This window comes from Paraciimarium castrense LEGE 11436 (genome assembly GCF_056633055.1).
Map to the genome: position 1 here is coordinate 55,542 of NZ_JBSJOW010000004.1, position 52,981 is coordinate 108,522.

Consider the following 52,981-nt stretch of genomic DNA (forward strand, 5'->3'; position numbering starts at 1 on the left):
CCTGCTGGCTGCGATCGGTGAGTCGCCAGTCGAGCGCCACCCCGGTGGCCTCGCGGTCGCCGAACACCGAGGCCACCAGGGGGGCGAAGTCATCCACCTGGGGTGTCATCACCAGCACGTCCCGGGGCTGCAGGCTGGGGTCGTCATGCAGCAGCTGCAGGATGCGGTCCCGCACCAGCTCCAGCTGGCGCAGCCGTCCCGGACAGGCGTGGAATTCCAGCGAGCGATCCCCCCTGGCGCGCTCCAGCTTGGTGCTGCTGGCGGGATCGACCAGCTGGCGCTGCAGCTGCCGCAGCAGCGGTGTCAGCTGCCCCGGGCCGGTGGGGCCGGTAGCGGAGGCCAGGCTGGTGGGATCGAGGAACAGGTCCCCCTGCTGGCTCGCCCCCAGCTGGCTCTGGCCCGTGCCCTCCAGCAGCTGCTGAAACTCCGCCCCCAGCCGCCCGAAGCGGGCCTCCAGCCCTCCCGCCTGCTCAAGCCAGTCCGCCCCGAGCGGCTGGCGCAGCGCCACGGCATCGCTGAGCAGGGAGCGGCGGCTGCTGCAGTGCTGCCAGAGGTCGGGGCAGGGGGTGAGCAGGTACAGCTCCACCGCCATGCGGCCACTGAGCGCGTGCAGCAGCTCCACCTGCACCGGGGCCATGCTGCTGAGGCCGAACAGGCGCAGGCGGGCGGGCAGCCCGGGGCAGGCGTCCGGGTGCCGCTGCAGCCGTTCCACGGCCTCCCGTACCCGCAGCCCGAAGGGCTTCACCCCCAGCTTCTGGCGCAGCTGCCGCACCAGCAGGGCCTGCCAGTCGCTGCCCTCATCCAACCCCTCCCACCACTGCCCCAGCAGGTCGGGGCGGTAGAGGGCGTAGTCGTCGAGGGCATCGGCGATGCAGCGGCCCAGCTGCCACTGGGCCAGCCCCAGCTCCCGGCCGGATCCAGTCCGCTGCTGCAACCAGTCGCGCAGGGGGGCGGCGGCGGGCTCGTCCACCAGGGCCGGCAGCAGCTCCAGCACCGGCCACACCAGATCGCCGGCCCGCCAGGGATCGCGCTCGCCGCCTTCCCCGCCCAGCACGGCCTCGAGAAGCCGGCGCAGCAGGCTGCCCGGGAAGGGGTAGCGGATGTTGGCGGCGATGCCCCCCAGCTCCACCGCCAGTTGCTCGCCCAGCCAGCGGCTGGTGGGCCAGGTGTTCACCACCACCTGCACGGTCTCCAGCGGCGGCGGCGGCGTCTCGCGAAGTTGCACGGCCAGCAGGCTGGCCAGGGTTTCGGCCCGGTTGCTGCGGAAGACGGTGAGCACGGCCTGCGCCCGGCTCAGGCCGGAGCGGCCAGGCGGGAGGGAGACGCCGGCGCGGGGGCGATGGGCTGTGGCACGGGATCCATGAACCAGGGACGGTCGCCGGCCACGCTGCGGCTGGCCCTGGTTTCGGGGCAATAGGCGGAGAGGCGTCCGCCGTAGCAGGCGCCGGTGTCGATCAGCACGATCTGGCCGCGGTTCTTGCGCCGCACGGCCTTGCCGGGGGTGTGGGCCACGATCACATCGCCGAAGCGGCCGTCATAGGTGTCCCAGAACGACTGCCGCACCGTGAGCGAGGGCTCCCAGCTCCCGGGATCGAAGCCGGCGTGGGTGGCCACCCAGCCTTCACCCCGGTAGATCAGGGGCAGGGCCTCAAGCCGCTCCAGCCAGAGGCGGCAGCGGCGATCCCCCAGCTGCCGGTAGGTGTCGCAGGCGGCCAGGACCTCGCGGGCGCTCGGGCCCCGCAGCTTCAGGGCCCGCACCAGGCTGGCCTCATGGTTGCCCTGGAGCCACACGGCGCGACCGCAGCAGACCAGCCCCCAGGCCAGTTCCATGCTGCGCTCGATCTGGGGGCCCCGGTTGATCACATCGCCGCAGAGCACGAGCCGGTCGCGCGCCGGCAGGAGATCGACCAGCCGTTGCAGGGCGTCGGCGCAGCCATGAACGTCCCCGATCACCCAGTGGCGGGAGGGAACGGCGGGGGGCGTCATCAGGAGGTCTGCGTTGGTGCCAGTCTGGCCCCTGGCCGCCCAACCTGTCAGCAGTCGCTGCGAAAGCAGATGGCTCCAGGGCTTGGCCCTCAACTCCCGGACAGCACTGGTACGGTTCGCCTCACCTGCCACCGGGAGCCATGGAGTTGCAGTCGTTGACGGTGCTGCAGAGGGTGCGGGCCCTGGTGAAGGCCCTCAACGGCGCCCGCCGCACCAACGAGGCCCTGGCCCGCTGCAGCAATGGCGAGGAGATGCTCGATGTGCTGCTCAACGCCTCCGCCAAGCTCGGCCTGGGCCTCAGCCGCGAGCAGCTGCGCGACACGCCGCCGATCCGAGACTGGGTGTGGTGGAAGAACAAGGAGGCCCTGCTCACCATCGGCGACAACAAGCCCCGCTATCAGCAGGACGGAGGCCAGGGACGGGCCAGGCCTGAGCCTGCCTCCAGCCCGGCAGAGCAGGATCAGGCCGCGCCGCCCGAACGCAAGCGCTTTCTCGGACTGTTCTGAACCGGCTCAGGCCAGGCTGGCCAGGGGATCGGCGATGGTGCTGCTGGGGCCCTCGAACTGGCCCACCAGCACGAACTCCAGGCGCAGCTTCAGGAAGGTGATGAACTTCTCGTCGGTGGAGACCACCGCCGCAGCGGGCCTGGGCACAGTGCTGGTGCTGGCGGCGAGCTCCGGGGCCTCCAGAAAGGCCGGCCGACGCACCAGCCAGAAATCGATCGCCTTGCCCTGTTCGCCGTAGTGGCGCACTCGCTCGCGCAGCACCTCCTCCAGGGGCTCCTCCACCGTGAGGAACGACTCGCTGGCGGCAACGAAGTGATAGGTGCTCATGGCTGCAGGCTGCCGAACAGGGGATCGCGGCGCGGATTCTGAACCAGCGCCTTCATCTCGCGCACGGCCTGGCTCAGCCCCACGGCCAGGGCCCTGGCCACGATGCTGTGGCCGATGTTCAGCTCCTCCATGCCCTCGATTCCCGCCACCGGCTCCACGTTCTGGTAGTTGAGGCCATGGCCGGCGTTCAGCCTCAAGCCCAGGCTGCGGGCGATGAAGCTGGCCTCGCAGAGCCGGGCCAGCTCCCTGGGTTGCTCACTCCAGGCGGCATCCGCATAGGCCCCGGTGTGCAGTTCCACCCAGCGGGCGCCGCAGGCCCGGCTGGCCTCCAGCTGCTGCGCCACGGGATCCACGAACAGGCTCACGCCGATGCCCTCCTGCTGCAGACGGCCCACGAGATCCGCCAGCGCAGCGCCCTGGCCAGCCACGTCGAGGCCCCCCTCGGTCGTCACCTCCTCGCGCTTCTCGGGCACCAGGGTCACCATGTCGGGGCGCAGGCGCAGCGCCACGGCGGCCATCTCGGCGGTGGCTGCCATCTCCAGGTTGAGGCGACTGCGCACGGTCTGGCGCAGCAGCTCCACGTCACGGTCTTGGATGTGGCGGCGGTCTTCGCGCAGGTGCACGGTGATCCCATCGGCGCCACCCAGCTCGGCCAGCAGGGCATAGGTGACCGGATCGGGCTCCACCGTGCGCCGGGCCTGGCGCACGCTGGCGATGTGATCGATGTTGACGCCGAGGCTGGCCATGGCAGCGGATAGGGGCCCTTGGGATCCTATGGAGCAGCCCTGGGGCGATCGCGCTGCCCCGATGGGCCGCAGGGTCAACTGCCCGCCCGGGCGGCGACAAGCGGAAGTGAGTCCGTAACTTGCCTGGATGATCTCGACCCAGGAGCGAGCGGCGACGATGGCCCGACCGGAGGCTGAATCCGAGGGCCCGGGCCGACCCGGAAGTGCTGCTGCGGAGCGCCCCCCGCTTGCGGGGCTCTCGCGGGAGCGCAGCGTGTGCCGCGGCATCAGCCCCTGGCTGGCCCCGGTGGCGATGCTGGCCACCCAGGATCTGGCCCTGCCCCTGTGGTTCCGCTCCATCACGGTGCGGGGCCAGCAATTCCTGCCCGTCCACGGCCCGGTGTTGCTGGCCCCCACCCACAAGGCCCGCTGGGATGCCCTGCTGCTGCCCCATGCGGCGGGTCGCCGGGTCAGCGGACGCGACTGCCGTTTCATGGTGACCGTGGATGAGATGCAGGGCCTGCAGGGCTGGTTTCTGCAGCGGCTGGGCTGCTTTGCTGTGAACCAGCTGCGGCCTTCCCTGGCCAGCCTGCGCTACGCCGTGGAACTGCTCGAGGCCGGCGAACAGCTGGTGGTGTTTCCGGAGGGGCGCATCCGCCGGGAGCCCGCCGTGCCCCGTCTGCAGCAGGGGCTGGCGCGTCTGGCTCTGCTGGCGGCCAGTAAGGGCGTGCAGGTTCCGGTGGTGCCCGTGGGCATTGCCTACAGCCACAGCCTGGCCCTCCCCTGTGCCCGCGCAGCGCTTCACCTGGGTGCGCCGATGCAGATCCAGGGCGAGGGCCGGGAGGCGGCGAAGGTCTTCACGGCCCAGCTCGCCGCTGCCATGACGGTTCTCGAAAGCCAGGCGGCCGAGAGCATCGGCCTGCCATCGCTGCCGGGATCCTGCCCCGGGGTGCTCCAGGACGGCGGCCCAGAGCCATCCGGTGCTCCAGACCAGTCCCCTTAGAGTTTCGCCACCATGACACCCTTTGCCGTGCATAGGCTCCACCGCCGTCTGTGCGGAACTGCGCTGGCCCTCACGGCCGTGCTCGCGCCCCTCGCGGCGACTCCGGTCCTGGCCCAGCAAGAGCCTGAGCGCACCCTGGCCGGGACCCAGAGCCCGATCAGTCTGGATGCCGTGCGGCGTCTGCTGGCCCAGGGAGACGCTGCCGCCGCCAGCGGCAATCTCGCCGAGGCCCGCCGCAACTACGACCTCGCCCGCGACTACTGTCGCCGCCTGCTGGGGTTCTACCGCGATCTGAGCGGCTCTTTCCGGGGCCTCGACGCCCGCATCCCGAGGGAGATGGACCAGAAGGGCAGGGAGGCCCTGGAACTGATGGCCCAGACCAACCTGCGGCTGGCGGCCCTGTTCCGCCGGCAGAACGAGCCCGAAGTGGCCGTGCCCCTGCTGGTGGAGGTGGTCAAGGTGATGACCCCCACCACCGAGGAGGGCCGCAAGGCCTACCAGATGCTTCTGGAGATCGGCTTCGCCACCACGCCCTACACGGCCGGCCAGGCGGCGGCGACCAACTGAGCCGGACAACCCCCTAGATTCCCGCCGTTGCGAGGCCTGCTCCATGGTGCAACCTGACGAGGTCAAGGCCGCCATCCAGCGCGCCATGCCCGATGCCCAGATCGCGGTGGAGGATCTCACCGGCGGTGGTGACCACCTCCAGGTGACCGTGGTGTCCACGGCCTTCACGGGCCTCACCAGGATCCGCCAGCATCAACTCGTGTATGGCGCCCTGCGCCAGGAACTGGCCAGCGAGGCGATTCATGCCCTCGCCCTGCAAACTTCAACCCCTAGCTGATTCCATGGACGCCTCTGTCAAGCAGCGGATCGAAACGCTGGTCGCCAGCAGCCCGGTGGTGGTGTTCATGAAGGGCACCAAGCTGATGCCGCAGTGCGGCTTCTCCAACAACGTGGTGCAGATCCTCAACGCCCTCGGCGTGCCCTTCGAGAGCTTCGATGTGCTCTCCGATGCCGAGATTCGCCAGGGCATCAAGGAATTTTCCGAGTGGCCCACCATTCCCCAGGTGTATGTGAACGGGGAATTCATGGGCGGTTCAGACATCCTGATCGAGATGTACAACTCCGGTGAACTCAAGGAGCAACTGGCGGTGGCCCTTGCCAGCTGACTGCCCCCGCTCAACGGCGGCCGGTTTCGTAACCGCTCTCGTATAGCGCCCTCGGGTCCCCATCCGCGCCGATGAAGCTGGAGGGATCCAGAATCCAACGCTCCACCAGTTCCTCCAGCCGCCGCTGGGCCAGGGGATCGAGCACGGCGGTGCGGCGCAGGGCATGCAGGTAGCCATCGGCATAGAGCCGCAGGTCCGCAGGGCTGTGGTGGCGGTGTGAGAGCTCCTGGCAGGCGTCACACAGCGACTGGAAGTGGCGAATGGCGTCGGGGTGCTGAAGCGCGTTCATGGTGAGGGCTGACCCTGGTTCCCATTGTGGCCATGATGGTTGAGCAGCGCGGGACAGACCACCGCCCCCTCTGAAAAGCCCCCTCTGCCAGCCCAGGCCCAGGGACAGCACACGGCGGGCCTGTTGACAGCAGCCACTGATACGTGTCAGGTCTCGACAGGGCCGTTAGGTTGGGATGACTCAGGGTCTCGACCCACACAGCGGTGCCACCCGAACCAACCCCTTTGCCGCAGCCTGCCTCCGATCTGGCCAAGCGTGTGCTGGTGGTTGATCCCCACGCCACCCTCCGCACCGTTCTGGCCCAGCGCCTTCGCCAGGACTCCCACCTGGCTGCCGCCGTCGCCACCGCAAAGGAGGCCCTCGAGGTGTGCCGCGACCAGTCGCCTGACCTGCTGATCAGTGCGGAGCTGCTCGATGAGAGCAGTGCCCTCCGCCTGGCCAGCCAGCTGCGCTGCCCGGTGATGGTTCTCACCGCCCGCTCCGGGTCTGAGCCCGTCGTCACCCTGCTCGATGCCGGCGCTGACGACGTGCTGCGCAAGCCGTTCGGACTTGAGGAACTTGCCGCCCGCTGCCGCACCCTGCTGCGGCGCAGTTCCACCGGCCTGCAGGAGCAGGTCTGCGTGGGCCCCCTGGAGGTGCACCTGCTGCTGCGCCAGGTCACCCTCCGCGACCAACCCGTGGAGTTGAGTCCCCGCGAATTTGCCCTGCTCTGTGCCTTGTTGATGCCGCCGGGAGTGGTGCGCAGCCGCCAGGAACTGCTGCGCATGGCCTGGCCCCCGTTCAGTGGCGGTCCCCGCTCTGTGGATACCCAGGTGCTCACCCTGCGTCGCAAACTGGAGCAGGCTGGCCTCGGAGAGGGCGGCGGCATCGACACCGTTCGGCAGCAGGGCTATCGCTTCAGCCTCGACACCCTGCCCGACCACACCGCGGCTGGGCCTGATCTCCTGCCCGTGGGCTCACCCCTGTCCAAGCCCGTCAATTCCCTGGCCTGACAACAGCAGCGTCCAGGTCAGTTCCCCGGCCAGCATCAGGCCACTCAGAACAGCCAGGAGCTGGTAGGTCCAGGGTGGGCTGATCCTGCCAATACCGGCCATGCTCAGCCCCGTGGCCGCCTCGAAGCGATTCAGGAAGTCTGGAAAGCGGGCAACGCGCTGGGGCAGCAGCCAGGCAGATCCATCGCTGGCGCGCACGTAGTAGACGCGGCCCCCCTGGCTGGTGGAGACCGGTGTCAGGCCGGTGATGCTGCTCCAGTTCAGGCTCCAGCCGCGGCGCAGCAGCCAGCGGCACCAGCTGGGATGGCCCACCCGGATCCCCTCCCCATCGAGCTCCACTCGCTCGCTGGTGAGGGCCACGACCAGGGCCAACCCCCCAGCCAGAGCCAGCGGCAGCAGGGCCGTGGCGCTGCCCTCCGGGGCCACCACAGGCAGGGGCACCACCAGGGCCAGATAGAGGGCCAGCAGTGTGAAGCGGATCAGCGGCGCCATCGGGTAGCGGTGCGTCGCTGCGGGGGCAGGGGCGGAGGGCATGGGCCTGGGCTCAAGCGCGGGTCATCGGGCGTGAGGTCATCGGTCGTCAGGGGAACCTGGCAGCGGTTCCACCAGAGCCGATGGGCTGTAGGCGCCGCTGAACACCTCCTGTTCGCGCCCCTTCCAGAACGCGCCCAACCGCATCAGATCGGCGTGGGCCTCCTGCAGCCGCTCGAGATACTCCTCCGGGGGCAGCTCCTGCTTCGACTCCTTCAGCTTGGCGAGGCGCAGCATCTGCAGCAGCCAGGGCTTGCTCAGGTCGCCCCGCTGCTCCAGGTAGCGGGCCAGTTGGGCAGCGCTCGGGGGCTCGGGAGGGGGCGAGCTGCTGGGCATCTGAGGGGGTCACCGCAAAGCCCAGGCTATGCAGGCTGCCGGTGGCGATGTGGCTGCCCGCGGTGGCGGGGCTCAGGCCGGCAGTGCCCAGGGGTTGAGCCCCAGGTCGGAACCGATGCGGTGGGCGCAGGCGAAGCCGCTGAAGGCCACGGCGTTGAGGCCCTGGCCGGGGAAGCAGGAATCGCCCACGCAGTAGAGACCGCTGACGCCGGTGCGGTTGAAGGGCATCGGCAGCAGCCCCGGCAGCCGCAGGGCCGGCACGGGCCCGTAGCTGCCGCTGCTGCGGCCCAGGAAGCGCCGGTGGGTGCGGGGGGTGCCGATCTCCCGGTGGCGGATGGCACCGCTGAGGCCGGGCAGGAGCGACTCCAGCCGCTGGACCAGCCGCGCCGCATCGGCTTCCTTCTTGGCGGCGTAGGCGCCGGGGCTGAGCTGGCTCCAGGCGTCGATGGCGCTGGGGGTGAAGCTGTGCAGGATGTGGCGGCCCTCAGGCGCCAGGGAGGGATCGAGCAGCGTCGGCATCGACACGAACACCACCCCCTGCTCGGCCTCCATCGCCTCCCAGGCCTCCAGCAGCAGGTGGTGGCAGTGGAAGTCCTCGGGCACCAGGGCGGCGTCGATACCGAGGTGCAGGGAGAGGAAGGAACTGGAGGGCCTGTAGCGCCGGCGCCAGGTGGCCTCGGCGGCGGGGGTGTCGGCGGCCTCCACCAGGGTGCTGCGGGGCGAATCCTCCCCCGCGAAGGTGTCCCAGCGGGTGGCATTGCTCACCACCCGGCGGCTGTGGATCTGTTCGCCATCGGCCAGCTCCACGCCCACGGCCTGGCCGTTCTCCAGCAGCACCCGGGTGACGCGGGAGCGGTAGCGGATCGTGCCGCCGTGGCGCTCCAGGCCCGCCACCAGCTTCTCGGCGATCGTGCCGACGCCGCCGCGGGGGTAGTTGATGCCGCCGGCATGGCGGTCGGAGAACACCATGCCGGCGTTGATCATCGGCGTGAGATCGGCCGGCATCACCGACCAGCAGAAGCACTCCATGTCGATGAACTTCAGCAGCGCCGGATCGCGGATGTGGCGCCGCGCCACCGCCCCGGCGTTCTCCGGCAGCCAGCGGGCCAGCCCCAGGCAGGCCAGCGGCGCCTTGAAGAACACCTTGGCCAGGTAGGCGGGATCCTCCAGCGACAGCAGCGGCATCGCATCGAGGCAGCGGAACACCTGCCAGCAGGTGTCGTAGAAGGCGCGGATGCCCCTGGCCTCGTGGGGGAACAGGGCGGTGAGATCGGCGATGAAGGTGTCGTAGTCACGGTCCACCGCCACCTCCAGGCCACCGGGCAGGTGGTAGGCCAGCTGGGCTGGATCGGGCACCGTGGCGCAGTGCTCGCCCACATCGGCCAGGGCGCGGGTGAGCAGGTTGGTGTGGCCCTTCTCGCCGAAGCCGAAGATCATCGAGGCGCCCACATCGAAGGTGTAGCCCTCGCGCCTGAAGCTGCCGCCGCTGCCGCCGGGGATCAGGTAGCGCTCCAGCACCAGCACCCTGGCGCCCTTGGCGGCCAGCTGGGTGGCGGTGACCAGCCCGCCGATGCCGGAGCCGATCACAATCGCGTCCCACTCTGGCCGCTCCACCGTGGTCTCGCTTGCAACAGGGCGCGACCCTAGGACCGAGACCAGCCGTGGCGTTTGGTCGCGGGAGTGCTCAGTTGAGCCGCACCTCCAGGGTGGGGCTCACCGCGTCGGGCTGCTGGGGCCCCATCGGCAGCAGCTTCAACTGACCGCCTGCGGCGCTGAGGGCCTGGCGCAGATCGAGGGTCCGCACCCGCTGATCGCCGAAGGTCTTCCAGTTGAAGGTGAGATCCCTGAGGTTGGAGACGCTGGTCCAGGTGGTGTAGTCGGGGGTCACCTCGGCTGTGCCGGCCGGCGGCCTGGCCACGCCGAGCGGGATGTCGAAGTTGTTGAGGATGTGGAAGAGCTGGCCCACTGCCGCCGTGGTGGTGGGGCTCTTCGAGGCGTTCTGGGTGAAGAACACCATCCGCACGAAGCGCGACGGCGGGCTGAAATCTCCCGGCAGGCCCATGCTGCCGGCACCCATGCCGAAGGGGGTGAGCTTGAGCTGGCCCGCACCGGGGCCCCCGATCGTGGAAGCGGGCGCGTAGGCGCTGCTGACGGTGAGGTAGTTGGTGAGGTTGGTGAGGTGCCAGGGGAAGGTGGGTGCGTTGGTGAGCACCCGGGTGGGGTTGTCGTGCACCAGCAGGCGGCCATCCCGCGGCTCGATCACGATGCTCTTGCCGCTGGCATCCTGCACCTTGAAATGCACATCGGGCACCGCCCCCAGCAGGCTGATCACCTGGGCCGTGAGCTCCACGCCGCTCAGGCCGGCCTTCACCTCCTCCACGGTGGCGAAGTTGGCCAGCAGCCAGGTGCCCAGCTGAGCCGGCGCCAGGGTGCGATCCTGCCGCGCCCGGGCCTCGGGGGTGTACTGGGCGAAGCCGGGGAAATAGAAGAGGCCCACATTGAGCCCCTTTTCGTTGAGCCCATCCAGGATCATGTCCGCGTACTGGGCCGCGGTGGCCCCCACGAATCCGTAGCGGGAGCGATAGCTGAGGCCCTTGCCCCGGTTACTGGAGCCAGTGAAGCTGCTGCCCGCCGGCCACACGGCGATCTGTGAATCGAGCGGTTTGCCGAATTCCAGCGTGCGCCCCACCGCCACACCCCCATCGGTGGCGGTAAGGGCTCCCCCCGTGCAGGCCAGGGCCAGGGGGGCGGTGGTGAGGGCCAGCAGGGCGGTGCTCGCAGCGGTCAGGGCGAGGCCGAGGCGCGACATGGTCGATAGGACTGCTGGGGATGGAAGGCCAGCTGTTGTCGCAGGCTAGGTCTGAGATTCAGCCAAGGCAGGCTCAATCAGGCGCTCGCGGGAGCTGCCGAGGCACCCGGCTGGAGTGCCGCAGAAGGGTTCCAGATCCGCCAGGGAGCGATCGCGGTAGGCGCCGTAGCGGCGGCGCTTGTCGCGGATGCGCTCGGGCAAGTCCGGCATCAGGGCGAAGTTGGGCGGCATCGGCTGGAACTTGCCGCTGGGCGCCGTGGCGATGAAGTGGAGCAGCGCCCCGGCCATGGTGGTGGGCGGCAGCCGCAGCGGCTCCAGGCCCCGGGCCAGCCGGGCCGCGTTGGTGCCGGCCAGCCAGCCGCCGGCCACGGCCGCCGCGTAACCCTCGGTGCCGGTGATCTGCCCGGCGGCGAGCAGGGTGGGGCGCTGCCGGAACTGCAGGGTGCTCTCCAGCAGCTGGGGAGCCTCCAGGAAGGTGTTGCGGTGCATCACGCCGAAGCGCACAAAGCTGGCGTTCTCCAGCCCCGGGATCAGCTGGAACACCCGCTTCTGCTCGCCCCATTTCAGGTTGGTCTGGAAGCCCACCAGGTTCCAGAGCCGGCCGTCGCGGTCCTCCTGGCGCAGCTGCACCACGGCATGGGCCCGCCGGCTGCGGCGCACCTCCCGGTCGTGCAGGTCGCCCCAGCGGGGATCCCAGAGCCCGATCGGCTTGAGCGGGCCGTAGCGCATCGTGTCTTCGCCGCGGCGGGCCAGCTCCTCGATCGGCAGGCAGCCCTCGAAGAAGCTGGCGCTCTGGGTGTCGAAGTCCTTGAGCTCGGCCTGCTCGGCCTCCAGCAGGGCCTGGCGGAAGACCCGATACTGCGCCTCGCCCATCGGGCAGTTGATGTAATCGGCGTCGCCCTTGTCGTAACGCGAGCCGCGGAAGGCCACCGAGAGATCGAGGCCCTCCCCCTCCACGATCGGGCTGGCGGCATCGAAGAAGTGGCAGTCGGCCCGGCCCGTGAAGGCGCGCAGGTCGTCGGCCAGGGCATCGCTGGTGAGCGGGCCCGTGGCCAGCACGCCGATCTCGTCGGGCCCGGGGAGGCAGCGCTGCTCTCCCCGCTCCACCGTGATCAGGGGGTGGCGCTCCATGGAGGCGGTGAGGGCGGCACTGAAGCGGCCCCGATCCACGGCCAGGGCCCCGCCGGCGGGCACCGCGTGCCGATCGGCGGTGCCGATCACGGTGGATCCGAGCCTGCGCAGCTCCTCCTGCAGCAGGCCGGCGGCCCGGTCACTGGAGAGGGCGCCGAAGCTGTTGCTGCACACCAGCTCCGCGAATTCAGCGCTGTGGTGGGCCGGCGAGCGCCGCAGGGGCCGCATCTCCACCAGTCGTACGGGCAGACCGGCGCTAGCGATCTGCCAGGCGGCTTCTGTGCCCGCCAATCCGGCCCCCACCACGGTGATCACAGGTTGCTCTGGGGGCACGGAGAAACCGGTTGCGTCTGCCGTGAACTTCAGGCGCGGGCGCGCCTGATCATCAGTTGCAGCTGGCCCACGGCTGCGCGGCCGATGTGAAACACGGCCCAGCCGGCAGCGAGCAGGATCGGAGCGGCAACCAGCACCAGCCGAGCGTCCATGGAGGGCAGAGGGAAGTGTGGCGATCTTAAGGACAGGCCGCCGCTGTGGTGCCTCCAGGCTGCCGCTCTGATTGGTTTTGTTAGGTGACCCCCCTTCCGGCATGGACCATGGCCAGTGCCCTGTAGCGACGGGCGTGCTCCAGCTGCTCGTCCATCGCCTCCTCGCTGAGGGGCCGTTTCACCTGGGCCGGGGCTCCCATCACCAGGGTTCCCGGCGGCACATCGCGGGTCACCACCGCCCCGGCGGCCACCAGGGCGCCCGCCCCCACCCGCACGCCGTTGAGCACCACGGCACCAATGCCGATCAGGCAACCATCCTCCAGGGTGGCCCCGTGCACCACGGCCCGGTGGCCCACGGTCACCCCTGCGCCGATCAGCACGGGCTGGCCAGGATCGCCGTGCAGCACGGCGCCGTCCTGCACATTGCTGCCGGCGCCGATGCGGATCTCGCAGAGATCGCCCCGGGCCACGGCGGTGGGCCACAGGCTGGCCCCCTCAGCCAGCTCCACCGCACCGATCACCACGGCGCTGGGGGCCACCCAGGCGTCGGGGTGGATCAGGGGGTCGGGCCAGGGGAAGCGTGCCATGGTCGAAAGCCTGGGTCGGAGCCATTTTCCGGCCTCCAGAACCTGCTCCCTGCGCGGTTTGGAGGAGGTCGCCATGGGGTGATACGTTCCATGGGTGCCCACGGGCGCGGGTCGCTAGCTCAGCGGTAGAGCACTCGGCTTTTAACCGATTGGTCCTGAGTTCGAATCTCAGGCGACCCATTGCGATCTGGCTGCCGCCAGCTGCCCATCAGCAGCAGCCACCCATGCTGGCGCTTCAGCAGCAGCTGCCGGTGGCGGCTGCCTCGCTGGTCAATGTCACTCCGCTGCCGGGGTCGAAGGGCAGGGCCCCACCGCAGCCGGGGAAGAGGCCGAAGTGCTGGCTGAAGTCACCGATGAAGCTGAAGTGTGCAGCGAAACGACTCTCCGCCAGCATCCGGTAGGTGTTGCCACACACGGGGAAGACCCGGCCGGTCTCGATGCTGTGGTGCTTGTCGAAGTCCAGCTGATGGGGCTGGCCCGGCACGCTGCCGCGATAGATCACCGCCTGGCCATGGTCCTCGCAGGCGTCCTCGAGGCTGTCGCAGTGGAACAGGCGGTAGGTGGCTGAGAAGAACTGCAGTGCGCCGGTGCGGGCGGCCAGCTGCGGGTCGGTGATCGCCAGGGGACGGTCCTCCACCAGGCGCGGGTCGGCAAAGCCGGCCTGGCGGGCCAGGCGCAGGAAGTCGTTCCAGTAGAGGGCGCCGCCGAGGCATTCGCCGTAGAGCACCGGATCGAGGCGCAGCGCCTCGGGCACCCGCCGGTCGGCATAGACATCGGCGAAATAGAACTCTCCCCCCGGCCGCAGCAGGCGGCGCACGCCGCTGAGCACCGCCCGCTTGTCGGTGCTCAGGTTCACCACGCAGTTGGACACCACCACATCGAAGCTGCCCGGCTCCAGCCCCAGGGCGTCGAGCTGCTCGATCCGCCCCTCCAGCAGCTGCACGTTGGCAAAGCCGAACTGCTCGGCATGGAAGGCCTGGTGCTCGCGGGCCACCGCCAGCTGCTCGGCGGTCATGTCCACCCCCACCACGCTGCCGGTGGGGCCCACGAGCTGGGAGAGCAGGTAGACGTCGCGGCCGCTGCCGCAGCCCAGATCCAGTACCGAGGCTCCCTCCAGCAGGGGGGGCATCACCAGGCCGCAGCCGTAGTAGCGGGCCAGCACTTCGGGGTGGAGGCGGGCCAGCAGTGGTTTCAGGTCGGCCGGCAGGGCGGTGGCGTCGCAGCAGGCGCTGGTGCGCAGGTCGGCGCTGCTGCTCAGCACCGTGCCGTAATAGTGCTGCACCTGGCTGCTGAGGTCCTGGTCGGGCTGGGCGGCGTCGCAGCCGGCCCGGTCACTGGTGGTGGTCATGGGGAGAGGAAGGAGTCCGGGTGGCGTCAGGCCAGGGAGCCGCTGCAGCTGGAGCCACTGCCGGCGGTGCAGCCGAAGCAATGCTCGCCCACGGCGATCGGCTGGTGCCTGGGATCCAGCCGCAGCAGATCCCTGAGATGGAGCCTGGGCCTGTCGCTGCCTCCGGCGGGAAGGTCGAGCATCTGGTTGAAGTCACAGTCGAACAACTGCCCCTGCCAGTCGACGCTGATCAGCGAGCGGCACATCACGCCATCGAGGTTGGCGTCGTGATGGCTGGAGCGCAGCAGCTCGAGGTAGCCCTCCAGCTGGCCGCTGGCCTTGAGCACTGCCGCGAAGCGCTGGATCGGCATGTTGGCCAGGGCGAACAGCTGGTTGAAGCGGAGGCCGAAGTCGCGCTCCAGCACCTGCTTGTATTGCGCCTCCAGCTGCTGCTGGGGCGGCGGCAGGGTGGCCCCCTGGGGGTTGTAGACGAGGTTGAGCACCAGGCCTGAGTCCACCTCGCCATAGCCGAGCGCCTGGAGCTGCTGCAGGCCGGCAATGCTGCGCTCGAACACGCCATCGCCGCGCTGACGATCCACGTTGTCGGCGGAGTAGCAGGGCAGGGAGGCCACCACCACCACCCCCTGGTCGGCCAGGAAGGCCGCCAGGTCCTCCTGGCCGGGTTCGCTGAGGATGGTGAGGTTGCAGCGGTCGATCACGGTCACCCCCAGCTGGCGCGCCTGCCGCACCAGCTGGCGAAACAGCGGATGCAGTTCCGGTGCGCCGCCGGTGAGATCCAGGCTGCCCAGACCCCTGGCCTTCAGCACCTGGGGGATCAGGGCCGCGGTGGCGGCATCCATGCTTTCGGTGCGGGTCGGGCTCGCCCCCACGTGGCAGTGGCTGCAACTCTGGTTGCAGCGGTAGCCCAGGTTCACCTGCAGGCAGCTGAGGGCCTGGCGCCGCAGGGCTGGAAAGGCCTGCGGCCCTGCCGATAACCCGTTGCTGCCGCTGCTGGTGCCGTTGCTTGGACTGGTGCTGGTGCCGAGGAACACGCTGGACATCAGACGCTGGTGAGGACGCGGGGACCCCGGGGCTGATCCCCCCCCGGGCGCAGGGGTTCAAGGCTGATGCTCAACTTGGTGGCGCTGCTGGAGGGTTCGGTGGGAATCGGCATCGACACGGTGCCGGCCAGGTCGGGCACGAACTGCACGCAGCCCACTTGGTGGCCGTCCACCTCCGCCCAGAGGCGGTAGACGTGCTGGGCCGGGGGCGCAGGCAGGCCCTTCAGCCGCAACAGGTTGTAGCCCTGGTCGGCCTGCACCACCACCTGGCCGCTCACGGCACCGCTGGGGGTCATGCCCTTGAGGGCCATGGTGCGGCTCACGGGCAGGGGATCTGCCGGGGAGCCGCTGGTCGGCGGCCGTTCGGCCAGCTGGTGGCGCAGCTGCTGCACCTGCACGCCCATCAGCACCAGAGCGCCGGCCATGGCGGCCATGGCCACACCCGCCCAGCGGGGGCGTGGCGCGGTCGCGGGCCGGTCCGGGGCGGGGGCAGCCGGTTTGAGCAGGCGCCGCCGCAGCCGTGCTGGCGGGAGCTCCTGGTTCGGCAGGGCCAGGGGCAACAGCTGCAGGGTGGTGGTGAGCTCGTCGAGACGCACCTGCAGGCTCGGATCGGCGGCCAGATGGCGGTTCAGTTCCGCCTGCTCTGCCTCGTCGAGATCGCCCAGGGCGTGGCCGGCCAGCAGTTCATCGAGAGCGCTGTCGGTGGGTGGTGTCAGATCGGGTGAGGACATCAGCGACGAGCGGAGGGAGAGGGGGTGCCGGACTGGTCCAGCGGGCCGGGAGCGGACTGGAAGTCGACCATGTGGCGCCGCAGGGCCAGCAGGCCCTGGCGGGAGCGGGTCTTCACCGTGCCCAGGGGGATCTGCAGCCGCTCCGCCACCGCGGACTGGCTCAGGCCCTGGTAGTAGGCGAGTTCCAGCACCTGCCGCTGCTTGGGATCGATCTGACCCAGGGCCAGGGCCATGCGCTCGCCCAGGTCGGTGAGTTCGGCCCAGCGCTGGGTGCTGGGGGGCTCGTGGCCCAGCAGTTGGTGGGACCACTGCTGAACGATCTGCCAGCGGTTGCGCTGCTGGGCCAGCTTGTTCAGGGCCATCGAGCGGGTGAGCAGCAGCAGATAGGCCAGCACCGGCCCACGGCTGGGGTCATAGCTGCCCTGCCGCCAGAAGCGCAGAAACACATCGTGAACCAGGTCTTCGGCGGCGTGGCTGCTGCGGCAGAGCCGCAGGGCCAGGCGGTAGACCGCCGGGCTATAGGCGTCGTAGAGCGACGCCAGATCGCCGTGGTCAATCTCCAGTTCCGGCGCGTCGGCTGAGCCGGCGTGCAGCGCGGCTGATGTCCGGAGGGCGCCAGTTCTTGCCTGGGCAGATGGGTGCTGTGGGGGCGCCATGGCCGTCGGGGCAAGGAGCGGGTCTGGAACCACTACCGACGAAGGGGCCGATCGGATGGCGCCTCCCGATCAATCACCAGCAGCAGGCCCCCCATGATGGCCAGATTCTTGAACAGCTGAATCCGCTCCTGGGGATCCTCCAGGGCGGTGTGGAACACCAGGGTGGCGGGCACGAGGAACACCAGCAGCAGGGTGGCTCCCAGGCGCTGGCGCCAGCCACTGATCACCAGCACGGAGCCCGCCGCCATCAGGGCCATCGACACCGCCAGCACCAGCCCGGGGACGGGCAGCCCCCGCTGCTGCATCTGGGCCGCCACCGCCGAAAAGCCCCCCAGCTTGCCCAGCAGGGATTGCAGGAACACCAGGCAGAGCAGGGTGCGCCCGAGGGCGGCCCACCAGGAGAAGGAACGGGTCATGGCCAGAGCAGGCAGGTTGGTCAGGCTGGGGCCGTGCCCGGCTTGCCGGAGGCCCCCTCCCGCTGAAACAGGCCGTCGAGATAGTGACGGGCCACGGCCCGATCCTGGCAGCCCTGCTGGAACAGGAACCCCGCCAGGGCGGCTTGCATCAGGCGGTACTGGTCCCATTGGGGATGGGTGCGCACAAACTCTCCCATCGCCTCGAACAGGTCTTCGGGGAACTGGTTCTCGATCGACACGGTGGCCGGTGCGTGGTCGGGGATGGAGCTCATCGGGCTGCGGCTCAACGGGGTATCGCTCAAGGGGCTCGGTCGCGCTTCGACCCCATCAGGCCATGGCGAGTGGCCGCCGTCAAAGCGGCGCCCATGCAGCCATCCCGTCTGGACGCACAGTGAGAAGTGAGTGGGGATGGGGTTTCCTGGAAGAATCGGTGCGGCCATGCCCGCTCCCATCAGGGCAGGCTCCGGGCCGTCAACGGGAGAACCGCTTTTCCCCGCCGATTGGTCCCAGGGGTGCCGCCGGCCCGGATGCACGCCCTGAAGCCTGGGGAAAACCCCCCGGGCCCGTGGGGAAAAACGAGAGGAGCCGCGGAAAAGTTGATTGCTCAGCAATGGTGATCGGTCGCAGCCGCGCCGAGCCCCTCAGGCCCTGGCCCGGCCCGGCGAGCCGGAAGCACTTCGACGAGTTGTATCAATCGCGCCATTGGGCGGGGTGGTCGACGGGCTTGGCTAGCCCCCAGCCCCTATCCGGACTATGCCTTCCAACCCGCGGCTTCACGCCATCGACACGATCCTGGCGCGGCCCCTGGTGCCCACCATGCCTGCCACATCGCTCGAAGAGCTCTGGGCAAGCGATGTGTTCACGCTCGAGAAGATGAAGTCGGCGCTGCCGAAGAACGTCTTCAAATCGATCCAGCGCTGCATCCGTGAAGGCAGCAAACTCGATACCTCCGTCGCCGATGTGGTGGCTCAGGCCATGAAGGACTGGGCCACCAGCCGCGGTGCCCTGTACTACGCCCACGTCTTCTACCCGCTCACCAACCTCACCGCGGAGAAACACGACGGCTTCATCTCGGCCCAGGGGGATGGTTCAGCCTTCACCGAATTCAGTGGCAAGGTGCTGGTTCAGGGGGAACCTGACGGCTCTTCCTTTCCCAACGGCGGCATCCGCTCCACCTTCGAGGCCCGCGGCTACACCGCCTGGGACGTGACCAGCCCGGCCTATCTGATGGAGACCCCCAACGGGGTCACCCTCTGCATCCCCACGGTGTTCGTGTCCTGGACCGGCGAGGCCCTCGACAAGAAAACCCCGCTGCTGCGCTCCAACAAGGCCATGAACAAGCAGGCCCAGCGCCTGCTGAGCCTGCTGGGTGAAACCGAAATCGCCACGGTGAACTCCAGCTGCGGTGCTGAGCAGGAGTACTTCCTGGTGGATTCGGCCTTCACCGCCCTGCGCCCCGACCTGCAGCTCGCCGGCCGCACCCTGGTGGGAGCCCCTCCGGCCAAGGGACAGCAGTTCGATGACCACTACTTCGGCGCCATCCCCGAGCGGGTGCAGGTGTTCATGCAGGACGTGGAGCGGCAGATGTACCGCCTCGGCATTCCCGCCAAGACCCGCCACAACGAGGTGGCCCCGGGGCAGTTCGAGCTGGCGCCCTACTTCGAGGCCGCCAACGTGGCCACCGACCACCAGCAGCTCACCATGACCGTGCTCAAGAGCACGGCCAAGAGGCATGGCTTCAGCTGCCTGCTGCACGAGAAGCCCTTCGCCGGCGTCAATGGCAGCGGCAAGCACGTCAACTGGTCGATCGGCAACCCCACCCAGGGCAACCTGCTCGATCCGGGTTCCACGCCCCACGAGAACCTGCAGTTTCTGCTGTTCTGCTCCGCCGTGATCCGCGGCGTGCACCTGTTCGGCCCGCTGATGCGGGCGGCCATCGCCACCGCCAGCAACGACCATCGCCTCGGAGCCAATGAGGCGCCGCCGGCGATCATCTCGGTGTATCTGGGCAGTCAGCTGGAGGATGTGTTCCAGCAGATCCGCTCCGGCAACCTGCAGGGTTCGGCCCAGGCAGCGTTGATGTCCCTTGGCATTGACACCCTGCCCGAGCTCAACAAGGATCCCGGCGACCGCAACCGCACCTCACCCTTCGCCTTCACCGGCAACCGCTTCGAGTTCAGGGCCGTCGGCTCCGGCCAGTCGGTGGCCGGTCCGCTCGTGGTGCTGAACACGATCCTGGCCGATTCCCTGGAGTGGTTGAACGACCAGCTGGAGGCCGCCATGGCCGCCGGCAGCAGCCTCGATGAGGCGGCCCTGGTGGTGATGAAGGCCATCATGAACGACCACGGTGACGTGGTGTTCGGGGGGGATGGCTATTCCTCCGAATGGCACCGCATGGCTGTCGAGGAGCGCGGCCTCGAGAACCTGCCCACCTCCGCCGACGCCCTGCCGGTGCTGGAGCGGCCTGACGTGACGGCCCTGTTCGAGCGCCAGGGCGTGCTCTCGCCGCTGGAGCTCGAAAGCCGCTTCGAGGTGTATGCCGAGCAGTACGTGCAGGCCATCGAGGTGGAGGCCCGGCTGCTGCTGCGCATGGCCCGCACCCAGATCTATCCGGCGGTGTCGGACACCCTGGGCAAGATGGCGTTCTCGATCAAGAGCCAGGAGAAGGTGGGCCTGTCCCCCGACACCTCCATGCTCAAGACCATGGAGTCCCTGGCCGGGCAATTGCTGGAAGGCTGCACGGCCCTGGAGGAGGTCATGGCGGTCCATCCCGACGGCGTTCATGCCCACCTGCGCCACTGTGCCGATGGGGTGCTGCCGGTGATGCTCAAGATCCGCGCCGCCGCCGATGGTCTCGAGCAGCTCATCGACGATGACGCCTGGCCGCTGCCCACTTACCAGGAGATGCTGTTCATGCGCTGAGGCGCTCTGGCTCGCACTTTCGGTGTCCTCTGGGCAGGATGGCCAAGGCCCCCTGCCCAGAGCGACCCATGGATCCAGATGTGGCGCTTCCGATCGGCGCGGGCCTGGTGATGATCCTGCTGATCGTGGTGGGCGCGGTGGTGATTGTGCTGCGCCCCAGCGACCTCCCCGACCGCAAGCCCTGATTCGATTGGTTGCAACAGACATCGATCTGTTCCACTCCAGCCAGCCCCTCTGGTGGCCCTGGCTAGCCCCGTCTATGACGAGGGCATCCCTTCAGGATCAGGAGTCCTGCCGTTGATCCGCGCCATCCCCAAGGATTGCCCCGCGGCGAGTCCGGCTCTCAGCCGCCTGGTGGTGGGCCAGGCCCTCGACTACTTCGCTCTCCATTTCCGGCGTCCGATCGCCATGGCGGCGGTGGCTGAAGCCCTCGGTATTTCCGAGGCCTGCCTCGACTTCTGCTTTGACCAGTCGCGGGGCATGACGCCCTACGAAGCCCTGCAGCACCATCGGCTCAACCGTCTGTTCGCGGCCATCACCCTGCAGCCGCGCCGCTCGCTGACACGGGCCATCCTGGCCTGCGGTCTGCAGCGCAGTGCGGAGACGGTGAGCCGCTTCGAAGACACCTTCGGCATCGCCATGCCCCTGTTCCTGCTCACCTGCCGCCGGGCCGAGCAAGACCGCCACTTTCGCCGCCACCATCCGCAGCGGGAGGCCCTGGTGCAGGCCTCAACCGCCTAGGGACACTTGCCTAGGATCGATCGGCGACGTGAGTCTTTTCTGTCAACCTTTGTTGCGGGCGGTCAACGCCCCTTCCTGCTGAGGCGGCTGCTGCACGGCCTGGGCCCCAAGCTGATGATTCTCATCCATCTGGGCTGCGCGCTGCTTCTCTGGACTGGACTCGGTGTGGGCGCGGCCCTGTGGGGGGTGGCCCTCTATCTGGTGAGGATGCTGGCCACCACCGCCATCTACCACCGGCTGCTCACCCACGGCAGCTACCAAGCCCCACGCCTGATCCGGTGGATCGGCTCCCTGGTGGCCTGCTCCTCTGGCCAGATGGGCCCCAGCTGGTGGAAAGCGCACCACCTGCAGCACCATCGCCACGTGGATACGGCCGCCGACCCCCATACCCCGCTGCAGTCTGCCAACGGCTGGCGAGGGTTCTGGCACTCCCAGGTGGGCTGGCTGTTCAGGCCCGAGTTCCACCCTGCCGAGCTGCCGGCCGACATTGAAGCCGACCCGGTGCTGCGCACGATGGATCGCCTGCATGTGCTGCCCGTGCTGGCGCTGGGGGCTCTCTCCTGGGGACTGGGGGGACTGGAATGGCTGGCTGCCTTCTGTCTCAGCACCGTGCTGCTGTATCACGCCGTGGCCAGTGTCAACTCTCTGGCCCACCTGTTCGGTGAGCAGCCGTTCAACACGGGCGATGACAGCCGCAACAATGGCTTCGTAGCCCTGATCACCCTGGGCGAGGGGTGGCACAACCTGCACCATGGCTTCCAGGCCTCGGTGCGTCAGGGGTTCACGCTGCACCACGGCAGGGTGCGCCGGCTGCCAGATCCCACCTACAGCTTCGTGTGCCTGCTGGAGCGGCTCGGCTGGGCAAGCCGGTTGCGGCTGCCGAGTGATCACGCGCTCCTGGCCAGGGCGCGCTGAGGCTCCCGCCACCGACACAGCAAGCCACACCAAAAAGCCGCCCCCGGAGAGGGGCGGCCTGGTTGAGCTGAATTCAGTGATGGATTGGGTGAATCAGCTGGTCTGACCAGCCGATTCACCCGGCCAGATCACCAGCGGTTGCCACCGCCACCGCCGCCATTGCCGCCGGCACCGGCGAACTGGCGTCCGCCGCCACCACCACCGGTGCGGGGTTCAGCCTTGTTGACACGGATGTTGCGGCCCATCCATTCGACGTTCTGAAGATCGTCGATGGCCTTGGTCTCGTCGGCCTCGTTGGCCATCTCGACAAAGGCGAACCCGCGCTTGCGACCGGTGTCACGGTCGAGGGGCAGGGTGCACTTGCGCACAGCGCCGTATTCGGAGAACAGGTGCTGAACGTCTTCAACCTCGGCGTCGAACGAGAGGTTGCCTACGTAAATGGTCATGAAATCTGGTCTTTGAGTCAATGAATCGATTCTTCGAAGCCCTGAGAAAAGTCGCTGGCCTAGTGGAGAAATCCTGTGGGAACCGCCGTTTCGGAGAGAAACCTGCTGAAGACTGCTTTTGAATCAATGCCACCCTACACGACAGAAGCAGGACACTCCGGCAGCTGGCCTGAAGGCTCAGGCCTTCTGGAAGGCGTAGGTGGTGGCCTCCACGGCGATCGGCTGCACGTTCCAGATCCGCTCGGCGTACTCCTGGATCGAGCGATCGCTGGAGAAGAAGCCGCAGCCCATGGTGTTCGCCACAGACATGCGGGCCCAGCGGTTGGGGTCCTGCCAGCAGGCATCCACCTGCTCCTGGGCAAGGCGGTAGCTGCCGATGTCGGCCATCACCTTGAAGGGATCGTGGCTGGTGAGGTTGGCCAGCAGGGGATAGAAGAGGTCGCGATCGCCCTCGCTGAAGTGGCCGGCGCCGATCAGCTCGATCGCGGCGCGCACCACCGGGTCTTTCTCGATCCAGGGCATGGGGTGGTAGCCCATCTGATCGAACTCCTGCACCTGTTCAGCGGTGTGGCCGAAGAGAAAGAAGTTCTCGGCTCCCACCCGGTCGCGGATTTCCACGTTGGCGCCATCGAGGGTGCCGATCGTGAGGGCGCCGTTGAGGGCCATCTTCATGTTGCCCGTGCCCGAGGCCTCCTTGCCGGCGGTGGAGATCTGCTCGGAGAGGTCCACGGCGGGGTAGATCTTCTGGCCGAGGCTCACGCTGAAATTGGGCACGAACACCACCCGCAGCCGCCCCTCCATGGCGGGATCCATGTTGACGATTTCGGCGATGCCGATGATCAGCCGGATGATCAGCTTGGCCATGGCATAGCCCGGGGCCGCCTTGCCCCCGAAGATCACCGTGCGGGGCGGCAGGTCCTCGCCGTTGCGCAGCCGCAGATAGCGCTCCACCACGTGCAGGGCCGCCAGGTGCTGGCGCTTGTATTCGTGGATCCGCTTCACCTGCACATCGAAAATCGAGGCCGGATCGAGCAACAATCCCTGGCTCTGGTGGATGTGGCGCACCAGGCGCTGCTTGGAGGCGTCGCGCACCTGCATCCAGCGGGCCAGGAAGCCCTGATCCTCCATGTGGCCGGAGAGATCCTGCAGATGGGTGAGATCGCGGCGCCACTGGCTGCCGATCACCTCATCCAGCAGGCTGGCCAGGCCGGGGTTGGACACCAGCATCCAGCGCCGCGGCGTGACGCCGTTGGTGACATTGGTGAAGCGATCGGGCCAGAGCTCGGCGAAGTCGGCGAGCACGTGGCGGCGCAGCAGGTCGCTGTGCAGTTCGGCCACACCGTTGGTGCGGTGGCAGCCCACCACGGCCAGGTTGGCCATGCGCACCTTGCGCTGGGGCCCCTCCTCGATCAACGAGAGGCGCGCCAGCTTCTCCGGCTGACCCGGGTACTTGATGCGGGCCATGCGCAGGAAGCGCGCGTTGATCTCGTAGATGATCTGCAGGTGGCGCGGCAGCAACTGCTGGAACAGCTCCACCCCCCAGGTTTCGAGCGCTTCCGGCAGCAGGGTGTGGTTGGTGTAACTGAGGCTGGCGGTGGTGACCCCCCAGGCGGTTTCCCAGTCGAGGTGGTGCTCATCGAGCAGCAGCCGCATCAGCTCGGCCACGGCAATCGCCGGGTGGGTGTCGTTGAGCTGGACGGCGAACTTGGTGTGGAAGGCGGTGGCGGGCAGCCCCTGACCCTTGAGGATCCGGAACATGTCCTGCAGTGAACAGCTCACGAAGAAGATCTGCTGGGAGAGGCGCAGGCGCTTGCCCTGCTCCATCTCGTCGTTCGGATAGAGCACCTTGGAGAGGGTTTCCGACTGCATCTTGTGCAGCACGGCCTTGGTGTAATCGCCGGCGTTGAAGGAGGCGAAGTCGAGGGCCTCAGGCGCCGCGGCGGCCCACAGGCGCAGGGTGTTGGCGGTGCGCACGCCGTAGCCGAGGATCGGGGTGTCGTAGGCCACGCCGATCACCGTGTGCTGGCCGATCGTGACGGGGTAGCTCCACTCCGGCCGGATCACCTCCCAGGGGTTGCCCTGGGCCAGCCAGGCGTCGGTGACCTCCTGCTGGCCGCGGGAGGTGATCTGCTGACGAAAGATGCCGAACTCGTAGCGGATGCCATAGCCGATGGCCGGAATCTCCAGGGTGGCCATCGACTCCTGGAAACAGGCGGCCAGCCTGCCGAGTCCACCGTTGCCCAGCCCGGGCTCAGGCTCTTCGTCAATCAGTCTCTCCAGATCGAGCCCCAGCTGCTCACAGGCGTCTTCTGCCTCCTGGCGCAGGCCCAGGTTCACCAGGTTGTTGTCGAGGTGGGGGCCCAGCAGATACTCGGCCGAGAGGTACACCGCCGTGCGGACCTGGGCACGGGTGTAGGTCTCGGCGGTGTCGACCCAGTTGTGCAGCAGGCGATCGCGCACGGCCAGGGCCAGGCTGCGGTAGTGATCGTGGCGGGTGGCCAGTGAGGGGGCCTTCGCCTGGCTGAAGAACAGATGCCGCTGCATGTCTTCGGCCAGGGGCCGGTGGATGAAGCAGCTGCGGCTCGCGGAGCTGGAGTCGGCCATGGCTGCCGCAATGGGCATGAAGAGAAACAGTTCTCCTGCTGGCGGCAGCCTGACGCTGTCGGGATCACTACAGAAGGCCGGCCCTGTGAGGGAAGCGGGTCAGACCTGGTCGCAGCAGGTCAGAGCTCGCTCTCCATGTCGGGCTTGATCGAGCAGTCGCTCTGCGGGTAGCTCACACACAGCAGCGCAAAGCCGGCCTCAATCTGTTCGTCGTCCAGGAAACTCTGGTCAGACTGGTCGACGCTGCCGCTGAGCACCTTGCCGGCGCAGGTGCTGCAGGCGCCGGCCCGGCAGGAATAGGGCAGATCAAGGCCGGCTTCCTCGGCAGCGTCGAGGATGTAAGTGTCGTCGCTGCAGCTGAAGCTGCGGCCGTCGTCGAGGCTGATGGTGAAGCTGGCCATGGCAGGAAGCCCTGGGGCTCGGGTGAGGAGGCCTCCATTGCATCCCCGCTGCCGGTCCGGGCGTGTGATCGGGAACACCGCTGTGATGATTCGTTCACATTCGCTCCCCGCGGCAGCCCCCCTCTGGGGGGGCCAGGGTGAGCAGCCACACACCTCTGGGGCCCCGGGGCCAGGGGCCGGCGGCAGGCTGGGAGCCCATCCCCGCTGCCCCAGGCACCTGAGCGATGACCGCCTCGGCTCCACCTCCCGCTTCTTCGCACCAGCTGCCCTCGCCGTCCCCTGCCCAGCCCCAGGCCGCTTCGCCCCATGAGGTGCTGCTGGTGCGTCACGGCGAGACCACCTGGAGCCTCTCGGGCCAGCACACCGGCCGCACCGACCTGCCGCTCACCGCCCGCGGGGAAGCCCAGGCGCGTCAGCTGCAGCCTGCCCTGGCGGGGCGATCCTTCGCCCTGGTGCTCTGCAGCCCGCTGCAGCGGGCACGCCAGACCTGTGCGTTGGCGGGGCTGGCAGAGCGGGCGATCATCGACCCCGATCTGAGGGAGTGGGAGTACGGCCGCTATGAGGGGCTCACCACGGCCCAGATCCGCGAGGCGTCGCCGGACTGGCTGGTGTTCCGGCACGGCTGCCCGCAGGGCGAATCCCCCGAAGCGGTGGCCCGCCGGGTGGACCGGGTGATTGCCAGGGCCCGGACGGCCAGGGGGCCGGTGGCTCTGTTCGCCCACGGCCACCTGCTGCGGGTGTTGGCGGCCCGCTGGCTGGAACTGCCGGCGGCGGCCGGTGCCCAGCTGCTGCTCGACACCTCATCCCTCTCGGTGCTCTCGTGGTATCAAGGCATCCCGGCTCTGGCCTGCTGGAACGCGCCCGTGGCGGGCCCGGCTTCAGAGCTGATCGAGGGCTGAGCCCAGGGCGCTGTAGCAGCGCTCCAGCTGGGCCTCGTCAAGGCAGAGCGGCGGCAACAGGTACACCACGTTGCCGAGGGGACGCACGTAGACCGCTTCGGCCAGGCAGTGGCGCTGAATGGCGCGCCCTACCTCGCTCAGGTAGCCCGGCCGCTCCACGGCCACGTCAAAGGCCGCCACGGTGCCCAGGCAGCGGGGGCGTCGCACCAGCGGGTGGCGGCTGAGGCTCTCCAGCCGTGGCCGGTGGCGAGCCTCGAAGCTGCGATAGCGCTCTGGGAAGGCCTCCAGCAGGTCAAGGCTGGCCAGGGCCGCCGCGCAACCCAGCGGATTGGCGGTGAAGCTGTGGCCATGGAAGAAGGTGGCCATCGGGTCGCTGCTGATGAAGCCCTGGTAGAGCCGCTCGCTGGCCAGGGTCACTCCCATGGGCAGAAAGCCGCCGGTGAGGCCCTTGGAAAGGGCCATCAGGTCGGGCTGGAGCCCTGCCCGCTGGCAGGCGAACAGCGCGCCGCTGCGGCCGAAGCCGGTCATCACCTCATCGGCGATCAGCAGGGCGCCACTGGCCCGCACCCGCTCCTGAACCGCCTGCAGGAAGGCCGGGCGCACCATCGCCATGCCGGAGGCTCCCTGGATCAGGGGCTCCAGGATCACCGCCGCCGTGGGCACGGCCAGAGCCCGCTCCAGGGCCTCGAGGGCCGTCTGCTCCCTGACCTCGACGGTGGCGTCGTGCCAGCAGGTGTGGGGCCAGTCGACCCGGGCCACGCAGAACAGCCATGGATCAAAGGGGGAGGTGAACAGGGAACGGGCTCCCACGGCCATGGCCCCCACGGTGTCGCCGTGGTAAGCCCCCTCGAAGGCGATCAGCTGGCGGCGCTCCGCCCCCTGGTTGTGCCACCACTGCCAGGCGATCTTGAGGGCCACCTCCACCGCCGTGGAGCCGTTGTCGGAGAAGAAGAGCCGCTCCAGCCCCGCCAGGGCACTGAGCCGCTCCGCCAGGCGCTCCGCCGGAGCATGGCTGAAGTCGGCGAAGATCACCTGCTCGAGGGCCTGGGTCTGGGCGCTGACGGCGGCGGCGATGCTGGCTTCGGCGTGGCCGTGCAGGGTCACCCACCAGCTGCTGATGGCATCGATCAGGGTGCGGCCGTCATCGAGCTCCAGCAGGGCGCCCCGCCCGGCCACGGCCCGCAGGGGCACCGGTGCCGTGGCCACCTGGGTGGTGGGGTGCCACAGGTGCGGATGCCAGCGGGGCTGGGGATCGGAGTGCTGCTGCGCGTTCAGCTGCATGGTGGGCTGACTGAGCCGGGCTGGGGGTGGGCCAGGTTGGAGTCTGCTCGGCCACGGCAACAAAGGTCCATGAACTGAGGTCACGCTCTGTGAGTTTTTACCCAGGGTTCGTCAGATTTTGACCAGAGCTCGATACCTTCCCTCAACGCCCTCTTCTCCCTTCCATGGCCCTGCCCCTCCTGGATGTCAAGCCCACAGCTGTGAACGCCCGGGTCGCCAATTTCATGCCGGCCAACGAGGAGTCGCCGCTGAAGGCCCCCTTCGCCCTGACACCGCTCCAGGATGCCGCCAGCGTGGATCTGCAGATCGATCAGGCCTACCGCCAGATCTTCTTCCATGCCTTCCGCAGCGACCGCGATCCCGTGCTGGAGTCGCAACTGCGCTCCGGCCAGATCCGCATGCGCGACTTCATCCGGGGCCTGCTGCTCTCGGAGAAGTTCCGCCAGGACTTCTACCGCTGCAACAGCAACTACCAGATCGTGGAGCAGGTGGTGGGCCGGGTGCTGGGCCGGCCGGTGTACGGCGACCAGGAGCGGATCGCCTGGTCGATCCTGATCGCTGAACAGGGGCTGCCCGCCTTTGTGGATGCCCTGCTGGATTCGGAGGAGTATCTCTGCCAGTTCGGCGACGATCAGGTGCCGTTCCAGCGCTCCCGCACCCTGGCCGGCAAGGCCGTGGGCCAGGTTCCCTTCAACCAGCAAGCCCCCCGTTACGGGGCCTACTGGCGCGACACCAATGCCCGCCGTCTGCCCTCCGCTGGTTCCAGCCCCTGGCAGCCCGGGGTGCCCAGGCCCGCCTGGCTGCGCGACCAGCCCAGCCCCCTGGTCCGCAAGATCTGGTCCGGCACGATCCTCTTTGGCGTGGGCTTCCTCAGTGTGGTCGGGCTGATCACCGTGGTCGCCATGCTGCGCACCTGAGCCCTCAGGGGCTGGGGGGGGCTGGCTTCTCGCTGTCCTGAAGGGAGGGAAAGCTCTCGCGGATGGCGCTGGCCAGTTCCTGGCGGATGCTGGAGCGGAAGCCAGCGGCGGCCTCGGCCGTCAGCACTGGATAGCTCTGGTCGCTGTTGGCCTCGCCCCGCAGGGGCTTCCAGCTGCTGCTCTCCCGTTGCTTCAGTTCCGCCACAGGGGCCTGGAAGTCGAAGCTGAGGCTGCGGACGCCCTCTCCCAGGGCTGCGATCCACTCCTCCCGCCGCCCCTGCAGGATGCGGGCCTTGAGGGTGTCGGGCAGGCCGAGCACGGGCTGGTAGTGATCGAGCACGGCCAGCTCCTCCTCCAGCAGCACACGCCAGGCGCCGATCTCCCCCTCGGCCAGCTGCTGCTCGGCCGGGCTGGCCGCCATGGCATCGCGGTGCAGGGCCAGCCAGCGGTAGTGGGACTTCTCCTGAAGCGTCTTCTTCTGGGCCGACTTCCCTTTCTGGCGCTTGGGCAACAGGGCCTCGGCCTTGCGCAGGAAGGCCCGATCCTCCGGCTCGAGGTTGATCGCCCCCCAGCGCTGGCGGTACTCCCAGAGCTCTTCATAGCGGCGCAGGTCCTCAGTGGACCAGCCCAGGGCCTGCAGTTCCTCGGTCCTGCTGCTCTCGTCCTTCACCACCACCAGCTCACGCAAGGTTGCTGGGAAGCGTAGGGGTCAGCCCAGGGCCTGGCGGAAGGCCACCACGGCGAACAGCAGAAACAGGCCGCCCCCCAGGCGGTAGAGCAGTCGTTCATCCACCCGGTCGCCGATCCAGCGGCCGGAACCCACCGCCAGGGCGGTCACCAGGGCGTGGCCCAGCAGGGTGCCGGCCAGCAGCCCCATGAAGGTGAAGCCCGGGGCGGTGGCCAGCACGATCGTGGCCAGCTGGGTGCGATCGCCCAGCTCGGCGATGAACACCAGGGCGAAGGCCTCCCAGATCACGGCCAGGGGGCGGCTGCTCAGCAGCTGGCGATCGGCGGCGATCACGGCCTGCTCCGCTTCCTGGGCCTCGCCGCGGGCGGCATCGGCCGGCAGCGCCTCGGCCTCCAGCAGCAGCCGGATGCCGAACACCAGGAACAGGCCCCCCGCCAGCCAGGGCAGCAGGCGCACCGGCAGCAGCTCCCTCAGGCCGTAGCCCACCCCGAGGGAGAGCAGGGTGACCACCGCCAGGGCCGCGAAGCTGCCGAGAAACACCCAGCGGCGCGGGTGCCGCACCGCCAGGATCAGGGCCATGAAGAAGGTCTTGTCGCCGAGCTCCGCCACCGTGATGGCACTCAGGCCGGAACCGAAGGCAGCCAGGCCCGGATCCATGCTCACCGCCCCAGCCCCCAGTGAGTCTTCTTAATACCACCAAAGCGGCTGCTGCCACCCCCGCTCAACGCACCACCAGCACCGGACAGGAGCTCTGGGTCAGGACCCGCTGGGTCTCGCTGCCGAGCAGCAGCCCCTGCAGCCCGCGCCGGCCGTGGGAGGCCATCACGATCAGGTCGCAGGCCTGGCTGCGGGCCTCCTCCAGGATCGCCATGGAGGGCTGGGCACTGATCCGTTTCACCACATCAGCGCTCACCCCGCCCTGTTCCGCCGTGGCGGCGGCGGCGTCCAGGATCTGCTGCGACTGCAGCTGGGCCGCCTTCATCAGCGCCTCGATGGCGCCGGTGTCCACCAGTTCGCCCGCTCCCACCAGGGAGACCGGCAAGGTCCCTTCCACCGTCAGGATGCGCAGCCGAGCCCCCAGGGCCTTGGCGAGAGCCAGGGCCTGCAGCAGGGCCCGCTGCGACAGCTCCGAACCATCGGTGGCGACAAGCAGGTGTTGAAACGTCATGGTGAAGCCCGGTGCCTGTCTCCGGTTTAGCCCCGCCATTGGCCTGGCGCCCGGGCTTCGCGAACACCCGCTGCCGCGCCTTCAGTGCAGCGGATCACTGATCACCAGCACCGAGATGCGCAGGCGGCGCATCAGCCGCCCCATGCGGTCGCCGGCGGGGATCGGCAGGCCGGCCACCAGGCGGCGCTGGGAGCGCAGGATCACCAGGTCGTGGCTGCGGGCGGCCGCCTCGATGCTGTCGTCGACGCTCTGGTCGGGCCGGATCTCCACCGTGATCGGCACGGCGGCGGCCTGAGCCTCGGTGCCGGGCTGCCAGCGGGCCAGTTGGGCCTCCACCGCAGCCCGCTGCTGGCTGCTCTGACCCAGGTCGGGCACGTGCAGCAGGGTGATGCTCCCGTCCAGGGCGGCGGCCAGCCGCTCGGCCAGCTGAAACTGCTCCAGGGCGCCGGCGGTGACGTCCTTGATCGGCACCAGCAGCCGCTTCAGGCTGGCGGGATCCCGGCGCAGGCCGGCCACCACCACCGGGCAGCTCACCTGGCGGCAGGTGGCCTCCACCAGATCGCCGAACAGCCACTGGCCGAGCCTCCCCGGGCGAGCCAGGCCCATCAGCACCAGGTCACTGGCCTGCTCCATCGCCACCCGGGCAATGCCGGCGGCCACATCGCTGTCCACCCGCAGCAGGGGCTGGCAGGGCACCTGATCGGCCCGGGCGATGCCGTTGGCGGTCTGGAGCAGCTCCCGGGCCCGGCCCAGACTCGCCGCCATCGCCGAGGGGCTGGAGTGCCCGGCTTCCGCCTGCCGCGGCGACACCACCGCCAGGGGCAGGACCAGGCCTGGATCCTCTGAGGAGCCACCGATCAGCAGTCCGGCCAGGGCGAACAGCCGGGCCTCACTGTTCGGGTTCGAGACCGGCAGGAGCACCCGCAGCGAGCGCCGCACCAGAGCCAGGCGGCCGTCCCCCTCGGCAGTGAGGGCCTCGGCCGCTGCCTGGGCCAGCCTGGGGATCGCCTGGGCGGTGAGGGCAGGTCCGAGGGTGGCGGTCACCACCATCATCGCCAGCACGCTGTTGAGCACCGCGGCGTCGAAAAGGCCGGCGCGGAACCCCACGAAGGTGGCCGCCAGGGTGGCTGCAACCTGGGGCAGGGACAGCGACCACAACGTGAGCACCTGGGTGCGGTTGTAGCGGTAGATCCGGCCAGCCCAGAGCGCGGCCAGCCCCTTGGTGGTGATCAGGGTGGCGATCAGGGCGAGGGCGAAGGGGCTGCGCAGGATCGTGGTGAAGAAGGCAGGGAGGTTGAGCAGCAGCCCCAGGTCGATGAAGAAGATCGGGATGAACAGGGCCGCGCCCACGAACACCACCTGCTCTTTCACCCGGCCTTCCGGCAGCACCCGGTTCACGGCCAGGCCGGCCAGGAAGGCCCCCACGATCTTCTCCACCCCCGCCAGTTCGGCGCCGAGGCCAGCCACAAACAGGGTCAGCAGCACGGCCACGAAGAGCTGGCTGTCGTTGTTGACGCTGCGCCGCACCAGGCTGGTGCCCAGCCGGGTGATCGTGCCCACCAGCACCAGCGCGAACAGGGCCACCTTGCCCAGCAGCAGGGCCACCGCCGGCGGCGAGAGTTCACCGCGGCTCAGTCCCATGCAGAGGGCGAGCAGGAGCAGGGCGGCCAGGTCGGTGAAGATCGTGCCGCCGATGGCCACCACCACCGATTCCTCCCGCACGGCGCCGTAGCTGCGCACGATCGGATAGCCCAGGGGTGTGTGGGAAGCCAGCACCGAGCCCAGCAGCACGGCGCTCAGGGGGGCGTAGCCGTAGGCCAGGGCAAGGGCGCCACCCCCCAGCAGGGGCAGGCTGAAGGTGAGCAGGCCGAACTGGAAGGAGCGCTGGCGGATGCGGACGAATTCGGCCAGATCGATCTCCAGTCCTGCGATGAACAGCAGGTAGATCACGCCGATGTCGGAGAGCAGCCCCACGGTGGGCCCCTCGGTCTGCAGCCACCCCAGGCCATAAGGGCCCATCAGCACCCCGGCCGCCAGCAGGCCCACCAGATCAGGCAGCCGCAGCCAGCGGGCCAGGGGGGGCACCAGCACACTCAGGCTCAGCAGCAGGGCGAACACGGCCAGGGGTGATCCCTGCAGGAAGGCGGCCATGCCGCTGCTGGGGGTCATGGCTCAGGAGCTCCGGCGCCGCAGGGTGCCCTTCCAGCCGGCCAGGTGGCTGGCAGCAGCCGAGCGGGCCAGGGTACGGGCGGCGGGCAGGGCCGGCTGCAACTGGCCTGAGCTGAAGGGGGGCAGGGAGCGGCTGCGCAGCCAGGCGCCCCAGCGGAACTCGTGGAAGGGGATCAGGGGGGCCGGCTCGATCACACCCTCCTTCTTGAGGCGCCAGACCAGGCTGCGGAAGGGGTCATCCTGCAGACCCAGCAGCTGGTTCGGCAGTACTGAAGCCGGCAGTGGCCCCAGGCCGCGGCCGTCGTAGAGGTACAGCCAGCCGAGGTCAAGCAGGTGCTGGAGCACCGCGGCACGGTCGGCGGTGGAGAGTTCCAGCGCCACATAGCCGAACGCGGTGGCGGTGGGGTCAAGCTCCAGCAGGGCCCTGAGGCGGTGGTGACGATCCACCATCCACACCTCCCCTGCTCCGCTGCGGACGAGGGGCACGGGCTTGGTGCCCAGGTAGCGCTGGCGTTCGCCGCGGTCTTCAGCCTGAAAGTCGTTCTGGCGGCTGCGCACTTCGGCCATGCCCACGCAGAGCTGGGTGGGCCGCAGGCTGGCAACAGGCAGCTCAATCAGGGGTGTGTCCTGCCGGGGTGGGGGCAGCTGCTGATAGGGGGGAAGGCGCAGGGCCATCGGCGAGGACGGACCGGATCCGTGCCATCCTCGCCTGGAACGCCGCCGGGACCATCCTGGGGAGCCGGAAGGTCTCAGCCCTGGCTCAACAGGGTGCCGAGGCCGATCTGGTGCAGGATGCCCTGGCCGGTGATGGCTTCGGTGAGCACACCGATCACAAACCCGAGCATGGCGGCGCGGCCGTTGAAGCGCTCGGCCCGCTGCAGCTGCTCGGCGTGGATCTGGGCAGCGGCGGCGTTCAGGAACCAGCGCTCGTCGGCTTGGGGGGAGGAGGACGTCATGGGAGCCATGGCAACGATGCACCAATGTTACGAATCAATGCAGGATCTTGACCACTAATGGGTTTTGATTCCCTTATTTTTGGCCTTAGCAGTGCTGATCGGTTCGCCCAGGGCCCGCCCCTCGTGCGTCCGGCCGCTCGGCTCGGAGGCCCAGCAGGGCGCGGCTGAGGCGGCGATAGGGTCGTGACAGGCTTCAGTTGCCATGAGTTCACCGGCTTCCGCTTCGTTTCTGGCCGCTTCCGCTTTGGTGGCCGACGCCGGTTCCCTTGGGGTGCTGGTGTGCGGTCATGGCAGCCGCAATCGGCTGGCGGTGGCGGAGTTCGCCGGCCTGGCCGAGCAACTCCAGGAGCGGCTGAGGCCGCTGCCCCTGGAATACGGCTACCTGGAGTTCGCCCGGCCGATCCTGCGCGATGGTCTTGAGGCCCTGCGCCGCCGCGGTGCAGAGCACATCCTGGCGGTGCCGGCGATGCTGTTTGCGGCGGGCCACGCCAAGAACGACATCCCTTCGGTGCTCAACACCTACGCCGCCGAGACCGGACTGCGCATCGACTACGGCCGCGAGCTCGGGGTGGACCGCCGCATGATTCAGGCCGCAGGCGCCCGGATCCGGGAGGCCCTCGCCAGCGCCCCCAGCGCCGTGCCCCTGCAGGACACCCTGCTGGTGGTGGTGGGGCGGGGGTCGTCCGACCCCGATGCCAACTCCAATGTGGCCAAGGTCACCCGCATGTTGGTGGAGGGCTTCGGCTTCGGCTGGGGAGAAACGGTGTACTCCGGTGTCACCTTCCCCCTGGTGGAGCCAGGCCTGCGCCAGGCGGTGCGCCTGGGCTACCGCCGGGTGGTGGTGTTTCCCTATTTCCTGTTTTCGGGAGTCTTGGTGAGCAGGATCGTGCAGCACACCGAGCGCGTGGCGGCCGATCATCCCGATGTGGAGTTCATTCAGGCGGCCTATTTAGGTGACCATCCCCATGTGCTCGACACCTTTGAGGAGCGGGTGATGGATGTGGTGCGGGGCGATACCGCCATGAACTGCTCGCTCTGCAAATACCGGGCCCAGGTGCTCGGCTTTGAAACCGATGTGGGGGCGCCGCAGCACAGCCATCACCACCATGTGGAAGGGCTCACGGATGGCTGTGACCTGTGCGAGCGCGAATGCACCGGCGCCTGCCAGCCCGATGGGGTTCCCATTCCCTTGGGGGCTGCGGCCAGCGACCACGGCCATGGCCACGGGCACCACCATCACCCTGTCTATCCCCACGCCGACCACCCCCTGGGCCCCCGCACTCTGCGCTCCGGTGGCGCGACGGGGTAGCCAGCCGCACCTGGCGCAGTTGTCTCGCGTGGGGGCTTCGCTGCTCCGGGCCGCTCAGATCAGCAAAGCTGATCCTTGAAGCCTTTCCCCATGTTTCGGGGCTTTTCCCCAGATCCGGAGGGGGTTTTCCCCAGAACGGTGCTCCCGATGACCGTTGCGGCGCGGAGGCTGGGGATTTCGCCCTTGTGTTCAGCTTGGTCTTGACACCGTGGCGCTGGGTCGTCCCCGGGTCGGGGGCCGGCGCTTCAGCTGACCTGGAACTGCTGCGCGGCAGCAAGTCTCAGCCTGCACTGCCCTGCCGTGCTCAGAGAACTCCGGCTTTGACGGCGGCTCGGGGATGTGGCGTACTGGGCCCCACTCCCGCAGCCCTGATGCCGATGGACTGGACCCCTTCCCCTGGCCCGGAGCCTGAGGCTGGTGATGGCGCCAGGGGGGAGGCCGCGGCGTTTCTGGAGAGCGAGGTGGCGGATGTCGTATTCAGCGCGCTGCAGCGCTTTCTCGCTACCCATCCGGGCTGGAATCAGCATGGCCTCACCACTTCGGCCCTGGCCACTTTTCTGTTCCAGAACGGTTGCACTGATGCCTGCGTGCAACAGCACTACCTCAATGGTCTGTTTTTGCTCTGAACTGCAATGAATTCGGTAACCTTGAGCGCCCAGCCTTGGCCAGCCGCGCAGACCGGTGCAGCAGTTGCCCATAAAAAAAGAGCGAAGGCGCCAACCTTCGCTCTCGTTCTCCCTTGCCCGACCCTGTTAAAGGTCGCCCCGTCATTGTGCGGACTCTCGACCTCTGCGGTTGTGCCAACAGACACAGGATCCGCTCCGCTGTGCCTATCTCCTGACGCAGGGGCCCCGGATGGTCCCCCCGGCACCGGCTTCAGTCCCCCCGGCGCAGTCGCCTGGTGGCGGCCTCGCAGGCTCGCCAGGTGATCGCCATGGCCGTGAGGGTGGGGCTCTGCCAGCCGGCGCCAGGCCAGCAGGCCCCATCCACCACCAGCACATTGGGGGCCCGCCAGCACTGGTTGAAGGCATTCACCACCCCCTCCTCCTCGCTGGCGGCCATGCGGGCGCCACCCAGCTCATGGATGTAGTAGCCGGGGGGCGCGGCGCCCTGGCCGGTGGCGTGGCTGGAGCGGATCCAGGGCTCCAGCAGCGGCAGCACGAACAGATCCTCCAGCGGACGGATCGCGCCCCCGGCCGCGGCCACCACGGCCTCCATGCGCTGCTGCATGTGGGCCACCATCGCGGCTTCATTCGGCCCCCAGCCCATGGAGATGTGCGGCGTCGGCAGCCCCCAGGCATCCACCTGATCGCCGTTCAGGCTGACCCGGTTGTCGGCCCGGGGCAGCACCTCGCCATGGCCGATCAGGAAGCCCACGGCCTCACCGCGGCGGCGCTGCAGCAGGCTGGGCGGATCGAAGCGCTGCACCGCCGCCCAGAGGCCGTAGCCGCGCTGGAAGCCCTCCTGGCTGGCCCCATCCAGGTTCACGGTGTTGGGGATGAAGCAGCTGCCGGCGCCGGAGAGCTCGGCGGGTTCAGGGGGCGGGGCCAGGCCGGGCACCGAGAAGAAGCGGCTGCTGGACACGTGGTCCATCAGATAGTGCCCCAGGCTGCCGGAGGGATCGATCAGCCCGCCGCGCCTGCAGGCCTCGCCGGAGTGCAGCAGGATCCGCAGCGTCTCGATCGTGGAGGCGCACAGCACCACCAGCGGCGCCCGCAGCTCCTGCCGCTCGCCGCTGTGGCTGTCGATCACCACCACGCCGCGGGCCCGTTCCTGGCCCGGCTCCATCACGAGGTGGCTCACCAGGGTGCCGCTGCGCACCACGGTGCGGCCAGTGGCCAGGGCCCGGGCCAGGGTGCTGCCGGGGCTCGATGAGCGGCACCAGCCGGGGCCGCGGTGCAGGTTGAAGCCCCGGGAGTGGATCAGGGGCAGGCCCAGCTCGCGGCCGATCGCCTGGCGCAGGTGCCGTTCGCCCGGGGTGAGGGGCAGGGGATCGAGGAACTGGCCGTCGGGGAGCTGGGGCAGGCCGTCGGCCCGGCCATGCACCCCCAGCAACCGCTCCAGGCGGTCGTAGTAGGGCGCCAGATCCGGCTCGTCGATCGGCCAGCTGGGCCCTTGGCCATCGCGTTCACCGGCCTTGAATTCGTAGCGGCTCAGCCGCAGGGTGATGCCCCCCCAGGTGAGGCTCTTGCCGCCCAGCTGGCGGCCGCGGGTCCAGAGAAAGGGGCGCTCGGGCGGGGTGGAATAGGGATTGAGGCGCTCGTCGGCGAACAGTTCGGGGTTGTGCTTCCAGTAGCCGGGGTGGTGGGCCTGCAGGCGCTGACGGCCACTGGAGAGGTGGGCGAGCCGCCGCAGGCTGTTGAGCGGCTCGGCGCCGCGGGCGCGGGCGGCGCCCAGCTCCGCCCCGGCCTCGAGCACCAGCACCCTCAGGCCCGCCTCCGCCAGCACCATCGCGGCCACCCCGCCGGTGGCGCCCGATCCCACCACGATGGCTTCAGGGCGCTCGGTCATCGGCTTGGCTTCAGCTGCCGGAGAGGCTGGCATCCAGCCGGATCAGGCTCTGCAGCAGCACATTCACGCCCTGTTCGCACTGCTCCGGCGTGGTGAACTCAGCGGCCGAGTGGGACACGCCGTCGCGGCTGGGGACGAAGATCATGCCCATGGCGGTGAGCCGGCCCAGCTCCTGGGAGTCGTGGCTGGCGCGGCTGGGCAAGTGGGTGTGGCTCAGCCCCAGCTGCTGGCAGCTCTCGGTGATCAACGCCTGCACCATTGGATCAGCCGGGCTGGGGTCCACCACAAACTGCGGCGTCATCGCGATCCGGGTGCGGCTGGCCACGGCGATGTTCTCGATCTTGCGCTCCAGGTGGGCGCGCATGTGGTCGATCACGCTGTGGGAGAGGTCGCGCATGTCGAGGGTGAACTCCACCCGTCCAGGCACGATGTTGGCGGCATTGGGCCACACCTGCAGCTTGCCCACCGTGGCCACCGGATCGCCGGGGAAGTGGAGCGCCATGTCCTCCACCGCCAGGATGATCTGGGCTGCGGTGGTGAGGGCATCGCGCCGCATGCCCATGGGGGTGGTGCCGGCGTGGTTGGCCTGGCCGGTCACGCTGATCGTGTAGCGCTGCTGGCCCACCACGCCCTCCACCACGCCGATGTCCTTGCCCACGGCCTCCAGCACGCCCCCCTGCTCCACATGCAGCTCCACGAAGGCGGCGATCTCCCCGGGGGCCCGGCGGGCGCTGGCGCGGTGCTCCCAGGAGCCGCCGATGCTGGCCAGGCCCTCCTGAATCGGCACCCCCAGGGCCGTGGTGTAGGTGCTGGGGTCGTCGGAGGCGCGGCCCACCAGGCTCTTGCACCCCACCATCGTGCTCTCCTCATCGGCGAACACGATCAGCTCGAGCGGGTGCCGCAGACGCTGGTTGTGCTCCGAGAGCACCCGCACCACCTCCAGCCCGGCCAGCACCCCCAGGGCGCCGTCGTAGTGGCCCCCCTCCGGCACCGTGTCGATGTGGGAGCCGGTGGCGAGCACGGGGGCCGAGGGGTCGAGGCCCCCGTAGCGGCCGATCAGGTTGCCGGCGGCATCGATGCGCACGGCCATGCCGGCCTGCTCCATCCAGCCCTGCACCAGGGCGCGGGCGGCGCGGTCTTCGTCGCTGAAGGCCAGCCGCCGCACGGCCCCGGAGGGAACCCGGCCGATGCAGGCCAGGGCTTCGAGGCCCAGGGCCAGGCGCTCCCGATCGGCCCGCAGTGCCAGCAGGGACGACACGACCGCCAGAGAGGCGCTGTCGGTGCCGAGCTGGCCGGCGCCGAGAGGACCTGTGCCCAGGGGAGCGCTGCTGAGCTGGGTCATAGCGGTGCTGGGGGCGGCTGAACGGATTCTTCTGAACGGATTCGGCTGAACGGATTCGGCTGAACGGAAGTGGCTGGTCGGGGCGGGGCTGATCCAGCTGCAGCGGATCGGCCGGCTGCGGGTCTGATCAACGGTGCCCTTGGGCACAAACCTGCTGCAGCGGATCGTCAATCATTCCGTCAACTTAATTCTCCTCCTAGCGTGGTCGACCCCAACGGCTGGATCACGCCACTCCCCACCCTCCTGCGATGACCTACTCGATCGTTGCCTGGGACGGCCCCACCGGGATGACGGGTGTGGGCGTGGCCACCCGTCACCTGGCCGTGGGTTCCCTTGTTCCCCATGCCAGACCGGGTGTGGGAGCCGTGGCCACCCAGGCCAGCACCAACCCCTACTTCGGGCCCTGGGGGCTCGACAGGCTGGAGCAGCTTCAGCTGCAGAGCGGTGGTGAACTGGGTGCGGAGGCGGTGCTGGAGTCGCTGCTGCAGGACGATCCGGGCCGCGACGGCCGCCAGGTCCACCTGGTCGACAGCCAGGGCCGCACCGCAGCCTGGACGGGCCCCGACTGCGCCGGCCTCGCCGGTCATCGCTGCTATCCGGGCTTTTCAGTGGCGGGCAATTACCTGGCCTCCGAGCTGGTGCTGCTGGCGATGGCCGAGGCCTACATGGCTGCTGAGCGCCACGGCCTCGCCCTGGAGGAGCGCCTGATGGCGGCCCTGGAGGCGGCTGAGGCCCACGGCGGCGACCACCGCGGCCGCCAGTCGGCGGCCCTGCTTGTGATGCACCAGGAGAGCTACCCCCACATCGACTTCCGGGTCGACCACCACCCCGAGCCGCTGCTGGCCCTGCGCGAGATCCTGGCCGAAACCGGCGAGACCTATTACACCGGCTTCCGCGCCACCCTGCCCACCACCCTGGGGGTGGCCCAGACCGCTGAGCTTCCGGCGGCGGCGGCGGCAGCGGTGGAGACGGCTCAACCGCCCGACATGCCGATCAGCGCGTAGGCCGGCTCCGCCTGATCGGCGGCGCCCGGTCGCCAGCCCAGCCGGTCGGCCAGTTCCCGGGCCTGGGCCGGCACATCGGCGGCCACGAACAGCTGGTGCATGATCTGCACGCCGATCAGGTGATTGATCACGGCGTCGAGCTGCACCCGCGTTGCCGGACTGGTGGCGGGATCGTCGTGCCGGGCGAACAGTGCCGCCACCCCGGCTGGATCCAGCAGACCCGCCTGCCCGATGGCCTCGGGGCTGAGGTGGCGGTCGGCCAGCACCTGCATGGCGGCGCGCTTCTCGGGGTCGGCGTGGGCCGGTGGGGCCATGAAGGCGAACTTCTCGCGGCGGTAGAGCTGCTCCGGCAGCAGGCCGCGCATGGCCTCCCGCAGCACGTACTTCTCCGTTTTGCCCTTGATGCGCAGCTCCGGGGGCACCTGCACCGCCACGGCGGCCAGATGGTGGTCGAGGAAGGCGGGGCGCGCCTCCATGGCGTGGGCCATGTCCACCCGGTCGCCGCCCCAGGTGAGGATCTGCCCCTCCAGCATCGTCTTGATCCACACGTACTGGGCCCGGTCGAGGGCATGGCGGCCCTCCAGCTGGGAGGCATCGAGGGTGGCGGCGATGGCGGCGCCGGGCTCGTAGCCGGCGCAGGCCTGGCGGTGCTGCGGTGCCAGCAGGGCCGGCACCAGAGGCGCGCAGGCCAGCCAGGGCTGCAGGCAGCTGGGCGTGAAGCCCACCACAGCCTCCAGGGCTGGATCGTGCACCTGTTCCTCAGCCAGCATCGCCCCCTGCACCAGCTGGTTGGCCTCCTGCAGCAGCTGCTCCCACTCCTGGCGATCCGCATCCGGCAGGTCCTGCAGCCCATGCAGAAACATGTCGCGGCGGAAGGCGGGATAGCCCCCGAACAGCTCATCGGAGCCCTCGCCGGTCATCACCACCTTGTAGTGGGAGCGGTTCACCTCACGGCTCATCAGGAACTTGGCCACCGCCAGGGTATTGTAGATCGTGCGCTCGGTGTGCCAGATCGTGGCCTCCAGATGGCCATAGAGCTCGTTGCCGGAGAGCCGCATCACCAGCTGATCGGCGCCGGTGGCCTCGGCCATCGAGGTGGCGATCGGGGTTTCGTCGTAGCGGCTGTCGTCGAAACCGATCGTGAACGCCTTCACCGGGTTCTGGCTCACCGCGGCGGCCAGGCCCAGGATCGAGCAGGAGTCGATGCCGCCGGAGAGATAGCAGCCCACGGGCACATCGGCCACCATCCGCACCTCCACCGCTTCCAGCAGGGCCTGGCGCACCGCGGCGATGTGGTCGGCCTCGCTGCGGCCGGCATCGCGCTCGCCGCTGCGGGGGAAATCCACGTCCCAGTAGGGCTGATCCTCGAGGCTGAAGCGGCCGTCGCGGCGGCGCACCGTGAGCACGTGGCCGGGCTTGAGCTGGTGCACCCCCTCGAAGGCCGTGGTTCCCGGCACCATGGTCTGCATCAGCTGGTGGAACAGGCCTTCGGAGCTGAAGCGCCGTTGCACACCGGGATGGGCGAACAGCACTTTCAGCTCGGAGCCGAACACCAGGCCCTCCTCGGTGAGGGTCCAGTACTGGGGTTTGACGCCGAAGCGGTCGCGCACCAGGTGGAGGGTGTCGAGGCGGCTGTCGAACAGGGCGAAGGCGAACTCGCCGCGCAGCAGGGGCAGGCTGGCCTCGAGGCCCCGCTGCTGGTAGAGCCGCAGCAGGATTTCCGAATCGCTCTTGCTGCTGAAGTGATGGCCCTGGGCCGTGAGCGAGGCGCGGATGGCCTGGAAGTCGTAGAACTCGCCGTTGTGGGCCATCAGCAGCTGGCCGTCCTCGGACACGAAAGGCTGGCGGCCGCGGTTGGCATCGAGGTCGATGATCGAGAGGCGGGCATGGCAGAAGCCCACACCCTGATCCGGCAGGCCCCTCACCCCGAAGCCATCAGGGCCGCGATGCACCTGGATCGCCGCCATGTTGACGAGCACCTGCTCGTCGATCGGCTGCTGGGGCTGGAGTTGGAACACTCCCCCGATGCCACACATAGACCGTCTCCTGGATGAAATCTCGAAGTGCTGAACGTGAGCGGATCGGCCAGAACGGCGCACCCGCTGGACCTCAGATGATGTCCATCACCTGGTCTGTGCGCTCCACCATGCAGGTGAGCAGGGCCATGCGGATGAACACGGCACCGCGCGCCTGGGAGAAGTACCAGTTGTGGGGGGTGCCATCGAGACAGGTGCCCAGTTCCGCTCCCCTGGCCAGGGGGTGGAGGATGATCGCCTCAGGCCGGTAGGACAGATCGGCGGTGAGCTGGAAGCTGCGGCCGTGCACCTCGTAGTTGTCCCCCACCCAGGCGATCGCATTGATGTAGATCACATCGAGGTCTGGAACGGCGGCGCTGAGATCGTCGCTGGTGAGCACCTTGATGCCGGCCTGCTCGAGCTCCTGGCGCTGGCCGGGATCAAAGTAGCTCTCGGGTTCGCCGGGGTCGATTCCCGGCTCGTGAAAGAGCACCAGCTCATCGATCATCTGCGGGAACTTGGTGAGGATGCGCAGCAGTGACCGCACCGTGCGCATGCGCTTCGGGATGCCCACGATGCCGATGCGGATGCGTTGATCGGCGGGCACATCCTTCTCCACCAGTTGGGGGCGCCACTTGAAGATGGTGTAGAGGTCGGCCATGGCCTGAGTGGGGTGCTCATCGATGCCATTGCCTGCATTGATGATCGGAATCCGCAGCGATTCGGTCATCTGGTAGATGGCCTCAGCATTGGTATCCCGTAACACCACACAGTCGCCATAGTTGTTGAACATCTCCGCCACATCCCTCAGCGATTCCCCCTTGGCGATGCCGGTGGTGCTGCGATCCGTGATCGTGATCGTGTCGCCACCAAGCCGGTGCCAGGCGCTGTCGAAGGAGAGCCGGGTGCGGGTGCTGGGCTCGTAGAAGGCGTTGATCAGGATCTTGCGCTGCAGCGGGCTGTTGAAGCGGATGTAGCGCTCGGGGTTGCTCTCGAACTTCGCCGCCAGCCGAAACACCTGCAGCAGCGAGTTGGCGCTGTACTGCAGCGTGGAGATCACATGCTGGTTCATCAGATCGCTCAGCGCCCCGCCGTGCTCGCGGATCTGCTCGAGCAGGGCCTGTGGGTGGGCGTTCCCATAGACATCAGGACCGAGCCGATTGAAGTGGGGAGAGTGCATCGTCAAAGGTGATCCCGGGGGCTGGGGATGTTGTGGTCGAACGGGGTGGAAGGCTCCATCTTCCGCCTCGATCGGGTGGCTGACTGGAAAATCTTGTGTTTTCTGCAACATCGGAAGCGGCAGAAAGTAGCGGTATTTACCGTTTCAGAGAGAGTTGCTCTGGCCCGCCGGCGCACTCCTGTCGCTGCCACACCTGGCGCTACCAGATCCGGCCATTACGCCACTCCACGAACCAGATGCCCACAATCACCAGCACGGCCAGCACGAGGCCGGCGATGCTGCCGTACACCACCAGGCCGAACCACCAGCCGGAGATCAGCCAGGAGCCAGCGGGGGCGGTGGTGCTCAGCAGCAGGGAAGGCAACAGGGCCATGGCTTGGGGGATGGACACGACTCAGGGGCTCTCGGGATCGCCGGCCAGCTGGCGCCAGTCGTACTGCTCGGGCCAGTAGTGGCTGCCCAGCCCCATCACCAGGGCCGAGACGGCGGCGGAGACCAGGGCGGCGCAGTAGGGGGCGATCAGCCAGTAGGCCAGCAGGCCGCTGACCGAGCCCAGCAGCATGGCGGCGATGGCCGCCTGACGGTTGGCCTGGCGCCAGTAGAGCCCCATGGCGATCGGCCAGATCGTGGAGGCCACCAGGGCGCCGGTGAACAGCAGCAGCTGGTACATCGAGGTCACGTACTGCCAGGAGAGCAGCATGGTCAGCAGACCCAGGGCCACCACCACCCGGCGGGCGGCCTGGCGGATCTGCTGGTCGGTGGACTCGGGCCGCAACCAGTGAGCGATCACGTCCTCGGCGATCAGATCGGCCGTGGCGGCGAGCAGGGAGTCGAGGGTGGAGGTGAGCGAGGCGAAGATGATCACGAACACCACCGCGGCACCGCCGCTGCCGAGCAGCTGGGCCGTGACGATCGGGAACACCATGTTCACCTGGGGGATCTCGAGGTTCTGGGCCAGGGCCGTCAGGGCGATGGCGCCCGTCACGATCGGCACCGTGACCCAGGCGAAGCCGCCGAGCACGAAGGAGCGGAACACCACCGAGGGGCGGCTGGCGAACACCCGCGACCACCAGATGTTGTTGTGGAACACCTCGCCCATGCTGAACAGCCCGGTGTTCCAGGCAAACAGCAGCCCTGCCGGCAGCAGCAGATTCAACCGCCCGGGATGCTCGCTGGCCAGAGCCGCGTACACCTGATCGGTGCCGAAGCGGCTGAAGCCGAGCACGGCCACCAGCACCAGCAGCGCCATGATCAGCAGCGACTGGATGAAGTCGGTGCCGACCACCGCCCGCATGCCGCCGAACAGGGTGTAGGTGGTGGACACACCGATCACGCACACCATGCCGAGGCGGTAGTCGAAGCCCGAGAGCGACTGCAGCAGCAGGCCGGCCCCCATCCCCTGGGTGATCAGAAAGCCCAGGGTGTAGGCCATGGTGATCAGCAGGAACAGGGCCCAGCAGAGCCGCCCGTAGCGCAGCCGCACGAAGTCGCCGCTGGTGCGGGCCCGGGGCATCAGCCGCTTGATCCGCACGGCCAGGGGAGCGAACAGGAACAGCCCCAGGCCGGCGAGGGCGTAGCCGAACATGCCCCAGAGGCCGAGGGTGTAGCCCACCTCCGGCGCCGCCAGGGTGGTGTTGCCGGTGACCCAGCTGGCCATCAGGGTGGCGGTGCTCAGGGCCAGGCCGATGTTGCGGCCGGCCAGCAGGTAGTCGTCGGCATCACCGCTGCCGCGCTTGCCCCACCAGATGCCCAGGGCGATCCAGAGCACGGAGAAGCCCACCAGGAGCAGCCAGGCGGTGCCTGGCGCCAGCATCGCGTCAGTCGTCATGGGCAGAGGGCATCAACCGGGGTCATCGAAGGGATCGCGCTGGTGCCAGCGCCGGTGGCCACGCAGCACCATCACCACCGTGGCCAGGGTCACCAGGCCGCCGAGCACAAAGATCAGCAGGGCCCGTTGCAGCTCGGTCATGGCACCTGCCTCCAAGGCAACACAGCCTGAACACAAAAAAAGCCCCGGGGAAACCGGAGCCTGTTGGAGAGCAAACAAATGGTGGCGGGGGCGAGATTTGAACTCGCGACCTTCGGGTTATGAGCCCGACGAGCTACCAGGCTGCTCTACCCCGCGGCACCAGTGGAGTGTACCAGCCGGTGTCCTGCGCTACAGGTGGATCTCAGTCGAAGCGCAGTTCGCCGCGCACGTCCAGCTTCAGGTGCGGCGCCGGCTCCCGGAAGGACCGGTGCAGTTCCTCGAGGGTCACCGGCGTCAGCCAGTCGAGCTGCTCCAGCAGGTGCAGGGCTACGGCGTGCTTGGCCCGCCCGGCGCCGTCCTCCACCTTGATCGCCACCCCCAGGCCCTCGCCCACCCGGCTCAGGCACTGAATCCCCTCGGCTCCTCCCTTGCTGAGCACCTGGCCATGGCCCAGGCGCATCAGCTCGGTGTCGAAGCGCCCCTCACCCGCCACCAGCTCCGGATGGCTGAGCATCGCCCGGCTGAGGCGCTCCAGGTCGGGCTGGGCGCCGGCTCCCAGGTGGGCGTAGAGCAGGGCCATCTGGGCCAGCTGCAGCTGCAGGGTGGGGGCACCGCAGTCGTCGCGGGCGGTGACCAGTTCAGCGGCGGGCAGGCCGAGCAGCTCGGCCACCCGCTTGAGCACCTCCTGCTGCAGGGGATGCTCCGGCCGCAGGTAGCTCTCCAGGGCCCAGCCCATGCGCCGGCAGGTGGCCAGAAAGGCGGCGTGCTTGCCGGAGCAGTTGTGCTCCAGGGGGCTGCTGCCGTGCTCGGGCACCGGGCTCTGCAGCTGCTCGGCCTCCACCTCGGCGCCCCACAGCAGCCGGAAGGCCTCGCGGGCATGGCTGGAGGTGCCGGCGTGGGAGGCGCAGGCGATGGCCAGACCCCTGTCGCCGCAGTTGATCTGGTCGGCAGTGCCGCTGGCCACGAACACGGAGGCCTGAAATGGCTTGAGGGCCGAGCGCACGAAGCTCAGCTGCTGGGGATCGCCGGCCCGCATCAGCACCCGACCGCGGCCGTCGCACACCACGGCATGCACCCGATGACGGGATTCGGCAATGCCGTTGCGCAGCAGCCTCACTTCCAGGGGCGGGATGGAGGTGCGGGCCGATCCGCCGAAGCTGGGGGGCAGGGACATACGGGAAGCCGGTCGATCTGGCCGTGCTCAGAGAGCCTGACAGAGGCTCGCCCCAAGCAACATCAAGGTGGCGGCCAGGCCGATGGCCTGCTGCAGCCGGCCCAGGATCGGCCTCACCTGATGCTGGGCCACCAGCAGATCCTGCTGGCGCCAGGCCAGGGGCTTCTCCCACACCTGGCCGTCGTACCAGCCCGACTCCTCGTAGTCGACCCGCTCGCTGATCAGGCGCCGGTGGATGGTGCTCCAGCCCAGCCACTGGCGCACCAGCAGCAGTGTGGGCAGGGCGATGGCAGCGGCTGCCCCTGCAGCCACCATGCGGGCCGGATCGTGGCGCAGCACCCAGCTGCCGCTGGCCACCAGCACGCTGAGGGGAGCCACCAGCAGCCAGCTGATCAGCAGCGGACGCATCAGGCCATCGAGACTCTCGGCAGGCCAGGCGAAGAACCAGGAGCCGCGCAGCTCTTCGTATTGCTTGAGCGGGCGCTGGTCCGGCGGTACCGGGCAGGGCCCGAGCAGCTCCATGGTCACGCTCAGGCGTTGAGATCTGCCCCTGAGCCTACGTAGGGCACCTGTTCCCCGTGGCCCCAGAACGACTCCAGGTCGTAGTAGCTGCGCTCCGCCGGCGTGAGCACGTGCACGATCACTTCGCCGTAGTCGAGCAACACCCAGCGGCCCTCCGTCTGGCCCTCGCGGCGCAGGGGCAGGCGGCCATGCACCTCCTCGAGCTTGTCCTCCACGGAGCGGGCGATGGCGCGCACCTGCACGTCGGAGAGGCCGCTGCAGATCACGAACCAGTCGGCCAGGGAGGACACCTCATCCACCCGGATCAGGCGAATGTCCACGGCCTTGCGGTCGTCGCAGGCGTCGGCCACCAGCAGGGCGAGGGCTTCGGTGTGGGGGTCGCGGGGCGACCGGGACCCGGTGGGGGGTTGGGCCGTGGGCAGCGGGGATGCCGTGGACACGGGGGATGCTGTGGGCATTGGCGCGCCTGCGGGCGAATGGGTGGGGGTGATCGACTCAGCCATAGACGTTTTCACTGGTGACCGACTGGCGGGATCCCTGTTGCTGGGCCATTTCGGCCCGGGCCTTGCCGGCGCTCTTGCGCAGGGCTTCGAGGCGGTCTTCGTAGAAGGTGCGTTTCTTTTTCTTGCGGGTCTGCTCGGCCAGCTCCTTCAGGGCGCCGCCGAGGCTCTTGTAGGCGTTGGGCAGGGTGTAGCCGAAGCGGCAGGCCAGATCGATCGCCCGCTCATCGGCGCTGATCGCATCCTGCAGCCGCTTTTCGGAGTTGTTCTTGAGGTAGAGCCGGTAGCCCGCGAAGCCCGACAGACCCAGGGCCATCAGCAGCAGCAGGCCATCCTGAACCCAGAGCTCACCGATGGCGCCGCCCAGGCCGATGGCCAGGGCGGCCATCTCCCAGCCATCGCGGGGCACGGCATCGTTCTGAACCCGGCCCACTTCGTGCCAGAACAGCAGATTGCGGTGGTCGAGGGCGAGGCCATCCCAGGTTTCGAGATCCACCTGGATCTCGATCTCATCGCGACCGATCTCCTCAATGGTGATCAGGGGCGGCTCAACCGAAGCTGCGGCTTCCACGAACACCCAGCTCTGCATTTCCGGAGGCAGCAGCCCCTTGAGGCGCTGGAGTTCGCTCATCGACGGGAACGGTCAGCTGGAGAACACCCAGCCTAGCCACCATGACGGCATCGCCTGGTTGGCGCTGAACGTCGGTGGCCACCAGGGCATGAGAGCCTGATCGGGTTTGGCCGCCGACCACGCCCATGCCCCGCCGCACGGACCTGAAGCGGATTCTGTTGCTGGGCTCGGGACCGATCGTGATCGGCCAGGCCTGCGAGTTCGACTACTCCGGCACCCAGGCCTGCAAGGCGCTGCGGGCCGAGGGCTTCGAGGTGGTGCTGGTGAACAGCAACCCCGCTTCGATCATGACTGATCCGGACATGGCGGATCGCACCTACATCGAGCCGCTCACCCCCGAAGTGGTGGCCCGGGTGATCGCCGTGGAGAAGCCCGACGCCCTGCTGCCCACCATGGGCGGCCAGACCGCCCTCAACCTGGCGGTGACCCTGGCCGAGAACGGCACCCTGGCCGAGCACGGCGTGGAACTGATCGGCGCCGACCTCAAGGCGATCCGCATGGCGGAAGACCGGCTGCTGTTCAAGGAGGCGATGGGGCGCATCGGCGTGGCCGTGTGCCCCTCCGGCATCGCCAACAGCCTCGAAGAGGCGGAGACGGTGGGCGAGGTGATCGGCAGCTACCCGCGCATCATCCGGCCGGCCTTCACTCTGGGGGGCAGCGGCGGCGGCATCGCCTACAACCCCGAGGAGTTCCGCGCCATCTGCAAGAGCGGTCTGGAGGCCAGTCCCGTCTCCCAGATCCTGATCGAGCAGTCGCTGATGGGCTGGAAGGAGTTCGAGCTGGAGGTGATGCGCGACACCGCCGACAACGTGGTGATCGTGTGCTCGATCGAAAATCTCGACCCGATGGGGGTTCACACCGGCGATTCGATCACCGTGGCCCCGGCCCAGACCCTCACCGACCGGGAGTACCAGCGCCTGCGTGACCAGTCGATCGCGATCATCCGCGAGATCGGCGTGGACACCGGCGGCAGCAACATCCAGTTCGCGATCAACCCCGCCAACGGCGACGTGGTGGTGATCGAGATGAACCCGCGGGTGTCGCGCTCCTCGGCGCTCGCCTCCAAGGCCACGGGCTTCCCGATCGCCAAGCTGGCGGCCCGGCTGGCGGTGGGCTACACCCTCGACGAGATCACCAACGACATCACCGGCGCCACGCCGGCCTGCTTCGAACCCACGATCGACTACGTGGTGACGAAGATCCCCCGCTTCGCCTTTGAAAAGTTCCAGGGGAGCCCGGCGGTACTCACCACCTCGATGAAGTCGGTGGGGGAGGCGATGGCGATCGGCCGCTGTTTCGAGGAGTCGTTCCAGAAAGCCCTGCGCTCTCTGGAAACCGGCCACGCCGGCTGGGGCTGTGACCGCCCCGATGCCAGCCCTGAGCCCGCCGCCCTGAGCGCCGCCCTGCGCACGGCCACGCCGGAGCGGATCTTCGCGGTACGCACCGCCATGGTGGCCGGCCTCGATGACGCAGAGATCCACCGCCTCAGTGCCATCGATCCCTGGTTCCTGGCCAAGTTGCGCGGCATCCTCAGCGCCGAGCAGGAGCTGCTGCGCGGGCGCCGCCTTGAGCAGCTCGATGCCGGCGCCCTGCTGCGGCTCAAACAGCTCGGCTTCTCCGATCCCCAGATCGCCTGGGCCACTGGCAGCGACCAGCTGGCCGTGAGGCGGCACCGCCAGGCCCTGGGGGTGAACGCGGTGTTCAAGACGGTGGACACCTGCGCCGCCGAGTTCGCCTCGGCCACCCCTTACCACTACTCCACCTACGAGCGGCCGCTGGAGCGCATCGCCGCCGACGGCAGCGTGGCGCCGCTGCCCCCGGAAGACGAGGTGCTGCCCGAGAGTCGCCAGAAGGTGATGATCCTGGGCGGCGGCCCCAACCGCATCGGCCAGGGCATTGAGTTCGACTACTGCTGCTGCCACGCCTCCTTTGCCCTGCAGGAGGAGGGCTACGCCACGGTGATGGTGAACAGCAACCCGGAAACGGTGTCGACCGACTACGACAGCAGCGACCGCCTCTACTTCGAGCCCCTCACCCTCGAGGACGTGCTCAACGTGATCGAGAGCGAGAAGCCCACGGGCGTGATCGTGCAGTTCGGCGGCCAGACGCCCCTCAAGCTGGCCCTGCCCCTGCTGCGCTGGCTGGCCTCGGCCGAGGGCCAGGCCACCGGCACCCGCATCTGGGGCACCTCTCCCGAATCGATCGACACCGCCGAAGACCGCGAGCAGTTCGAGGCGATCCTGCGGCGGCTGGAGATCCGCCAGCCCCGCAACGGCCTGGCCCGCAGCGAGCCGGAAGCCCTGGCCGTGGCCGAGCGGGTGGGCTACCCGGTGGTGGTGCGGCCCAGCTACGTGCTCGGCGGCAGGGCCATGGAGGTGGTGTTCAACGCCCAGGAGCTCAACCGCTACATGGCCGAGGCCGTGAACGTGGAGCCCGACCACCCCGTGCTGATCGACCAGTACCTCGACAACGCCGTGGAGGTGGATGTGGACGCCCTCTGCGATCGCACCGGCACGGTGCTGATCGGGGGCGTGATGGAGCACATCGAGCCGGCGGGCATCCACTCCGGCGATTCGGCCTGCTGCCTGCCCACCGTGAGCCTGGGGGAGGAGAGCCTGGCCACGATCCGCGCCTGGAGTCGCGACCTGGCCCTGGCCCTGAACGTGCGCGGCCTGATCAACCTGCAGTTCGCCGTGCAGCGCAGCGCGGCAGGGGAGGAGCGGGTGTTCATCATCGAGGCCAATCCCCGGGCCTCCCGCACGGTGCCGTTCGTGGCCAAGGCCACCGGTGTGCCCCTGGCCAAGGTGGCCAGCCGTCTGATGGCCGGGCGCACCCTCGACGAGCTGGGCCTGCACAGTGAGCCGAGGCCCCCCCTGCAGGCGGTGAAGGAGGCGGTGCTGCCCTTCAAGCGCTTCCCCGGCTCCGACAGCCTGCTGGGCCCTGAGATGCGCAGCACCGGCGAGGTGATGGGCCTGGCCCCCGGGTTCGGCATGGCCTATGCCAAGGCCGAGCAGGGGGCCGGCGAGAGCCTGCCCACCGGCGGCCGCGTGTTCCTCTCCACCCATGACCGCGACAAGCCGGCCCTGGTGCCCGTGGCCCGCGGCCTGGCCGACCTGGGCTTCGAACTGATCGCCACCGCCGGCACCGCCGCGGTGCTGGCCCGGCAGGGCCTGGCGGTGGAGGTGATCCTCAAGGTGCACGAGGGGCGGCCCAACATCGAGGACGCGATCCGCTCCGGCCGCATCCAGCTGGTGGTGAACACGCCGATCGGCCGCCAGGCCACCTTCGATGACGCCTACCTGCGCCGGGCGGCCCTCGACTACGCCGTGCCCACGCTCACCACCCTGGCGGGAGCGCGGGCAGCTGTGGAGGCGATCGGTGCGTTGCAGCAGCAACATCTCTCGGTGACGGCCCTGCAGGACATCCACCCGATGGTGAGGGGCTGAGCCAGCCCCGGGGTTCGCCTGGGTAGCGTTGGGGCCCTGCGCCCATGCCCGTGACCGCCACCACCAGCTCTGCCAGCACTGCCGCCACGACGGCCAGCACGACTTCTGCAGCCATTCCAGAAGGCAGCGACTGCACCGCCGCCTTCCGCGCCGCCTACGAGAACCGTTACACCTGGGATCCCGGCTTCGCGGGCTACCAGGGCACCTGCTCCTGGGAGCAGGGTGATCGCCGCGCCGGGGGCCGCTTCACAGTGGGCGCCGACCTCAAGGCCCAGGTGGAGGGCATCGCCGACGAGGAGATTCACAAGGCCATGGCCTCCCAGCTCTGGGAGGTGGCGATTCACCGGGTGCGCCGCAGCTTCGAGCAGACCCACGGCGCCAACACCTTCACGGCGGGCAACACCGATGCGGTGGGCACCGAGGTGATCGTGGGCGGCAAGAACGACGGCGACCGCTACCGCATTCACAACGATGTGGTGACCATGGTGCACCGCCACATCCACGGCACGGTGGTGACGATCTTCACCGAGTCGGTGACCCACACCGGCGCCGGCTACCTGAGCCGCTCCTACACCAGCCAGTACGCCGATCCGGCCACGGGCGACGCCCGCGGCGGCCTCAGCCGCTTCACCGACACCTTCGTGCCCCTCTGCGACGGGGGGCCCTGGGTGCTGAGCGAGCGGGAGGTGGCCACCGAGGCCCATGGCGAGGCGCCGGCCAGCCGCCAGCTGTTTCGTTTCGAACACCTCGAGCCCCTCGCCTAGGGGTGGCCGGATCCCAGGCCCCGTGACACCATCGCGGCAACACTGAGATCCTGCCTTGGAGTTGCTGCAACAGATCAACAGCCTGGTGTGGGGGCCTCCCACCCTCTGGCTGATCGGTCTCACGGGCCTCTATCTGATGCTGGGGCTGCGGTTCATGCCGCTGCTGAAGATCGGCTTCGGCTTCCGCCAGGCGTTCGCCTCGATCCGCAGCTCCAAGGGCGAGGGCGACGTGTCGGCCTTCGAATCCCTGGCCACGGCCCTGGCCGCCACGATCGGCACAGGCAACGTGGCCGGCGTGGCCGGCGCGATCGCCGTGGGCGGTCCCGGCGCCGTGTTCTGGATGTGGGTGATCGCCTTCGTGGGCATGGCCACCAAGTACGCCGAATCGCTGCTGGCGGTGCATTACCGCGAGGTGGATGGCCTCGGCGAACACGTCGGCGGGCCGATGTACTTCATCCGCAATGGCCTGGGGCCCCGCTGGGCCTGGCTGGGGGTGCTGTTTGCCCTGTTCGGCACCCTGGCCGGCTTCGGCATCGGCAACGGGGTGCAGGCCCACGAGATGGCCAAGGCCCTCAATGAAAGCCTGGCGATTCCGCCCCTGGCCACGGGCATCGGCATGGCGGTGCTGGCCTATCTGGTGCTGATCGGCGGCATCGAGCGCATCGGCAAGGTGGCCGAAGTGGTGGTGCCGGTGATGGCCGCCGTGTATGTGGTGGGGGCGCTGATCATCCTGGCCCTGCACATCGACAAGATCCCGGCCGCCTTCGGTGTGATCTTCAGCAATGCCTTCTCGGGCCAGGCCGCCGCCGGCGGCGCCCTCGGCACCGTGATTCAGATGGGCATCGCCCGGGGCATCTTCTCCAATGAGGCGGGCCTGGGCACCGCGCCGATCGCCCAGGCGGCGGCCAAGCCCGGCGACCCGGTGCTGCAGGGGAGTGTGGCGATGCTCGGCACCTTCATCGACACCCTGGTGATCTGCACGATGACGGCCCTGGTGATCGTGGCCAGCGGCCTCTATGACAGTGGCGAGCGGGGGGTGACCCTCACCATGGCGGCCTTCGACTGGGGCCTGCCGGGGGGCCGCTGGCTGGTGACCTTCGCCACCGTGTTCTTCACCGGCACCACGATCCTGGGCTGGGGCTACTACAGCGAGCGCTGTCTGGAATTCCTGGTGGGCACCGGCGGCATCAAGCCCTTCCGCCTGCTGTGGGTGGCCGTGGTGGTGGTGGGCTCGGTGGCCAGCTTCGACGCGATCTGGACGATCGCCGACATCCTCAACGGCCTGATGGCCATCCCCAACCTGATCGGCCTGCTGCTGCTCTCAGGCACCGTGTTCCGGCTCACCCGGGCCTACCGCTTCGACGGGGAGGCCCGCAGCTGAGGGGCGGCCGGCGGGCTCAGGGCAGGGGCGCAATCGCCTTGAGCTTGTCGTTCAGC

The 52,981-nt window shown here is 69.0% G+C and carries 57 protein-coding genes and 2 tRNA genes (2 of these 59 only partly in view); 18 read left to right on the top strand and 41 right to left on the bottom strand.

Annotated features, from left to right (window positions below; all coding sequences use genetic code 11):
• Both ACWJIO_RS07535 and ACWJIO_RS07540 read right to left on the bottom strand, forming a co-directional pair.
• A protein-coding gene (locus ACWJIO_RS07535; protein WP_480312511.1) for an exodeoxyribonuclease V subunit gamma crosses the window boundary here: on the bottom strand, positions 1-1,279 show its beginning. Its footprint begins 1,985 nt before the window's first position; only the first 1,279 of its 3,264 coding nucleotides appear in the window; it begins with the start codon at positions 1,277-1,279; the stop codon falls past the left edge of the window.
• A gap of 14 nt (positions 1,280-1,293) precedes the next feature.
• Positions 1,294-1,986, bottom strand: a complete 693-nt coding sequence (locus tag ACWJIO_RS07540; protein ID WP_480312512.1) for a metallophosphoesterase — start codon at positions 1,984-1,986, stop codon at positions 1,294-1,296.
• Between the two features lie 140 nt (positions 1,987-2,126).
• Here ACWJIO_RS07540 and ACWJIO_RS07545 point away from each other — a divergent pair, with 140 nt between their 5' ends.
• Positions 2,127-2,492, top strand: coding sequence for a hypothetical protein (locus ACWJIO_RS07545; protein WP_480312514.1), 366 nt, complete (start codon positions 2,127-2,129; stop codon positions 2,490-2,492).
• Positions 2,493-2,498: 6 nt separating this feature from the next.
• On the opposite strand, the gene ACWJIO_RS07550 is transcribed toward ACWJIO_RS07545, so the two are convergent.
• The gene (locus tag ACWJIO_RS07550; RefSeq protein WP_186696876.1) at positions 2,499-2,819 is read right to left on the bottom strand and encodes an MgPME-cyclase complex family protein; all 321 of its coding nucleotides are present in this window, start codon (positions 2,817-2,819) and stop codon (positions 2,499-2,501) included.
• The gene (locus ACWJIO_RS07555; RefSeq protein ID WP_480312517.1) at positions 2,816-3,565 is read right to left on the bottom strand and encodes a pyridoxine 5'-phosphate synthase; all 750 of its coding nucleotides are present in this window, start codon (positions 3,563-3,565) and stop codon (positions 2,816-2,818) included. Before ACWJIO_RS07555 ends, ACWJIO_RS07550 begins: the two co-directional genes overlap by 4 nt.
• 157 nt (positions 3,566-3,722) lie before the next feature.
• Here ACWJIO_RS07555 and ACWJIO_RS07560 point away from each other — a divergent pair, with 157 nt between their 5' ends.
• The 4 genes from ACWJIO_RS07560 to grxD are packed head-to-tail and all read left to right on the top strand — an operon-like array spanning position 3,723 to position 5,719.
• A complete protein-coding gene (locus tag ACWJIO_RS07560; protein WP_480312519.1) occupies positions 3,723-4,547 on the top strand; it encodes a lysophospholipid acyltransferase family protein in 825 nt (274 codons plus the stop codon).
• Positions 4,548-4,559: 12 nt separating this feature from the next.
• Positions 4,560-5,114, top strand: coding sequence for a hypothetical protein (locus ACWJIO_RS07565; protein WP_186696874.1), 555 nt, complete (start codon positions 4,560-4,562; stop codon positions 5,112-5,114).
• A 43-nt stretch (positions 5,115-5,157) separates the two neighbouring features.
• On the top strand, positions 5,158-5,391 hold the full coding sequence (locus ACWJIO_RS07570; RefSeq protein WP_186696873.1) for a BolA family protein: 234 nt from the start codon (positions 5,158-5,160) through the stop codon (positions 5,389-5,391).
• Positions 5,392-5,395: 4 nt separating this feature from the next.
• Positions 5,396-5,719, top strand: a complete 324-nt coding sequence (grxD, locus tag ACWJIO_RS07575; protein ID WP_480312521.1) for a Grx4 family monothiol glutaredoxin — start codon at positions 5,396-5,398, stop codon at positions 5,717-5,719.
• A 10-nt stretch (positions 5,720-5,729) separates the two neighbouring features.
• Here grxD and ACWJIO_RS07580 read toward each other — a convergent pair whose 3' ends face one another.
• Positions 5,730-6,008, bottom strand: coding sequence for a DUF6761 family protein (locus ACWJIO_RS07580; RefSeq protein WP_480312523.1), 279 nt, complete (start codon positions 6,006-6,008; stop codon positions 5,730-5,732).
• 203 nt (positions 6,009-6,211) lie between these two features.
• Here ACWJIO_RS07580 and ACWJIO_RS07585 point away from each other — a divergent pair, with 203 nt between their 5' ends.
• A complete protein-coding gene (locus ACWJIO_RS07585) occupies positions 6,212-7,000 on the top strand; it encodes a response regulator transcription factor (RefSeq protein ID WP_480312524.1) in 789 nt (262 codons plus the stop codon).
• On the opposite strand, the gene ACWJIO_RS07590 is transcribed toward ACWJIO_RS07585, so the two are convergent.
• From ACWJIO_RS07590 to ACWJIO_RS07620, 7 genes are all read right to left on the bottom strand, one after another.
• A complete protein-coding gene (locus ACWJIO_RS07590) occupies positions 6,965-7,534 on the bottom strand; it encodes a hypothetical protein (RefSeq protein WP_480312526.1) in 570 nt (189 codons plus the stop codon). The two genes, ACWJIO_RS07585 and ACWJIO_RS07590, sit on opposite strands and share 36 nt — an antisense overlap.
• A 36-nt stretch (positions 7,535-7,570) precedes the next feature.
• Positions 7,571-7,867, bottom strand: coding sequence for a hypothetical protein (locus ACWJIO_RS07595; protein ID WP_480312527.1), 297 nt, complete (start codon positions 7,865-7,867; stop codon positions 7,571-7,573).
• Positions 7,868-7,939: 72 nt separating this feature from the next.
• Positions 7,940-9,481, bottom strand: coding sequence for a carotenoid isomerase (gene crtH, locus ACWJIO_RS07600; protein WP_480312528.1), 1,542 nt, complete (start codon positions 9,479-9,481; stop codon positions 7,940-7,942).
• A 70-nt stretch (positions 9,482-9,551) separates the two neighbouring features.
• Complete coding sequence (locus tag ACWJIO_RS07605; protein ID WP_480312530.1) at positions 9,552-10,676, bottom strand: linear amide C-N hydrolase; 1,125 nt, start codon at positions 10,674-10,676, stop codon at positions 9,552-9,554.
• 45 nt (positions 10,677-10,721) lie between these two features.
• A complete protein-coding gene (gene trmFO, locus ACWJIO_RS07610; protein WP_480312532.1) occupies positions 10,722-12,140 on the bottom strand; it encodes an FADH(2)-oxidizing methylenetetrahydrofolate--tRNA-(uracil(54)-C(5))-methyltransferase TrmFO in 1,419 nt (472 codons plus the stop codon).
• A 29-nt stretch (positions 12,141-12,169) separates the two neighbouring features.
• Positions 12,170-12,292 carry a photosystem II protein Y gene (locus tag ACWJIO_RS07615; protein WP_186696866.1) on the bottom strand — a complete coding sequence of 41 codons (123 nt, stop codon included), beginning with the start codon at positions 12,290-12,292 and terminating at the stop codon, positions 12,170-12,172.
• 80 nt (positions 12,293-12,372) lie between these two features.
• On the bottom strand, positions 12,373-12,879 hold the full coding sequence (locus ACWJIO_RS07620) for a gamma carbonic anhydrase family protein (RefSeq protein WP_480312533.1): 507 nt from the start codon (positions 12,877-12,879) through the stop codon (positions 12,373-12,375).
• Positions 12,880-12,987: 108 nt separating this feature from the next.
• Here ACWJIO_RS07620 and ACWJIO_RS07625 point away from each other — a divergent pair.
• A tRNA-Lys gene (locus ACWJIO_RS07625) sits at positions 12,988-13,059 on the top strand.
• 55 nt (positions 13,060-13,114) lie between these two features.
• Here the strand turns inward: ACWJIO_RS07625 and ACWJIO_RS07630 are convergent.
• The 6 genes from ACWJIO_RS07630 to ACWJIO_RS07655 are packed head-to-tail and all read right to left on the bottom strand — an operon-like array spanning position 13,115 to position 17,342.
• Positions 13,115-14,227 (bottom strand): methyltransferase domain-containing protein, encoded by a 1,113-nt coding sequence (locus ACWJIO_RS07630; protein WP_480312535.1) that lies wholly within the window; start codon positions 14,225-14,227, stop codon positions 13,115-13,117.
• A 26-nt stretch (positions 14,228-14,253) separates the two neighbouring features.
• Complete coding sequence (gene arsS / locus ACWJIO_RS07635) at positions 14,254-15,267, bottom strand: arsenosugar biosynthesis radical SAM (seleno)protein ArsS (protein WP_480312537.1); 1,014 nt, start codon at positions 15,265-15,267, stop codon at positions 14,254-14,256.
• Positions 15,267-15,998 carry an anti-sigma factor gene (locus ACWJIO_RS07640; protein WP_480312538.1) on the bottom strand — a complete coding sequence of 244 codons (732 nt, stop codon included), beginning with the start codon at positions 15,996-15,998 and terminating at the stop codon, positions 15,267-15,269. Before ACWJIO_RS07640 ends, arsS begins: the two co-directional genes overlap by 1 nt.
• Positions 15,998-16,654, bottom strand: coding sequence for a sigma-70 family RNA polymerase sigma factor (locus tag ACWJIO_RS07645; protein ID WP_480312539.1), 657 nt, complete (start codon positions 16,652-16,654; stop codon positions 15,998-16,000). The genes ACWJIO_RS07640 and ACWJIO_RS07645 overlap by 1 nt, the downstream gene beginning before the upstream one ends.
• A 32-nt stretch (positions 16,655-16,686) precedes the next feature.
• The gene (locus ACWJIO_RS07650) at positions 16,687-17,070 is read right to left on the bottom strand and encodes a DoxX family protein (RefSeq protein WP_480312540.1); all 384 of its coding nucleotides are present in this window, start codon (positions 17,068-17,070) and stop codon (positions 16,687-16,689) included.
• A 20-nt stretch (positions 17,071-17,090) separates the two neighbouring features.
• Positions 17,091-17,342 carry a DUF2811 domain-containing protein gene (locus ACWJIO_RS07655; protein ID WP_480312542.1) on the bottom strand — a complete coding sequence of 84 codons (252 nt, stop codon included), beginning with the start codon at positions 17,340-17,342 and terminating at the stop codon, positions 17,091-17,093.
• Positions 17,343-17,823: 481 nt separating this feature from the next.
• Here ACWJIO_RS07655 and ACWJIO_RS07660 point away from each other — a divergent pair, with 481 nt between their 5' ends.
• The 3 genes from ACWJIO_RS07660 to ACWJIO_RS07670 all read left to right on the top strand — a co-directional run bounded on the left by ACWJIO_RS07660 (position 17,824) and on the right by ACWJIO_RS07670 (position 21,648).
• Entirely contained in the window at positions 17,824-19,992 is a 2,169-nt protein-coding gene (locus ACWJIO_RS07660) for a glutamine synthetase III family protein (RefSeq protein WP_480312544.1), read from the top strand.
• A 237-nt stretch (positions 19,993-20,229) separates the two neighbouring features.
• The gene (locus ACWJIO_RS07665) at positions 20,230-20,733 is read left to right on the top strand and encodes a hypothetical protein (protein ID WP_480312546.1); all 504 of its coding nucleotides are present in this window, start codon (positions 20,230-20,232) and stop codon (positions 20,731-20,733) included.
• A 114-nt stretch (positions 20,734-20,847) separates the two neighbouring features.
• The gene (locus tag ACWJIO_RS07670; RefSeq protein WP_480312548.1) at positions 20,848-21,648 is read left to right on the top strand and encodes an acyl-CoA desaturase; all 801 of its coding nucleotides are present in this window, start codon (positions 20,848-20,850) and stop codon (positions 21,646-21,648) included.
• A 128-nt stretch (positions 21,649-21,776) separates the two neighbouring features.
• Here ACWJIO_RS07670 and ACWJIO_RS07675 read toward each other — a convergent pair whose 3' ends face one another.
• From ACWJIO_RS07675 to ACWJIO_RS07685, 3 genes are all read right to left on the bottom strand, one after another.
• On the bottom strand, positions 21,777-22,094 hold the full coding sequence (locus ACWJIO_RS07675) for an RNA recognition motif domain-containing protein (protein ID WP_480312550.1): 318 nt from the start codon (positions 22,092-22,094) through the stop codon (positions 21,777-21,779).
• 177 nt (positions 22,095-22,271) lie between these two features.
• Complete coding sequence (locus ACWJIO_RS07680; RefSeq protein ID WP_480312801.1) at positions 22,272-24,698, bottom strand: glycogen/starch/alpha-glucan phosphorylase; 2,427 nt, start codon at positions 24,696-24,698, stop codon at positions 22,272-22,274.
• A 119-nt stretch (positions 24,699-24,817) separates the two neighbouring features.
• A complete protein-coding gene (locus ACWJIO_RS07685; protein WP_480312551.1) occupies positions 24,818-25,099 on the bottom strand; it encodes a 2Fe-2S iron-sulfur cluster-binding protein in 282 nt (93 codons plus the stop codon).
• Between the two features lie 224 nt (positions 25,100-25,323).
• On the opposite strand from ACWJIO_RS07685, the gene ACWJIO_RS07690 reads away from it, so the two are divergent.
• Positions 25,324-25,998 carry a histidine phosphatase family protein gene (locus ACWJIO_RS07690; protein WP_480312552.1) on the top strand — a complete coding sequence of 225 codons (675 nt, stop codon included), beginning with the start codon at positions 25,324-25,326 and terminating at the stop codon, positions 25,996-25,998.
• Here ACWJIO_RS07690 and bioA read toward each other — a convergent pair.
• A complete protein-coding gene (gene bioA / locus ACWJIO_RS07695; protein WP_480312554.1) occupies positions 25,978-27,279 on the bottom strand; it encodes an adenosylmethionine--8-amino-7-oxononanoate transaminase in 1,302 nt (433 codons plus the stop codon). The two genes, ACWJIO_RS07690 and bioA, sit on opposite strands and share 21 nt — an antisense overlap.
• Positions 27,280-27,443: 164 nt before the next feature.
• On the opposite strand from bioA, the gene ACWJIO_RS07700 reads away from it, so the two are divergent.
• Positions 27,444-28,196, top strand: a complete 753-nt coding sequence (locus ACWJIO_RS07700; RefSeq protein ID WP_480312556.1) for a phycobilisome rod-core linker polypeptide — start codon at positions 27,444-27,446, stop codon at positions 28,194-28,196.
• A gap of 4 nt (positions 28,197-28,200) precedes the next feature.
• Here the strand turns inward: ACWJIO_RS07700 and ACWJIO_RS07705 are convergent, their stop codons facing one another.
• The 6 genes from ACWJIO_RS07705 to ACWJIO_RS07730 all read right to left on the bottom strand — a co-directional run bounded on the left by ACWJIO_RS07705 (position 28,201) and on the right by ACWJIO_RS07730 (position 33,177).
• Positions 28,201-28,869 (bottom strand): hypothetical protein, encoded by a 669-nt coding sequence (locus tag ACWJIO_RS07705; protein ID WP_480312802.1) that lies wholly within the window; start codon positions 28,867-28,869, stop codon positions 28,201-28,203.
• 36 nt (positions 28,870-28,905) lie between these two features.
• Positions 28,906-29,541: a TMEM165/GDT1 family protein gene (locus ACWJIO_RS07710; protein ID WP_480312558.1), complete on the bottom strand. Its 636-nt coding sequence runs from the start codon at positions 29,539-29,541 to the stop codon at positions 28,906-28,908.
• A gap of 64 nt (positions 29,542-29,605) precedes the next feature.
• Positions 29,606-30,052 carry a universal stress protein gene (locus ACWJIO_RS07715; protein WP_480312560.1) on the bottom strand — a complete coding sequence of 149 codons (447 nt, stop codon included), beginning with the start codon at positions 30,050-30,052 and terminating at the stop codon, positions 29,606-29,608.
• Positions 30,053-30,133: 81 nt separating this feature from the next.
• Positions 30,134-32,221, bottom strand: a complete 2,088-nt coding sequence (locus tag ACWJIO_RS07720; RefSeq protein WP_480312561.1) for a cation:proton antiporter domain-containing protein — start codon at positions 32,219-32,221, stop codon at positions 30,134-30,136.
• A 3-nt stretch (positions 32,222-32,224) separates the two neighbouring features.
• The gene (locus tag ACWJIO_RS07725) at positions 32,225-32,896 is read right to left on the bottom strand and encodes a ParB-like protein (RefSeq protein WP_480312562.1); all 672 of its coding nucleotides are present in this window, start codon (positions 32,894-32,896) and stop codon (positions 32,225-32,227) included.
• Between the two features lie 74 nt (positions 32,897-32,970).
• The gene (locus tag ACWJIO_RS07730; RefSeq protein WP_186696849.1) at positions 32,971-33,177 is read right to left on the bottom strand and encodes a chlorophyll a/b-binding protein; all 207 of its coding nucleotides are present in this window, start codon (positions 33,175-33,177) and stop codon (positions 32,971-32,973) included.
• A 202-nt stretch (positions 33,178-33,379) separates the two neighbouring features.
• Here ACWJIO_RS07730 and ACWJIO_RS07735 point away from each other — a divergent pair, with 202 nt between their 5' ends.
• Entirely contained in the window at positions 33,380-34,486 is a 1,107-nt protein-coding gene (locus ACWJIO_RS07735; RefSeq protein ID WP_480312564.1) for a sirohydrochlorin chelatase, read from the top strand.
• Between the two features lie 377 nt (positions 34,487-34,863).
• Positions 34,864-35,112: a DUF2811 domain-containing protein gene (locus tag ACWJIO_RS07740; RefSeq protein ID WP_480312565.1), complete on the top strand. Its 249-nt coding sequence runs from the start codon at positions 34,864-34,866 to the stop codon at positions 35,110-35,112.
• Positions 35,113-35,362: 250 nt separating this feature from the next.
• On the opposite strand, the gene ACWJIO_RS07745 is transcribed toward ACWJIO_RS07740, so the two are convergent.
• Positions 35,363-36,997: a GMC oxidoreductase gene (locus ACWJIO_RS07745; protein WP_480312567.1), complete on the bottom strand. Its 1,635-nt coding sequence runs from the start codon at positions 36,995-36,997 to the stop codon at positions 35,363-35,365.
• 10 nt (positions 36,998-37,007) lie between these two features.
• Complete coding sequence (locus ACWJIO_RS07750) at positions 37,008-38,339, bottom strand: allantoate amidohydrolase (protein WP_480312569.1); 1,332 nt, start codon at positions 38,337-38,339, stop codon at positions 37,008-37,010.
• Between the two features lie 248 nt (positions 38,340-38,587).
• Here ACWJIO_RS07750 and ACWJIO_RS07755 point away from each other — a divergent pair, with 248 nt between their 5' ends.
• Positions 38,588-39,343, top strand: a complete 756-nt coding sequence (locus tag ACWJIO_RS07755; RefSeq protein ID WP_480312570.1) for a DUF1028 domain-containing protein — start codon at positions 38,588-38,590, stop codon at positions 39,341-39,343.
• On the opposite strand, the gene asnB is transcribed toward ACWJIO_RS07755, so the two are convergent.
• The 10 genes from asnB to ACWJIO_RS07805 form a co-directional block, all read right to left on the bottom strand.
• On the bottom strand, positions 39,313-41,379 hold the full coding sequence (asnB, locus tag ACWJIO_RS07760; RefSeq protein WP_480312571.1) for an asparagine synthase (glutamine-hydrolyzing): 2,067 nt from the start codon (positions 41,377-41,379) through the stop codon (positions 39,313-39,315). The two genes, ACWJIO_RS07755 and asnB, sit on opposite strands and share 31 nt — an antisense overlap.
• A gap of 73 nt (positions 41,380-41,452) precedes the next feature.
• Positions 41,453-42,538: an aspartate/ornithine carbamoyltransferase family protein gene (locus ACWJIO_RS07765; RefSeq protein WP_480312573.1), complete on the bottom strand. Its 1,086-nt coding sequence runs from the start codon at positions 42,536-42,538 to the stop codon at positions 41,453-41,455.
• 199 nt (positions 42,539-42,737) lie between these two features.
• The gene (locus ACWJIO_RS07770; protein WP_480312575.1) at positions 42,738-42,929 is read right to left on the bottom strand and encodes a hypothetical protein; all 192 of its coding nucleotides are present in this window, start codon (positions 42,927-42,929) and stop codon (positions 42,738-42,740) included.
• A gap of 3 nt (positions 42,930-42,932) precedes the next feature.
• Positions 42,933-44,366 carry a sodium:solute symporter family transporter gene (locus ACWJIO_RS07775; RefSeq protein ID WP_480312576.1) on the bottom strand — a complete coding sequence of 478 codons (1,434 nt, stop codon included), beginning with the start codon at positions 44,364-44,366 and terminating at the stop codon, positions 42,933-42,935.
• 12 nt (positions 44,367-44,378) lie between these two features.
• On the bottom strand, positions 44,379-44,507 hold the full coding sequence (locus ACWJIO_RS07780) for a hypothetical protein (protein ID WP_255510594.1): 129 nt from the start codon (positions 44,505-44,507) through the stop codon (positions 44,379-44,381).
• Positions 44,508-44,586: 79 nt separating this feature from the next.
• A tRNA-Met gene (locus ACWJIO_RS07785) sits at positions 44,587-44,663 on the bottom strand.
• 46 nt (positions 44,664-44,709) lie between these two features.
• A complete protein-coding gene (locus ACWJIO_RS07790; protein WP_480312578.1) occupies positions 44,710-45,681 on the bottom strand; it encodes an asparaginase in 972 nt (323 codons plus the stop codon).
• A 27-nt stretch (positions 45,682-45,708) separates the two neighbouring features.
• Complete coding sequence (locus ACWJIO_RS07795; RefSeq protein ID WP_480312580.1) at positions 45,709-46,203, bottom strand: CGLD27 family protein; 495 nt, start codon at positions 46,201-46,203, stop codon at positions 45,709-45,711.
• Positions 46,204-46,211: 8 nt separating this feature from the next.
• On the bottom strand, positions 46,212-46,643 hold the full coding sequence (rsfS, locus tag ACWJIO_RS07800) for a ribosome silencing factor (protein ID WP_480312582.1): 432 nt from the start codon (positions 46,641-46,643) through the stop codon (positions 46,212-46,214).
• A gap of 55 nt (positions 46,644-46,698) precedes the next feature.
• Positions 46,699-47,334: a DUF3318 domain-containing protein gene (locus tag ACWJIO_RS07805; RefSeq protein WP_186696840.1), complete on the bottom strand. Its 636-nt coding sequence runs from the start codon at positions 47,332-47,334 to the stop codon at positions 46,699-46,701.
• A gap of 125 nt (positions 47,335-47,459) precedes the next feature.
• Between ACWJIO_RS07805 and carB the strand changes: the two genes are divergently transcribed.
• Genes carB through ACWJIO_RS07820 form a run of 3 tightly spaced genes read left to right on the top strand, consistent with a single transcriptional unit; the run spans position 47,460 to position 52,925 of the window.
• Positions 47,460-50,780, top strand: a complete 3,321-nt coding sequence (gene carB, locus ACWJIO_RS07810) for a carbamoyl-phosphate synthase large subunit (protein ID WP_480312584.1) — start codon at positions 47,460-47,462, stop codon at positions 50,778-50,780.
• A 44-nt stretch (positions 50,781-50,824) separates the two neighbouring features.
• Positions 50,825-51,544: a DUF3386 domain-containing protein gene (locus ACWJIO_RS07815; protein ID WP_480312585.1), complete on the top strand. Its 720-nt coding sequence runs from the start codon at positions 50,825-50,827 to the stop codon at positions 51,542-51,544.
• 55 nt (positions 51,545-51,599) lie between these two features.
• Positions 51,600-52,925, top strand: coding sequence for an alanine/glycine:cation symporter family protein (locus tag ACWJIO_RS07820; protein WP_480312586.1), 1,326 nt, complete (start codon positions 51,600-51,602; stop codon positions 52,923-52,925).
• Between the two features lie 16 nt (positions 52,926-52,941).
• Here ACWJIO_RS07820 and ACWJIO_RS07825 read toward each other — a convergent pair whose 3' ends face one another.
• A protein-coding gene (locus ACWJIO_RS07825; protein WP_480312588.1) for a DUF6447 family protein crosses the window boundary here: on the bottom strand, positions 52,942-52,981 show its 3' portion. The gene runs 182 nt beyond the window's last position; 40 of the gene's 222 nt are visible here — the last part of the coding sequence; its start codon lies beyond the right edge, outside the window; the stop codon is at positions 52,942-52,944.

What these genes read in the sequence shown, in the direction of transcription:
- ACWJIO_RS07540 (WP_480312512.1), bottom strand. Translation starts at nt 1,986, where the DNA reads ATGACGCCCCCCGCCGTTCCCTCCCGCCACTGGGTGATCGGGGACGTT.
- ACWJIO_RS07545 (WP_480312514.1), top strand. Translation starts at nt 2,127, where the DNA reads ATGGAGTTGCAGTCGTTGACGGTGCTGCAGAGGGTGCGGGCCCTGGTG.
- ACWJIO_RS07550 (WP_186696876.1), bottom strand. Translation starts at nt 2,819, where the DNA reads ATGAGCACCTATCACTTCGTTGCCGCCAGCGAGTCGTTCCTCACGGTG.
- ACWJIO_RS07555 (WP_480312517.1), bottom strand. Translation starts at nt 3,565, where the DNA reads ATGGCCAGCCTCGGCGTCAACATCGATCACATCGCCAGCGTGCGCCAG.
- ACWJIO_RS07560 (WP_480312519.1), top strand. Translation starts at nt 3,723, where the DNA reads ATGGCCCGACCGGAGGCTGAATCCGAGGGCCCGGGCCGACCCGGAAGT.
- ACWJIO_RS07565 (WP_186696874.1), top strand. Translation starts at nt 4,560, where the DNA reads ATGACACCCTTTGCCGTGCATAGGCTCCACCGCCGTCTGTGCGGAACT.
- ACWJIO_RS07570 (WP_186696873.1), top strand. Translation starts at nt 5,158, where the DNA reads ATGGTGCAACCTGACGAGGTCAAGGCCGCCATCCAGCGCGCCATGCCC.
- grxD (WP_480312521.1), top strand. Translation starts at nt 5,396, where the DNA reads ATGGACGCCTCTGTCAAGCAGCGGATCGAAACGCTGGTCGCCAGCAGC.
- ACWJIO_RS07580 (WP_480312523.1), bottom strand. Translation starts at nt 6,008, where the DNA reads ATGAACGCGCTTCAGCACCCCGACGCCATTCGCCACTTCCAGTCGCTG.
- ACWJIO_RS07590 (WP_480312526.1), bottom strand. Translation starts at nt 7,534, where the DNA reads ATGCCCTCCGCCCCTGCCCCCGCAGCGACGCACCGCTACCCGATGGCG.
- ACWJIO_RS07595 (WP_480312527.1), bottom strand. Translation starts at nt 7,867, where the DNA reads ATGCCCAGCAGCTCGCCCCCTCCCGAGCCCCCGAGCGCTGCCCAACTG.
- ACWJIO_RS07605 (WP_480312530.1), bottom strand. Translation starts at nt 10,676, where the DNA reads ATGTCGCGCCTCGGCCTCGCCCTGACCGCTGCGAGCACCGCCCTGCTG.
- ACWJIO_RS07615 (WP_186696866.1), bottom strand. Translation starts at nt 12,292, where the DNA reads ATGGACGCTCGGCTGGTGCTGGTTGCCGCTCCGATCCTGCTCGCTGCC.
- ACWJIO_RS07620 (WP_480312533.1), bottom strand. Translation starts at nt 12,879, where the DNA reads ATGGCACGCTTCCCCTGGCCCGACCCCCTGATCCACCCCGACGCCTGG.
- ACWJIO_RS07630 (WP_480312535.1), bottom strand. Translation starts at nt 14,227, where the DNA reads ATGACCACCACCAGTGACCGGGCCGGCTGCGACGCCGCCCAGCCCGAC.
- arsS (WP_480312537.1), bottom strand. Translation starts at nt 15,267, where the DNA reads ATGTCCAGCGTGTTCCTCGGCACCAGCACCAGTCCAAGCAACGGCACC.
- ACWJIO_RS07640 (WP_480312538.1), bottom strand. Translation starts at nt 15,998, where the DNA reads ATGTCCTCACCCGATCTGACACCACCCACCGACAGCGCTCTCGATGAA.
- ACWJIO_RS07645 (WP_480312539.1), bottom strand. Translation starts at nt 16,654, where the DNA reads ATGGCGCCCCCACAGCACCCATCTGCCCAGGCAAGAACTGGCGCCCTC.
- ACWJIO_RS07650 (WP_480312540.1), bottom strand. Translation starts at nt 17,070, where the DNA reads ATGACCCGTTCCTTCTCCTGGTGGGCCGCCCTCGGGCGCACCCTGCTC.
- ACWJIO_RS07655 (WP_480312542.1), bottom strand. Translation starts at nt 17,342, where the DNA reads ATGAGCTCCATCCCCGACCACGCACCGGCCACCGTGTCGATCGAGAAC.
- ACWJIO_RS07660 (WP_480312544.1), top strand. Translation starts at nt 17,824, where the DNA reads ATGCCTTCCAACCCGCGGCTTCACGCCATCGACACGATCCTGGCGCGG.
- ACWJIO_RS07670 (WP_480312548.1), top strand. Translation starts at nt 20,848, where the DNA reads ATGATTCTCATCCATCTGGGCTGCGCGCTGCTTCTCTGGACTGGACTC.
- ACWJIO_RS07675 (WP_480312550.1), bottom strand. Translation starts at nt 22,094, where the DNA reads ATGACCATTTACGTAGGCAACCTCTCGTTCGACGCCGAGGTTGAAGAC.
- ACWJIO_RS07680 (WP_480312801.1), bottom strand. Translation starts at nt 24,698, where the DNA reads ATGGCCGACTCCAGCTCCGCGAGCCGCAGCTGCTTCATCCACCGGCCC.
- ACWJIO_RS07685 (WP_480312551.1), bottom strand. Translation starts at nt 25,099, where the DNA reads ATGGCCAGCTTCACCATCAGCCTCGACGACGGCCGCAGCTTCAGCTGC.
- ACWJIO_RS07690 (WP_480312552.1), top strand. Translation starts at nt 25,324, where the DNA reads ATGACCGCCTCGGCTCCACCTCCCGCTTCTTCGCACCAGCTGCCCTCG.
- bioA (WP_480312554.1), bottom strand. Translation starts at nt 27,279, where the DNA reads ATGCAGCTGAACGCGCAGCAGCACTCCGATCCCCAGCCCCGCTGGCAT.
- ACWJIO_RS07700 (WP_480312556.1), top strand. Translation starts at nt 27,444, where the DNA reads ATGGCCCTGCCCCTCCTGGATGTCAAGCCCACAGCTGTGAACGCCCGG.
- ACWJIO_RS07710 (WP_480312558.1), bottom strand. Translation starts at nt 29,541, where the DNA reads ATGGATCCGGGCCTGGCTGCCTTCGGTTCCGGCCTGAGTGCCATCACG.
- ACWJIO_RS07715 (WP_480312560.1), bottom strand. Translation starts at nt 30,052, where the DNA reads ATGACGTTTCAACACCTGCTTGTCGCCACCGATGGTTCGGAGCTGTCG.
- ACWJIO_RS07720 (WP_480312561.1), bottom strand. Translation starts at nt 32,221, where the DNA reads ATGACCCCCAGCAGCGGCATGGCCGCCTTCCTGCAGGGATCACCCCTG.
- ACWJIO_RS07725 (WP_480312562.1), bottom strand. Translation starts at nt 32,896, where the DNA reads ATGGCCCTGCGCCTTCCCCCCTATCAGCAGCTGCCCCCACCCCGGCAG.
- ACWJIO_RS07730 (WP_186696849.1), bottom strand. Translation starts at nt 33,177, where the DNA reads ATGACGTCCTCCTCCCCCCAAGCCGACGAGCGCTGGTTCCTGAACGCC.
- ACWJIO_RS07735 (WP_480312564.1), top strand. Translation starts at nt 33,380, where the DNA reads ATGAGTTCACCGGCTTCCGCTTCGTTTCTGGCCGCTTCCGCTTTGGTG.
- ACWJIO_RS07740 (WP_480312565.1), top strand. Translation starts at nt 34,864, where the DNA reads ATGGACTGGACCCCTTCCCCTGGCCCGGAGCCTGAGGCTGGTGATGGC.
- ACWJIO_RS07745 (WP_480312567.1), bottom strand. Translation starts at nt 36,997, where the DNA reads ATGACCGAGCGCCCTGAAGCCATCGTGGTGGGATCGGGCGCCACCGGC.
- ACWJIO_RS07750 (WP_480312569.1), bottom strand. Translation starts at nt 38,339, where the DNA reads ATGACCCAGCTCAGCAGCGCTCCCCTGGGCACAGGTCCTCTCGGCGCC.
- ACWJIO_RS07755 (WP_480312570.1), top strand. Translation starts at nt 38,588, where the DNA reads ATGACCTACTCGATCGTTGCCTGGGACGGCCCCACCGGGATGACGGGT.
- asnB (WP_480312571.1), bottom strand. Translation starts at nt 41,379, where the DNA reads ATGTGTGGCATCGGGGGAGTGTTCCAACTCCAGCCCCAGCAGCCGATC.
- ACWJIO_RS07765 (WP_480312573.1), bottom strand. Translation starts at nt 42,538, where the DNA reads ATGCACTCTCCCCACTTCAATCGGCTCGGTCCTGATGTCTATGGGAAC.
- ACWJIO_RS07775 (WP_480312576.1), bottom strand. Translation starts at nt 44,366, where the DNA reads ATGACGACTGACGCGATGCTGGCGCCAGGCACCGCCTGGCTGCTCCTG.
- ACWJIO_RS07780 (WP_255510594.1), bottom strand. Translation starts at nt 44,507, where the DNA reads ATGACCGAGCTGCAACGGGCCCTGCTGATCTTTGTGCTCGGCGGCCTG.
- ACWJIO_RS07790 (WP_480312578.1), bottom strand. Translation starts at nt 45,681, where the DNA reads ATGTCCCTGCCCCCCAGCTTCGGCGGATCGGCCCGCACCTCCATCCCG.
- ACWJIO_RS07795 (WP_480312580.1), bottom strand. Translation starts at nt 46,203, where the DNA reads ATGGAGCTGCTCGGGCCCTGCCCGGTACCGCCGGACCAGCGCCCGCTC.
- ACWJIO_RS07805 (WP_186696840.1), bottom strand. Translation starts at nt 47,334, where the DNA reads ATGAGCGAACTCCAGCGCCTCAAGGGGCTGCTGCCTCCGGAAATGCAG.
- carB (WP_480312584.1), top strand. Translation starts at nt 47,460, where the DNA reads ATGCCCCGCCGCACGGACCTGAAGCGGATTCTGTTGCTGGGCTCGGGA.
- ACWJIO_RS07815 (WP_480312585.1), top strand. Translation starts at nt 50,825, where the DNA reads ATGCCCGTGACCGCCACCACCAGCTCTGCCAGCACTGCCGCCACGACG.